Annotated in this window: 50 protein-coding genes, 16 tRNA genes and 2 rRNA genes; 52 read left to right on the top strand and 16 right to left on the bottom strand. The window is 39.9% G+C overall.

Annotation, left to right across the window (positions count from 1 at the left end; genetic code table 11):
- The 19 genes from LCM09_RS18335 to LCM09_RS18245 form a co-directional block, all read left to right on the top strand.
- Positions 1–225, top strand: a 23S ribosomal RNA gene (locus LCM09_RS18335); the annotation flags it as partial.
- A gap of 380 nt (positions 226–605) precedes the next feature.
- Positions 606–722, top strand: a 5S ribosomal RNA gene (rrf, locus tag LCM09_RS18330).
- A 10-nt stretch (positions 723–732) separates the two neighbouring features.
- Positions 733–807 (top strand) — tRNA-Asn (locus LCM09_RS18325).
- Between the two features lies 1 nt (position 808).
- Positions 809–900, top strand: a tRNA-Ser gene (locus LCM09_RS18320).
- A gap of 15 nt (positions 901–915) precedes the next feature.
- A tRNA-Glu gene (locus LCM09_RS18315) sits at positions 916–990 on the top strand.
- Between the two features lie 32 nt (positions 991–1,022).
- Positions 1,023–1,098, top strand: a tRNA-Val gene (locus LCM09_RS18310).
- Between the two features lie 7 nt (positions 1,099–1,105).
- Positions 1,106–1,181 (top strand) — tRNA-Asp (locus tag LCM09_RS18305).
- Positions 1,182–1,367: 186 nt separating this feature from the next.
- Positions 1,368–1,444: transfer RNA gene (locus LCM09_RS18300), tRNA-Met, on the top strand.
- Positions 1,445–1,559: 115 nt separating this feature from the next.
- Positions 1,560–1,635, top strand: a tRNA-Phe gene (locus LCM09_RS18295).
- A gap of 4 nt (positions 1,636–1,639) precedes the next feature.
- Positions 1,640–1,715: transfer RNA gene (locus LCM09_RS18290), tRNA-Thr, on the top strand.
- Positions 1,716–1,785: 70 nt separating this feature from the next.
- Positions 1,786–1,870, top strand: a tRNA-Tyr gene (locus tag LCM09_RS18285).
- Between the two features lie 5 nt (positions 1,871–1,875).
- Positions 1,876–1,949: transfer RNA gene (locus LCM09_RS18280), tRNA-Trp, on the top strand.
- 28 nt (positions 1,950–1,977) lie between these two features.
- Positions 1,978–2,053 (top strand) — tRNA-His (locus tag LCM09_RS18275).
- A gap of 4 nt (positions 2,054–2,057) precedes the next feature.
- A tRNA-Gln gene (locus LCM09_RS18270) sits at positions 2,058–2,132 on the top strand.
- Positions 2,133–2,141: 9 nt separating this feature from the next.
- Positions 2,142–2,216 (top strand) — tRNA-Gly (locus LCM09_RS18265).
- Between the two features lie 9 nt (positions 2,217–2,225).
- A tRNA-Cys gene (locus LCM09_RS18260) sits at positions 2,226–2,300 on the top strand.
- 26 nt (positions 2,301–2,326) lie between these two features.
- A tRNA-Leu gene (locus tag LCM09_RS18255) sits at positions 2,327–2,416 on the top strand.
- A gap of 36 nt (positions 2,417–2,452) precedes the next feature.
- Positions 2,453–2,537, top strand: a tRNA-Leu gene (locus tag LCM09_RS18250).
- A gap of 178 nt (positions 2,538–2,715) precedes the next feature.
- Positions 2,716–3,411 carry a DsbA family oxidoreductase gene (locus tag LCM09_RS18245; protein WP_224884847.1) on the top strand — a complete coding sequence of 232 codons (696 nt, stop codon included), beginning with the start codon at positions 2,716–2,718 and terminating at the stop codon, positions 3,409–3,411.
- Between the two features lie 49 nt (positions 3,412–3,460).
- Here the strand turns inward: LCM09_RS18245 and yvfG are convergent, their stop codons facing one another.
- Together yvfG and LCM09_RS18235 are read right to left on the bottom strand one after the other, a co-directional pair.
- Entirely contained in the window at positions 3,461–3,682 is a 222-nt protein-coding gene (gene yvfG / locus LCM09_RS18240) for a protein YvfG (protein WP_224884846.1), read from the bottom strand.
- A gap of 236 nt (positions 3,683–3,918) precedes the next feature.
- Positions 3,919–4,593: a B3/B4 domain-containing protein gene (locus LCM09_RS18235; RefSeq protein ID WP_224884845.1), complete on the bottom strand. Its 675-nt coding sequence runs from the start codon at positions 4,591–4,593 to the stop codon at positions 3,919–3,921.
- Positions 4,594–4,674: 81 nt separating this feature from the next.
- Between LCM09_RS18235 and LCM09_RS18230 the strand changes: the two genes are divergently transcribed.
- The 14 genes from LCM09_RS18230 (at position 4,675) to LCM09_RS18165 (ending at position 19,935) form a co-directional block, all read left to right on the top strand.
- A complete protein-coding gene (locus LCM09_RS18230) occupies positions 4,675–6,375 on the top strand; it encodes an ABC-ATPase domain-containing protein (protein WP_224884844.1) in 1,701 nt (566 codons plus the stop codon).
- Positions 6,376–6,409: 34 nt separating this feature from the next.
- Positions 6,410–7,549, top strand: a complete 1,140-nt coding sequence (gene queG, locus LCM09_RS18225; protein ID WP_224884843.1) for a tRNA epoxyqueuosine(34) reductase QueG — start codon at positions 6,410–6,412, stop codon at positions 7,547–7,549.
- Between the two features lie 67 nt (positions 7,550–7,616).
- Positions 7,617–8,156 carry a methylated-DNA--[protein]-cysteine S-methyltransferase gene (locus LCM09_RS18220; protein WP_224884842.1) on the top strand — a complete coding sequence of 180 codons (540 nt, stop codon included), beginning with the start codon at positions 7,617–7,619 and terminating at the stop codon, positions 8,154–8,156.
- A gap of 136 nt (positions 8,157–8,292) precedes the next feature.
- Positions 8,293–9,189, top strand: coding sequence for an amidase domain-containing protein (locus LCM09_RS18215; protein WP_224884841.1), 897 nt, complete (start codon positions 8,293–8,295; stop codon positions 9,187–9,189).
- A 65-nt stretch (positions 9,190–9,254) separates the two neighbouring features.
- Entirely contained in the window at positions 9,255–9,728 is a 474-nt protein-coding gene (gene trmL, locus LCM09_RS18210) for a tRNA (uridine(34)/cytosine(34)/5-carboxymethylaminomethyluridine(34)-2'-O)-methyltransferase TrmL (RefSeq protein ID WP_224884840.1), read from the top strand.
- 303 nt (positions 9,729–10,031) lie between these two features.
- A complete protein-coding gene (locus tag LCM09_RS18205; RefSeq protein ID WP_224884839.1) occupies positions 10,032–10,337 on the top strand; it encodes an antibiotic biosynthesis monooxygenase family protein in 306 nt (101 codons plus the stop codon).
- 153 nt (positions 10,338–10,490) lie between these two features.
- Positions 10,491–12,386, top strand: a complete 1,896-nt coding sequence (locus LCM09_RS18200) for a PrkA family serine protein kinase (RefSeq protein ID WP_224884838.1) — start codon at positions 10,491–10,493, stop codon at positions 12,384–12,386.
- Between the two features lie 159 nt (positions 12,387–12,545).
- Entirely contained in the window at positions 12,546–13,103 is a 558-nt protein-coding gene (lepB, locus tag LCM09_RS18195; protein ID WP_224884837.1) for a signal peptidase I, read from the top strand.
- Between the two features lie 59 nt (positions 13,104–13,162).
- On the top strand, positions 13,163–13,327 hold the full coding sequence (locus LCM09_RS18190; RefSeq protein ID WP_224884836.1) for a hypothetical protein: 165 nt from the start codon (positions 13,163–13,165) through the stop codon (positions 13,325–13,327).
- 385 nt (positions 13,328–13,712) lie between these two features.
- Positions 13,713–14,879, top strand: coding sequence for a sporulation protein YhbH (gene yhbH / locus LCM09_RS18185; RefSeq protein ID WP_224884835.1), 1,167 nt, complete (start codon positions 13,713–13,715; stop codon positions 14,877–14,879).
- A 99-nt stretch (positions 14,880–14,978) separates the two neighbouring features.
- Entirely contained in the window at positions 14,979–15,842 is an 864-nt protein-coding gene (locus LCM09_RS18180) for a ComEC/Rec2 family competence protein (protein WP_224884833.1), read from the top strand.
- A gap of 78 nt (positions 15,843–15,920) precedes the next feature.
- Entirely contained in the window at positions 15,921–16,358 is a 438-nt protein-coding gene (locus LCM09_RS18175) for a CBS domain-containing protein (RefSeq protein ID WP_224884831.1), read from the top strand.
- A 118-nt stretch (positions 16,359–16,476) separates the two neighbouring features.
- Positions 16,477–18,012, top strand: a complete 1,536-nt coding sequence (locus LCM09_RS18170; RefSeq protein WP_224884829.1) for a bifunctional GNAT family N-acetyltransferase/carbon-nitrogen hydrolase family protein — start codon at positions 16,477–16,479, stop codon at positions 18,010–18,012.
- Between the two features lie 180 nt (positions 18,013–18,192).
- Positions 18,193–19,935, top strand: coding sequence for a phospho-sugar mutase (locus LCM09_RS18165; RefSeq protein ID WP_224884827.1), 1,743 nt, complete (start codon positions 18,193–18,195; stop codon positions 19,933–19,935).
- 81 nt (positions 19,936–20,016) lie between these two features.
- On the opposite strand, the gene LCM09_RS18160 is transcribed toward LCM09_RS18165, so the two are convergent.
- Positions 20,017–20,205 (bottom strand): hypothetical protein, encoded by a 189-nt coding sequence (locus LCM09_RS18160; protein WP_224884825.1) that lies wholly within the window; start codon positions 20,203–20,205, stop codon positions 20,017–20,019.
- Positions 20,206–20,361: 156 nt separating this feature from the next.
- Here LCM09_RS18160 and LCM09_RS18155 point away from each other — a divergent pair, with 156 nt between their 5' ends.
- From LCM09_RS18155 to LCM09_RS18130, 6 genes are all read left to right on the top strand, one after another.
- The gene (locus LCM09_RS18155) at positions 20,362–20,622 is read left to right on the top strand and encodes a metal-sensitive transcriptional regulator (protein ID WP_224884823.1); all 261 of its coding nucleotides are present in this window, start codon (positions 20,362–20,364) and stop codon (positions 20,620–20,622) included.
- Positions 20,623–20,672: 50 nt separating this feature from the next.
- Positions 20,673–21,299, top strand: coding sequence for a hypothetical protein (locus LCM09_RS18150; protein ID WP_224884821.1), 627 nt, complete (start codon positions 20,673–20,675; stop codon positions 21,297–21,299).
- Positions 21,296–21,853, top strand: a complete 558-nt coding sequence (locus tag LCM09_RS18145) for a redoxin domain-containing protein (RefSeq protein WP_224884819.1) — start codon at positions 21,296–21,298, stop codon at positions 21,851–21,853. Before LCM09_RS18150 ends, LCM09_RS18145 begins: the two co-directional genes overlap by 4 nt.
- A 424-nt stretch (positions 21,854–22,277) precedes the next feature.
- The gene (locus tag LCM09_RS18140) at positions 22,278–23,687 is read left to right on the top strand and encodes a SpoVR family protein (protein ID WP_224884817.1); all 1,410 of its coding nucleotides are present in this window, start codon (positions 22,278–22,280) and stop codon (positions 23,685–23,687) included.
- Entirely contained in the window at positions 23,688–24,284 is a 597-nt protein-coding gene (locus tag LCM09_RS18135) for a DUF4257 domain-containing protein (RefSeq protein ID WP_489753193.1), read from the top strand. It begins immediately after the preceding gene.
- A gap of 205 nt (positions 24,285–24,489) precedes the next feature.
- The gene (locus LCM09_RS18130) at positions 24,490–25,842 is read left to right on the top strand and encodes a TrkH family potassium uptake protein (protein WP_224884813.1); all 1,353 of its coding nucleotides are present in this window, start codon (positions 24,490–24,492) and stop codon (positions 25,840–25,842) included.
- Positions 25,843–26,103: 261 nt separating this feature from the next.
- On the opposite strand, the gene LCM09_RS18125 is transcribed toward LCM09_RS18130, so the two are convergent.
- Positions 26,104–26,244 (bottom strand): hypothetical protein, encoded by a 141-nt coding sequence (locus tag LCM09_RS18125; protein WP_224884811.1) that lies wholly within the window; start codon positions 26,242–26,244, stop codon positions 26,104–26,106.
- 142 nt (positions 26,245–26,386) lie between these two features.
- On the opposite strand from LCM09_RS18125, the gene LCM09_RS18120 reads away from it, so the two are divergent.
- Together LCM09_RS18120 and LCM09_RS18115 are read left to right on the top strand one after the other, a co-directional pair.
- On the top strand, positions 26,387–26,605 hold the full coding sequence (locus tag LCM09_RS18120; RefSeq protein WP_224884809.1) for an alpha/beta-type small acid-soluble spore protein: 219 nt from the start codon (positions 26,387–26,389) through the stop codon (positions 26,603–26,605).
- 83 nt (positions 26,606–26,688) lie between these two features.
- Entirely contained in the window at positions 26,689–26,943 is a 255-nt protein-coding gene (locus LCM09_RS18115; RefSeq protein WP_224884807.1) for a hypothetical protein, read from the top strand.
- Positions 26,944–26,974: 31 nt separating this feature from the next.
- Here LCM09_RS18115 and LCM09_RS18110 read toward each other — a convergent pair whose 3' ends face one another.
- From LCM09_RS18110 to LCM09_RS18065, 10 genes are all read right to left on the bottom strand, one after another.
- On the bottom strand, positions 26,975–27,631 hold the full coding sequence (locus LCM09_RS18110; RefSeq protein WP_224884805.1) for an amino acid ABC transporter permease: 657 nt from the start codon (positions 27,629–27,631) through the stop codon (positions 26,975–26,977).
- Entirely contained in the window at positions 27,624–28,412 is a 789-nt protein-coding gene (locus tag LCM09_RS18105; RefSeq protein WP_224884803.1) for a transporter substrate-binding domain-containing protein, read from the bottom strand. Before LCM09_RS18105 ends, LCM09_RS18110 begins: the two co-directional genes overlap by 8 nt.
- A gap of 644 nt (positions 28,413–29,056) precedes the next feature.
- Positions 29,057–30,154: an ABC transporter ATP-binding protein gene (locus LCM09_RS18100; RefSeq protein ID WP_224884801.1), complete on the bottom strand. Its 1,098-nt coding sequence runs from the start codon at positions 30,152–30,154 to the stop codon at positions 29,057–29,059.
- A 141-nt stretch (positions 30,155–30,295) separates the two neighbouring features.
- Positions 30,296–31,189 carry a PucR family transcriptional regulator gene (locus LCM09_RS18095; RefSeq protein ID WP_224884799.1) on the bottom strand — a complete coding sequence of 298 codons (894 nt, stop codon included), beginning with the start codon at positions 31,187–31,189 and terminating at the stop codon, positions 30,296–30,298.
- Positions 31,190–31,267: 78 nt separating this feature from the next.
- Positions 31,268–31,453: a hypothetical protein gene (locus tag LCM09_RS18090; RefSeq protein WP_224884796.1), complete on the bottom strand. Its 186-nt coding sequence runs from the start codon at positions 31,451–31,453 to the stop codon at positions 31,268–31,270.
- A 50-nt stretch (positions 31,454–31,503) separates the two neighbouring features.
- Positions 31,504–31,728: a DUF5342 family protein gene (locus LCM09_RS18085; protein ID WP_224884794.1), complete on the bottom strand. Its 225-nt coding sequence runs from the start codon at positions 31,726–31,728 to the stop codon at positions 31,504–31,506.
- Between the two features lie 49 nt (positions 31,729–31,777).
- On the bottom strand, positions 31,778–32,944 hold the full coding sequence (locus LCM09_RS18080) for a YheC/YheD family endospore coat-associated protein (protein ID WP_224884792.1): 1,167 nt from the start codon (positions 32,942–32,944) through the stop codon (positions 31,778–31,780).
- A complete protein-coding gene (locus tag LCM09_RS18075) occupies positions 32,941–34,320 on the bottom strand; it encodes a YheC/YheD family endospore coat-associated protein (protein ID WP_224884790.1) in 1,380 nt (459 codons plus the stop codon). Before LCM09_RS18075 ends, LCM09_RS18080 begins: the two co-directional genes overlap by 4 nt.
- Positions 34,317–35,369 carry a YheC/YheD family endospore coat-associated protein gene (locus LCM09_RS18070; protein WP_224884788.1) on the bottom strand — a complete coding sequence of 351 codons (1,053 nt, stop codon included), beginning with the start codon at positions 35,367–35,369 and terminating at the stop codon, positions 34,317–34,319. Before LCM09_RS18070 ends, LCM09_RS18075 begins: the two co-directional genes overlap by 4 nt.
- Positions 35,370–35,381: 12 nt before the next feature.
- Positions 35,382–36,734, bottom strand: a complete 1,353-nt coding sequence (locus tag LCM09_RS18065; RefSeq protein WP_224884786.1) for a YheC/YheD family endospore coat-associated protein — start codon at positions 36,732–36,734, stop codon at positions 35,382–35,384.
- Between the two features lie 128 nt (positions 36,735–36,862).
- Between LCM09_RS18065 and LCM09_RS18060 the strand changes: the two genes are divergently transcribed.
- On the top strand, positions 36,863–38,005 hold the full coding sequence (locus tag LCM09_RS18060; RefSeq protein WP_224884784.1) for a DUF445 domain-containing protein: 1,143 nt from the start codon (positions 36,863–36,865) through the stop codon (positions 38,003–38,005).
- An 81-nt stretch (positions 38,006–38,086) separates the two neighbouring features.
- On the top strand, positions 38,087–38,458 hold the full coding sequence (locus LCM09_RS18055) for a YlbF/YmcA family competence regulator (RefSeq protein WP_224884782.1): 372 nt from the start codon (positions 38,087–38,089) through the stop codon (positions 38,456–38,458).
- Positions 38,459–38,590: 132 nt separating this feature from the next.
- Here LCM09_RS18055 and LCM09_RS18050 read toward each other — a convergent pair whose 3' ends face one another.
- The gene (locus LCM09_RS18050; protein ID WP_224884780.1) at positions 38,591–38,812 is read right to left on the bottom strand and encodes a hypothetical protein; all 222 of its coding nucleotides are present in this window, start codon (positions 38,810–38,812) and stop codon (positions 38,591–38,593) included.
- Positions 38,813–39,012: 200 nt separating this feature from the next.
- Here LCM09_RS18050 and LCM09_RS18045 point away from each other — a divergent pair, with 200 nt between their 5' ends.
- Both LCM09_RS18045 and LCM09_RS18040 read left to right on the top strand, forming a co-directional pair.
- Entirely contained in the window at positions 39,013–39,864 is an 852-nt protein-coding gene (locus LCM09_RS18045) for a Cof-type HAD-IIB family hydrolase (protein WP_224884777.1), read from the top strand.
- 167 nt (positions 39,865–40,031) lie between these two features.
- Positions 40,032–41,513: an aldehyde dehydrogenase family protein gene (locus tag LCM09_RS18040; protein WP_224884775.1), complete on the top strand. Its 1,482-nt coding sequence runs from the start codon at positions 40,032–40,034 to the stop codon at positions 41,511–41,513.
- A 456-nt stretch (positions 41,514–41,969) separates the two neighbouring features.
- Here the strand turns inward: LCM09_RS18040 and LCM09_RS18035 are convergent, their stop codons facing one another.
- Positions 41,970–42,155 (bottom strand): YhzD family protein, encoded by a 186-nt coding sequence (locus tag LCM09_RS18035; RefSeq protein WP_224884773.1) that lies wholly within the window; start codon positions 42,153–42,155, stop codon positions 41,970–41,972.
- A gap of 139 nt (positions 42,156–42,294) precedes the next feature.
- On the opposite strand from LCM09_RS18035, the gene LCM09_RS18030 reads away from it, so the two are divergent.
- The 7 genes from LCM09_RS18030 to yhaM all read left to right on the top strand — a co-directional run bounded on the left by LCM09_RS18030 (position 42,295) and on the right by yhaM (position 51,665).
- Entirely contained in the window at positions 42,295–43,194 is a 900-nt protein-coding gene (locus LCM09_RS18030) for an ABC transporter ATP-binding protein (protein ID WP_224884771.1), read from the top strand.
- Complete coding sequence (locus tag LCM09_RS18025; RefSeq protein WP_224884769.1) at positions 43,187–44,440, top strand: ABC transporter permease; 1,254 nt, start codon at positions 43,187–43,189, stop codon at positions 44,438–44,440. The genes LCM09_RS18030 and LCM09_RS18025 overlap by 8 nt, the downstream gene beginning before the upstream one ends.
- A gap of 119 nt (positions 44,441–44,559) precedes the next feature.
- Positions 44,560–45,801 carry a metallophosphoesterase family protein gene (locus LCM09_RS18020; protein WP_224884768.1) on the top strand — a complete coding sequence of 414 codons (1,242 nt, stop codon included), beginning with the start codon at positions 44,560–44,562 and terminating at the stop codon, positions 45,799–45,801.
- Positions 45,801–48,566, top strand: coding sequence for an ATP-binding protein (locus LCM09_RS18015; protein WP_224884766.1), 2,766 nt, complete (start codon positions 45,801–45,803; stop codon positions 48,564–48,566). Before LCM09_RS18020 ends, LCM09_RS18015 begins: the two co-directional genes overlap by 1 nt.
- A gap of 16 nt (positions 48,567–48,582) precedes the next feature.
- The gene (locus tag LCM09_RS18010; protein WP_224884765.1) at positions 48,583–49,248 is read left to right on the top strand and encodes a response regulator transcription factor; all 666 of its coding nucleotides are present in this window, start codon (positions 48,583–48,585) and stop codon (positions 49,246–49,248) included.
- 44 nt (positions 49,249–49,292) lie between these two features.
- The gene (locus tag LCM09_RS18005) at positions 49,293–50,618 is read left to right on the top strand and encodes a sensor histidine kinase (protein WP_224884763.1); all 1,326 of its coding nucleotides are present in this window, start codon (positions 49,293–49,295) and stop codon (positions 50,616–50,618) included.
- 69 nt (positions 50,619–50,687) lie between these two features.
- On the top strand, positions 50,688–51,665 hold the full coding sequence (yhaM, locus tag LCM09_RS18000) for a 3'-5' exoribonuclease YhaM (RefSeq protein WP_224884761.1): 978 nt from the start codon (positions 50,688–50,690) through the stop codon (positions 51,663–51,665).

Here is a 51,665-nt window from a genome sequence, read left to right as displayed (position 1 = left end):
CACACCGCTGGTGTACCAGTTGTTCCGCCAGGAGCATAGCTGGGTAGCTACGTGTGGAAGGGATAAGTGCTGAAAGCATCTAAGCATGAAGCCCCCCTCGAGATGAGATTTCCCACAGCATTAAGCTGGTAAGATCCCTCAGAGATGATGAGGTTGATAGGTTCGGGGTGGAAGCGTGGCGACACGTGGAGCTGACGAATACTAATCGATCGAGGGCTTAACCTAAAATGAAAGGCGGAATGAACCGTTTAAATCCGACAAGCGTTGGAAGCTTTTGAGTCGGACGCGCTTTATGCGTCAGAGGAAAAAGGTGAAACGATCGAGGATTTGGTTCATGAAGCTAGACAACGAAAAGTAAAGCAGGCTTGGTCATATTGGTAGACCATTGGAGCTCTTGAACGTAAGGCGTTTTCCGCCTGAAGTGAAAGTGTGAAATGGGCAAGAATATAGCCTGCGGCACTAGACATCGCGAAAAATATTATTGGAATACGTTGTTGCGTGCTATCTAGTTTTCAGGGAATAAATTTTCTCTTGAAATATGACGAAATATATTGTAATATATATTTTGTCGCTAGCAATCGCACGAAAGTGCGAGCTGTTAGAAGTCTGGTGATGAAGGCGAAGAGGTCACACCCGTTCCCATGCCGAACACGGAAGTTAAGCTCTTCAGCGCCGATGGTAGTTGGGGGCTCTCCCCCTGCAAGAGTAGGACGTCGCCAGGCTAAACATTATTCCACAGTAGCTCAGTGGTAGAGCTATCGGCTGTTAACCGATCGGTCGTAGGTTCGAATCCTACCTGTGGAGCCATGGAGAGCTGTCCGAGTGGCCGAAGGAGCACGATTGGAAATCGTGTAGACGGTCAACGCCGTCTCGAGGGTTCGAATCCCTCGCTCTCCGCCAGCTACATACTAGATTGGCCCGTTGGTCAAGTGGTTAAGACACCGCCCTTTCACGGCGGTATCACGGGTTCGAATCCCGTACGGGTCACCATTTTTCAATACTTTATAGCATTTTTACTCTGTGGAGGATTAGCTCAGCTGGGAGAGCATCTGCCTTACAAGCAGAGGGTCGGCGGTTCGAGCCCGTCATCCTCCACCATTACTAAGGTCCCGTGGTGTAGCGGTTAACATGCCTGCCTGTCACGCAGGAGATCGCGGGTTCGATTCCCGTCGGGACCGCCATTTCAATCAATACTAATTGGTTAAACATTAATTTCATTTTATCGTCGCGGGGTGGAGCAACGAGCGTTACTCCAATGAATCAACTTCGAGTTGTTTCGACGGATACGCATCGAAGCATAACCTTGTAGAGGAAGAAACAGAACACTGCATATAGAAGCAGGTTCAGCATTACATTTATTATATCGTCGCGGGGTGGAGCAGTTCGGTAGCTCGTCGGGCTCATAACCCGAAGGTCGCAGGTTCAAATCCTGCCCCCGCAACCAAAATAAAATTTTAACTACGTCGATTTATCTTCTAAGCTAAAATTTAATCGGAGTCCCTTTAGGGGCAACCTATTCTCTTTTCTTAGATCGACCGTTGAAATAAATTTAAAAGAATGGCTCTGTAGCTCAGTCGGTAGAGCAGTGGACTGAAAATCCACGTGTCGGCGGTTCGATTCCGTCCGGAGCCACCATGTTGCCGGTCTAGCTCAATTGGTAGAGCAACTGACTTGTAATCAGTAGGTTGGGGGTTCAAGTCCTCTGGCCGGCACCATTTTCCTAAAAAGGTATCAATTCCCATTGTCTTTATATATAATATATATTACAATGATAATTGTCTATTTGGAGGGGTAGCGAAGTGGCTAAACGCGGCGGACTGTAAATCCGCTCCCTCAGGGTTCGGCGGTTCGAATCCGTCCCCCTCCACCATTTATAGGGGTATAGTTTAAAGGTAGAACAGAGGTCTCCAAAACCTCCGGTGTGGGTTCGATTCCTACTACCCCTGCCAATTTAAATCTTGAAAAATTGTCTTTATGGCGGTTGTGGCGAAGTGGTTAACGCACCGGATTGTGATTCCGGCATTCGTGGGTTCAATTCCCATCAGCCGCCCCATTTTTGGGCTATAGCCAAGCGGTAAGGCAACGGATTTTGATTCCGTCATGCGCTGGTTCGAATCCAGCTAGCCCAGCCATTTTTCGTTGCGAAAGTAGTTCAGTGGTAGAACACCACCTTGCCAAGGTGGGGGTCGCGGGTTCGAATCCCGTCTTTCGCTCCATTTTTTTAAGGCGGCATAGCCAAGTGGTAAGGCACGGGTCTGCAAAACCCTTACGCCCCGGTTCAAATCCGGGTGCCGCCTCCAATTTCATATTTTCACTTAAAAGTCCTGCCGGAGTGGCGGAATTGGCAGACGCACAGGACTTAAAATCCTGCGGAGGGTGTACCTCCGTGCCGGTTCGAGCCCGGCCTCCGGCACCATTTACTTTCCGAAATTAAATTAGAAATTGTCTTTATGCCGGTGTGGCGGAATTGGCAGACGCGCACGACTCAAAATCGTGTTCCGAGAGGAGTGTCGGTTCGAACCCGACCACCGGTACCAGTTACATACTTAATACAAGAACGTTCTGGATTTCTACAGTGTAGGAGTCTTTTTTTATTGTCTAATTTTAGATCACCTATAGATAACTCAACTGATTAACAATGAGCTATAGATTACCGTCTCTCGTTAAATGATGGTACACTGAAATTAAATTGTACACTATGAAAGAGTGATATTAATGAGAGTAGAAATATGGTCAGATTTTGTTTGTCCTTTTTGTTATATCGGAAAGCGTCGTTTAGAGAACGCGCTTCAAGCATTTCCACACCGTAATCAAATCACAGTAACTTATAGAAGTTTTGAGCTTGACCCAAATGCTGAGAAGTCGACAGGACAGAGTAAGGCTGAGTTGTTAGCTAGTAAGTATAACGTCAGTCTTGAACAAGCTGAGGGTATGTGTGAGAACATGAGGAAACAGGCAGAAAATGAAAATTTAACATTCGATTTCAAGAATATGAAGCCTACAAATTCATTCGATGCTCATCGGCTCCTCCAATATGCTGCAAAGCAGAATCTTATGGAGAAAATGACAGAAAGACTTTTCTATGCTTATTTTACAGAAACGAAAGATATTTCGGATCATGAGACGCTTTGTGAGCTTGCTGAAGAGGTAGGGCTTAAATCCAGTGAAGTTAGATCTATGCTTCAATCCGATGAGTACGCAAAAGAAGTCCGTTATGATGAGTCACTCGGAAGCCAAATAGGTATTCAAGGTGTTCCATTTTACGTATTTAATGAGAAGTACGCAGTTTCTGGGGCACAGCCTGTTGAGATGTTTCAACAAGCGTTAAATAAAGCTTGGGAAGAGGATAAGGAGCTTGAAGTCATTAGTAGTGATGGTGACTCTTGCGGCCCTGAATCATGTGATGTATAACTAACCCAGATATAAAAAGCTCTCTTACGACTTGTAAGAGAGCTTTTTATTATTCTTCAGTGTTTTCTGCTTTAACCGTCTTATATGCTGTATCAAGGTTTCGAATTCTACGAACGATTTCAGAATTCTTATTAAGATTATCATAGATCATTGAAGAGACAACTGAACGATAGTAGCTGTTCATCGCTTCTAATTTTGTAAATACATCATTGTTTTTCTTTATGTATTGTTTAAAGTTCTCTTCAAAGAATGGTGTTGAGAAGGGTTCCATAAGCTAGCTCCTTTCAAATCTTTATGGTGAATATTATATAATTTATGATTCTATATTAATATATTGTGAAGCTAATCTAAAGAAAATAATAATTTCCTATTGTTTTATTAAACTACTCTGTGTTATTCTAACTACATCAGCGAGGTTTGTAGAAAAACCTCGAATTTTCACCATTTACCCAACGCAGTGTTTCGTTACTATTAACGAAGCGTTGCGTTTTTTTATGTTTCCTTCTACTATTTGGTCGTTGCTAATCCGTAGCTGAAGTTCCCTCCATGAATTTGGTTAAACATTTCACCAGAAGCCTGTAAAAGCTTTTTGGCTTCTTCTGAAGAGAGGGATGGTTGGATATAATATAGCTGAATAGCATTTCTGGTTTTCTCGGTAACTGCAGTACGTTTGGAATCTACTATGGGACTACCAAAGGGACCTTTTTCGTCAGATGAAACAGGCTTGTTATTGAAGTTTACCTCTCTACCATTTAACCCTTGATACGACGCTAGCTCATTTCCAATCTCCACTGTAATAGGTCCTTTTACCAAATCGAGATCATATATCCCGATCGGAATTTTGTATTGTAGTGAAAGTAGATTGTTGATATCGGCAGCAGAGTGAATCGATGGTAGATCTGATCCCTTTTTAAGTCTTCTTAACAACGCTTCTGAAGAAGGGCGGTATCTTGAAGGATCAGTTCCGAGATTTTTGAAGACAGATCTCCACTCTTTAACTTGTGGAAATGACGTCAATTCCGTTTCTTCTAGGTCCATCATCATCGTTTCAAGATAGAATTGATATCGACCGCGCACCATTTGCGGTGAGTTTTCAACCACGATATCATGATAGGTGATCCATCCTACTTTAAAGTCAGGGATTGTTTCGGTAATAGATGTAGAGAGAAAAACGGTATCCATGTTACACCTCTCCTTAATTGTTTATTTCCGTTCATTTTACCACACGCAAGTTTTAGAATCTTAAAAGGAGGCTCACCTCATATGAAGAACCTCATTAAACATTTACAACGGATAGATGGAAAAAGCTATAAAGCCTATAAAGATATAAGAGGGAGCTATGATTTTCAAAGCTATACTCTTTCAATTGATTACGTTCAAGGGGACCCTTTCGCTAGCCCGTCTAGAATAAGAGTCGTTATTCCTCGAAATAAGACAAACGTAACAAACGATTGGTTTGAGGGAAATCAGAGAAGAGTGCGTCTTGAGGATCTAATTGCAAGAAAAGTAGAGAAAGCAATCTCTCGCAATAAAGGTAATGTTAAAGGATCAGGCAAAAGCGGCGCATTTATGATAGATGCCCCTAAACAGAAGGTAATAGAGCGTACGGCTGTGTCAGTTAGTGATAAAACGATCACGATCTGCTTATCGCTTGGGTTACCAGCTCAAGGAAGACGCGTACTTGGTAGACAAGCGGAGCAAATGTTAATCCACTATCTACCTGAGATGCTGAACGGCTCAATTTTCTCTCTAAAAGCGGAAGAAGTTATAGAAGCCATTCATTTAGCTGATCAACAGGAATCCATTAGAACGTATTTGAAAGATGAAGGCTATGTCGCTTTTATTGCAAACGGAGCTATCCTGCCCCGAGAGAGCGGTATAAGCGATCGCCCTTTACAGAATAAAGCTGTCCCGTTCAAATCTCCATCGAGCAAAGAAGTATCGATTTCTATTCCGCATAGAGAAGAACAGATTACAGGAATGGCTATCGAGAAGGGGATTTCTCTTATTGTAGGGGGCGGGTACCATGGCAAAAGTACCCTGTTGCATGCGATGGAGCATGGCGTTTATGATCATATTGCAGGTGATGGTCGGGAATATGTCATCACAGATGATCTGGCAATGAAGATACGTTCTGAAGATGGAAGAAAAGTTACGGGTGTTAATATTTCCCCGTTTATCGAGAACTTACCGTTTGGTAAAGATACTCAATCATTCACAACAGAAAATGCTAGCGGAAGTACCTCTCAAGCAGCTAATATTATAGAGGCAATTGAAGCCCGCTCACGTGCGTTATTGATTGATGAAGACACAAGTGCTACCAATTTCATGATTCGAGATGAACGTATGCAACAACTTGTCTCAAAAGATAAAGAACCGATTACTCCGTTTATTGATCGCGTTCAGCAACTATATAACCAGCATGGTATTTCGACTGTTCTTGTTATGGGAGGATCAGGAGATTATTTTGACGTAGCAGATTCAGTTATACTGATGGAAAACTATTTACCATACGATGTGACAAGTGAAGCTAAAAGAATATCTGAGCAATCGACTTCACCTCGAATTAAAGAAGGTGGAGAACTGTTCGGTGAGGTGGACCGCCGAATACTTCATAAATCGAGCTTAAATAGTCAAAAAGGGAAAAAGTCGAAGGTTTCTGCTAAAGGCCTCCACCATATCTTATATGGCAATACGGATATTTCACTTCTACAAGTTGAGCAGCTCATCGATCCAAGTCAAACGCGTTTGGCAGCAGAAATCCTTTACTTTTTTGAAAGGAAGAACAAACTGGGAGAGGCATCAGTATCTGAGCTATTGGATTCTGTAGAAAAGCAAATGAATGAGGAAGGATTAGGCTCATTCTCTGTGTTTGTTAATCAACATCCTGGTGATTTTGCACGTATTCGAAGAACAGAGTTGGCGGCAGTAATAAATAGACTTAGAACGTTGAAAGTCATTTAATAATAGAATTTTAATGTAGAAGGGAGGGATTACGATGACAAACGCCCAGTTAAAGGAAGAGGTCGTTGCATACAGTAAATCAATTGGAATAGATAAAATTGGTTTTGCTGCAGCTGATCCATTCAAATCGCTCAAGGAGCGTTTAAAGCAACAACAGCAGTTAGGGTATCAATCGGGTTTTGAAGAACCAGATCTTGAGAAACGGACAGAGCCTGAGTTACTGTTAAGTGGTGCGACTACCATTGTTTCAATCGCCATTGCCTATCCTTCAAAGTTGAAGGATAGCCCGAGAAGTAAGCGAGGAGAGCGTAGAGGTCTATTTTGCAGAGCTTCCTGGGGCGTAGACTATCATCATGTCCTACGAGAAAAACTCTCCCTTCTCGAATCATTTATCAAATCGAAAGTTCCAACTGCAGAGACTAGTTCGATGGTCGATACAGGAGAATTATCTGACAGAGCTGTTGCAGAGCGAGCCGGAATTGGCTTTAGTGGTAAGAATACAATGACGATAACGGAGGAGTTCGGTTCATGGGTTTATCTTGGGGAAATGATTACGAATGTGTTTCTAGAACCTGATGAACCGGTTGAGGAAGGATGCGGAGATTGCAATATATGCGTTGACGCTTGTCCTACAGGAGCTTTAGTTGAAGGTGGTCAGCTTAATGCTAGTAAGTGTATTGCTTTCTTAACCCAAACAAAAGGGTTTCTACCTGATCAATATCGAGCGAAACTTGGAAACCGACTGTATGGTTGTGACACATGTCAGCTCGTGTGTCCTAAGAATAAAGGCATTGACTTTCATAACCACCCTGAGCTTGAGCCGGATCCAGAAGTAGTTAAACCAAAGTTGATTCCACTTTTAACGATGAGTAATAGAGATTTTAAAGAAAAGTTTGGAAAAGCGGCTGGATCATGGAGAGGAAAGAAGCCAATTCAACGAAATGCAATCCTTGCCCTTGCTCATTATAAAGACGAAGCAGCTGTGGATACATTGATTGAATTGATGCAAAATGACCCAAGACCAGTGATTAGAGGGACGTCTGCCTGGGCTCTAGGGAAGATTGGGGGAACTAAGGCGTATGAAGCTCTAATTAAAGAGCAAATGAAAGAAAAAGACCAAGAAGCAGCACATGAGATTGAAAAAGGGCTGTCTATGCTCCAAAATAAGTCTTAATGCTGTTGGTCAAATAATATAATGTCTTGTAAGATAATGAAAAATGTTGAATAAAAGAAGGGATAGCATGGATAAACAAGTGATCAGTTATGGGGAGTTTCAATCACCGATTGGAACACTGACATTATTTGCAGGTTCTGAAGGGATCTATAGGCTTGATTTTGGATTTGCTGAAGATGTGCTACCCGCAGCTGAAGCATGGTTCAAGAAAAATCATGTGAAACCAGATTTCGTTATGAACTATGAAATCATTGACCCGATTATTGTTCAATTAGAAGAGTATTTCAATGGAAAGAGAAGGATGTTTGATCTTCAACTTTGTTTGATAGGAACACCTTTTCAGAAGAAAGTATGGAAGAGTCTTAATACTATTCCATACGGAGAAACACGCTCATATAAAGACGTTGCCGTAAATATTTCTGCTCCAAGAGCAGTCCGCGCGATCGGTTCTGCTAATAACCGTAATCCACTACCTATTATCATTCCATGTCATCGCGTCATTGGAAGTAATGGTGCTCTCGTTGGTTATGGTGGGGGCATGGATAAGAAAGAATATCTGTTGTCACTCGAACAGCAGAATGCACTTCACCCGGCAGTCTCCTCATAATCATTTACTAGCTCGGAGTTCATCATGAACTTCCGGGCTTTTTTAATTTTTCTTGAGCGTTCCTCTGTTGCTACAGAGCACAAAGAGGCATGTGTTACCATTCACGAACATAAAGTGCGAAGAGGGGGGAACGCAGATGGGGTGGGAAGAGCAGCTCAAGCCCTTTTGGGAAGAACAGGCTTCATACTTAATGAATGGCTCATCACGATCATTTAGAAGTAGCGGTAAACGTCCGGCTAACGAAGAAGAAGCTGTGACAAGATTTATTAAGAAATGTGATTCGAGAGAAGCAACTGTTGTGAGGGTGCTAAATAAAGGTGTGCTTCTTGGGAAAAAGAAACTTGCCAAAACACGTATATATGATTACTATCTCCATCAGCAATATGTGATCAAACAAGGAAAGAAGCTTTATCAAGAGGAGCGTTTTGAAAAAAGACTCGCTGAGTTAATCGATGGTGAGTTAATTCATGATCGTTCAGTCGAGTATGAAGGTGTACACTGTGATAATGCAACTCGAGCAGGTAGAGGAAGTGAAAGGCTAAAAGGCTCGTACTATGATCGATTATCTGCTGTTAAATATGCTGAGAGCTGGTGGGATGATTATAATCCTACTTATCCTATATTTGAAGGTGATTGTACGAATTATGTGTCACAATGCTTACATGCTGGAAAAGCGCCCATGAGAGGCTATCCTGATCGGACGAGAGGATGGTGGGTGAAGAAGAACAGCTGGAGCTATTCATGGTCTGTTGCTCATGCATTACGCTGGTACTTAAGTGGTTCAAAGAACGGCCTGAAAGCGAGAGAGGTTTATCAACCAGATGATTTAGTTCCAGGTGATGTGATTAGCTATGATTTTACAGGGGACGGAAATTGGCAGCATACAACAATTGTCGTAGATCAAGACGGGAAGGGACAGCCACTTGTGAATGGGCATAATACGAACTGTCGAATGCGCTATTGGGATTATGAAGACTCTACTGCATGGACACCCAATATCCAGTATAAATTTTTTCATATCGAAGATGATTAGCATATTCTTTCTCTACGTGGAAAACATGCTATAATAGATATGTTTTGAAGCGGAGGTGAATCATTATGTCTTTAAATATCGTTCTATTTCAGCCGGAGATTCCTGCAAATACAGGGAACATTGCTCGTACTTGTGCTGCTACGAATACAAGTCTTCATCTTATCCGTCCTTTAGGGTTTTCTACAGATGATAAGATGCTTAAACGTGCAGGTCTAGATTACTGGAAATATGCTGACGTTCATTATTACGATTCTCTAGAAGTATTCTTTAATCAGAATGAAGGTGGAGAATTTTATTATATTACGAAGTATGGTACGAATACTCATACTGACTTCGATTATTCGGATGTTAGTCAAAATACGTTCTTTGTTTTTGGAAGAGAAACAGACGGTTTGCCAGATGAGCTGATTGAGAATAACAAGGAGCGCTGTCTACGTTTGCCTATGACAGACCATGTGCGTGCCCTTAACCTTTCGAATACAGCGGCAATCATGGTGTATGAAGCACTTAGACAACAAGGCTATCCTAATATGAAATAAAAAAGAACGACCGTAGAGGTCGTTCTTTTTTATCGACTACCTTTTTTGGTTTTTTGAGGTCGATCATTGTAACCAGCCGTAAAGATAGCTGCTAGAAATGCAAGCATTACTACTAAGATACCCAGGAAACTCATGGTTTCATCCTCCTCAGGTAAAATTATGTCCAAGTCTATCTCTGATTATAAACGATAGAGAAGTTGTTGTGAATGTTTTGAGGGTAATTCTATAGCGAAGAATGTATGAGTTGGAAAATTTGCCACATTCATATACGATAGAAGGAGATGAAAAAGGAGGCTTTTATTTATGTATGTTGTGATGAACGAATTAAAAGTACCTGATGAACACAAGGATGTAATGAAAGAGCGTTTCGGTAAAAGTGCTGAAAGCATGAAGAAAGTTGAAGGGTGTCTTGAATTTCTATTTCTTGAACAGTCTTCTGAGAATGGAAAGTTGATCGTATTTACAAAATGGGAGAATGAAGAAGCTTACCAAAACTGGATTCATTCTGATTCCTTCAAAAATGCGCATAAGGAAAAGCGTGAATCTAAAGAGAAATCCCCAGCATCAGGGAATGAACTAAGCGAATTTACTGTTGTGTATCATACCTAAAAACCGGCTATGCCGGTTTTTTCGTTTGGAAAAGAAGTAGTGGTAAGGAGAAACAAGTAACCTTTTTTACGTAAGAAAGAAAACAGAATGTTATAGGACATCCCCGCATACCATGTATTAAATCCGATGAATCAAATTTGGAGGGGGCTCGTAATGGATATCTTACGTAAAATCCAGCAGCATCGAGACGAAGAGAGGCGGCTGAAGTGGGAAGGAACCTTTGGCGAGTACTTAGAAATAATCAGAGAGCGACCTGAAGTAGCGCAGTCAGCACATTCACGCGTTTATAATATGATAAAAGATGCAGGTATTAACGAGATTGACGGAAAGAAAAGCTATAATTTCTTCGCTGAAGAACTGTATGGTCTAGAGGAAGCAATCGAAAGATTAGTTGAAGAGTACTTCCATCCTGCTGCGAAACGTTTAGATGTTAGAAAGCGAATCTTGTTGCTAATGGGACCAGTAAGTGGAGGTAAATCGACACTTGTTACTATTCTAAAACGTGGTTTAGAGAAATACTCTCATGAAGATGCTGGAGCGGTATATGCAATCAAGGGTTGCCCAATGCATGAAGATCCGCTTCATCTAATCCCACATCATTTACGAGATGAATTCTATAAAGAGTATGGTGTTCGAATCGAAGGAAGTCTCTCGCCATTAAACCTCATGCGTCTAGAACAAGAATACGGTGGAAGAATTGAAGAAGTCATGATTGAGAGGATTTTCTTTAATGAAGACAAACGAACGGGAATTGGAACATTCAGCCCTTCGGATCCAAAGTCTCAGGATATTGCGGATTTAACAGGTAGCATTGATTTCTCCACAATCGCTGAATTTGGTTCTGAATCTGATCCAAGAGCATATCGATTCGATGGTGAATTGAATAAAGCTAACCGAGGTATGATGGAGTTTCAGGAAATGCTGAAGTGTGATGAGAAATTCTTATGGCATTTGCTTTCGTTAACTCAAGAAGGAAACTTCAAAGCTGGTCGTTTTGCTTTAATCTCAGCAGATGAATTAGTTGTGGCTCATACAAACGAAGCTGAGTATCGATCGTTCATCTCAAATAAGAAGAATGAAGCGCTTCATTCTCGTATTATCGTCATGCCAGTACCATATAACTTAAAGGTTAGTCAGGAAGAACGTATTTACGAGAAAATGATTCGAGAAAGTGATGTTGCTGACGTACACATCGCGCCACATGCCCTTCGAGTAGCAGCTATATTCTCTATCCTCACAAGGTTAAAGGACTCAAAACGTCAGGGAGTTGATCTTGTTAAGAAGATGCGCTTGTATGACGGTGAAATAGTTGAAGGCTTTAACCAGGTTGATGTGGATGAGATGCAGAAAGAACATTCTGATGAAGGCATGAGCGGTATTGATCCACGTTATGTTATTAATAGAATATCTTCTACGATTATCAGGAAAGAAGTACCTTCTATTAATGCACTTGACGTCCTTCGCTCCCTAAAAGACGGGCTGGATCAGCACGCATCCATTTCGAAAGAAGACAAAGAGCGGTATATGAACTTTATCTCAGTTGCCAGAAAAGAATACGATGAGATCGCTAAGAAAGAGGTTCAGAAGGCATTTGTGTATTCGTATGAAGAAAGTGCGAAGACGCTGATGGACAATTATTTAGATAATGTTGAAGCATATTGTAACAAGAATAAGCTTCGTGATCCTCTTACTGGTGAAGAAATGAGTCCAGATGATAAGCTGATGCGCTCTATTGAGGAACAGATTGGTATTTCTGAGAATGCGAAGAAAGCTTTCCGTGAAGAAATATTGATAAGAATCTCTGCTTATGCAAGGAAGGGCAAGAAATTTGATTACAATTCTCATGAGCGCTTAAGAGAAGCGATTCAGAAGAAGTTGTTTGCAGATCTTAAAGATGTTGTGAAGATCACGACGTCCTCTAAAACACCTAATGAAAATCAATTAAAGAAAATCAATGATGTAATTGCTCGCTTAATCGATGAGCATGGGTACAATTCCATCTCTGCAAATGAACTTTTACGCTATGTTGGAAGTTTATTGAATCGTTAATTGATAAAGAAAGCATGCCGCTCTGGTATGCTTTTTTTATTGATAAGAGTCTATTTTATAAAGAGATTGTATATCCTATATTGAAGAAAACCGAGTGCTTGTGCCTTTTTAGTATGAGTGATAGATTATACGTAAAGACGTATTGAAAAGAGGATTAACATGAAAAAGGAACGCAGTCCGCTTTGGGAGTGGCTAAAAGCATTTTCCATAGCCGTTGTCTTAGCGATTGTTATTCGTGAATTTATCATAACGAACTATGTTGTTCACGGAGAATCCATGATGCCTACAATCCAAGATGGGAACAGGCTGATTATTAATAAAATAGGCTATGAGGTTTCAGAACCAGATCGATTTGATCTCGTAGTGTTTCACGCTAACGAGAATGAAGACTATATAAAAAGAGTGATCGGACTTCCAGGTGATACGCTTGAGTATAAGGATGACCAACTTTATATAAATGGGAAGAAGATGAAAGAGCCGTATCTTACACATTTCAAAGGTGAAGTTTTTAACGGTAATTTGACTGAGAACTTCAAACTTGAAGATAAGACTGAAAAAGCTGTTGTTCCAGAAGGGTATTTGTTCTTGATGGGTGATAATAGGCGTCACAGCTACGATAGTAGACATATAGGTCTCGTCCCTATCGATCAAGTAGTGGGTAAAGTGAACCTTCGTTACTGGCCGATTGAACAATTTGATTTCTCTTTTAAGAAATGAATTTTCAGGTTCCAAAAAGTTGAAGCATGGGTATTGTCTTCCTAAGGAGGTAATTCATTGTGTCAGAACGAAAAGAAAAGCCCGAAAACAGTTCAATGGCAATGGATGAAAAAGAAATGAGAGAGCTTGGTAAAGAAATGGAAGAACTTGAAACAAATCAAGAACTAAAAGAAAACGGGCGACGCCCAGATCCTGTACAAAATGAAAAGAATAAGAAAAAGTAGAAAAGCTTCATCAAAGAATTACCAGACTGTCGGGATCATCCCGACAGTCTTATTTATTTACTGCAAGTGACGGATAAGTAGGCAGATAATTTAAATTTATTCGTACCAAGAATTTTTTTTGATTAGGCAAATGATGAAAAAAGAATAATCTGGATGAATTCTATATACAATCTATCAATACTTTTGCAAATAGTCGGTTCCGACCTTGATTTGTCAGAATTAATTGTCAATTATCGCTTGTATTTGCATAGGATAAAGTATACTACCTTTTAGTTTCAGGGAGTCAAAATTAGTACTCTGCTTTTGAACAATCACCATGAGCGATCATCGATCATTGAATAAATATCCGATAGAAATCTTATTTTTTTAAGGAGGGGAATATGGCATGAAAGACAGGAACACCAAAAACTTTGTTGTCTCTCAGGAGAATTGGTCCCTCCACCGAAAAGGCTATCAGGATCAAGTGCGACATTCCGAAAAGGTTCAAGATGCTATCAAAAATAACTTACCAGATCTTATTAGTGAGGAGAACATTATACTATCTAACGGTCGTGATGTAATTAAAATTCCAATTCGCTCTCTTGATGAATATAAAATTCGGTATAACTATGACAAATCAAAGCATGTTGGCCAAGGCGATGGAGATAGTCAGGTTGGGGATGTTGTAGCCCGTGATGGATCAGGTGAGAAAAAACCTGGTGGCGGTGCCGGTGAAGGAGCTGGAGATAAACCTGGTGATGATTATTACGAAGCAGAAGTATCTCTAATGGAGTTGCAAGAAATTCTCTTCAAAGAACTAGAGCTACCGAACCTTCGTGAAAAAGAGACAGCAGAAGTCGTGAAGAAAAAAGTTGAGTTTAATGATATTCGTAAAACAGGCTTGATGGGTAATATCGATAAGAAACGTACCATCTTATCTGCTTACAAACGAAATGCAATCGAAGGAAGACCTGGAATTGCACCGATATACCAAGATGACCTTCGCTTTAAAACGTGGAACGAAGAAGTGAAACGAGAATCAAAAGCTGTTGTACTCGCTATGATGGATACAAGTGGATCGATGGGGAAATGGGAAAAATATATGGCGAGAAGCTTTTTCTTCTGGATGTCACGTTTCTTGCGTTCCAAATACGAAACTGTGGAGATTGAGTTTATTGCTCACCATACCGAAGCGAAAGTCGTCTCTGAGGACGATTTTTTTTCAAAAGGTGAAAGTGGTGGAACCATTTGTTCTTCTGCATATCGTAAAGCTTTAGAACTGATTGAAGAAAAGTATTCACCAGCACGCTATAATATCTATCCATTCCATTTCTCAGACGGAGATAACCTTACATCTGATAACTCTCGCTGTGTGAAACTTGTTAACCAGATTATGAAAGTATCGAATATGTTTGGTTATGGAGAAGTAAATGCCTATAATCGCCACTCAACGTTGATGAGCGCGTATAAAAATATTCATGACCCAATGTTTAGGCACTATATCTTGAAAGAGAAGAAAGATGTGTATCACGCGATGAAAAGCTTCTTTAAGAAAGAAGAAATCCATTCCTAATGGTTCCCCTCTTAGAGGGGGCTATTTTTTTGTTTTGTAAGCATGAAAAGACAATGAAGCTTCATACTAAAATTAACAAATGAAAATGGAGGATTGCTTATGAAGAAAGCTTCCATAGCATTTTTTTCCTTCATCCTTATCCTATTCCAACCTTCAATTGTGGTTCATGCTGAAGTAAAAGGTGCAGAGCTTCATTTTATTGATGTGGGACAAGCTGATAGTATTCTTGTACTTCAAGGGAATAAAGCGATGCTTATTGATGCAGGAGATAATAAGGATGGGGAAAAAGTTTCAAGCTATCTAAAAAGCCTCGGTGTTAAACGGCTAGATTATCTCATTGCGACGCATCCCCATCATGACCATATTGGGGGGATGGATAAAGTCGTAAATGAGTTCGATGTAGGAAAAATCATGATGCCAGATGTTTCCTATCCTACTCGTCATTATCGATCTTTAATAAAAGCTATCAAAAAGAAAGAAATCCCTATAACCATCGCTGAGAGTGGAAAGAAAGCCAGATTTGGAAAAGAAATCACGCTTCGTTTTTTATCACCAATACGACATGCTGAGTACGAGGACTTTAATGATTACAGTGCAGTTGTTCAATTGAAGCATCGAAATAATACGTTTCTACTTATGGGAGATGCTGGGAAGCAGGCTGAACAGGAAATTCTTACAGAGATGAAGAAAGGTTTGTCCTCCGATGTAATAAAAATTGGACACCATGGTGCTGATTCTGCATCAAATAAACTCTTTATTAATGCTGTTGCTCCAAAAGCGGCTGTTATCTCTGTAGGAAAAAATAATCCCTATCAATATCCTGACAAATCAGTATTGAAAACATTAAGCACATTGAAGGTCCCAATATTCAGAACTGATCAGCTTGGCACGATCATCGTAAAGAGCGATGGCGACAAGATCGTTTTTCATACAAATGCAGCAAAGCAAAAAAAGGAAAAATAATTTACTCGAAAAGCGTTCACACTACTCTTTGTAAGACCTTGTTTTTTTTTCAGTCTTCACCATTTCTAATCGGGAGGAATGTTTGTGCATAATAATCTGCAAGGCGTCATGTCCAGAAATGTCGTATCTGTTACACCAGAACAATCCGTTCAGGAAGCAGCCGCATTGATGACTCAGCATAATATCGGTGCCCTTCCAGTAATGAAGAATGGTCAATTGTGTGGGATTATTACTGATAGAGATATCACGACGCGCTCAACTGCTAGCGGAGCTGCTGCTACTTCACAGGTTGGTCAATGTATGTCTAACAATTGTGTGTCGGCAACTCCAAACATGACAGCAGATGAAGCAGCAGCATTAATGGCACAAAATCAAGTCCGTCGACTACCAGTGGTAGAAAACAATCAGGTAGTCGGAATGGTTTCGCTTGGGGATTTCGCTACGAAAACACCAGATCAGCAGGAAGCTGGGCCAGCATTATCCAGCATTTCTCAAAACGGTACAACTCAAGCGTAAAGGCAAAGAGGCTGACACATGTCAGCCTCTTCTTATTCTGAAAAAGATTACCTCTATGATAAAATGATTGTATATTTGGGTACATAGTAAGATAGTCAGTTAAGTGGAGGTAGATAGGATGTCTGAATTAGATGTTTCCAAATTCGAAAAGAAAATGGAACTTAGAGGAATAACAAAACAAGATATCGATGAAATCCTAGCTTTACAGGACGTTTGTTTCAAAGGGATGGACCCATGGAAGAGAGAACACTTAGAAAGCCATCTAGAGATATTTCCTGAAGGTCAATTCTGTGTTGAGTATGAAGGGAAGATCATAGGGACTTGCTCAAGTTTGATGGTGAACTTTGATGAGTATGATGACCAACATACATGGGATGACATTACTGACGAAGGTTATATTACAAACCATAATCCCGATGGTTATAATTTATATGGCATAGAGGTAATGGTTCATCCAGATTATAGACGTATGAAAATCGGTAAGCGTCTTTACGATGCGAGGAAAGATCTAGCTCGAGAATTAAATGTGAAGAGTATTATCATCGGTGGACGCATTCCAAATTACCATAAATACGCTGATAAGATGAAACCAACAGAATATGTTGAAGAAGTTAAATTCCAAAATATTTATGATCCTGTGCTCACATTTCAATTAATGAATGGGTTTAACGTGATGCGTATCAACCCAAATTACTTGCCTGATGATAAAGCTTCTAGAAGGTATGCTACATTGATGGAATGGAATAACGTCGAGTACAAAGCAAAAACGAGAAGACATTTCCGGTCGTCTTTCCCAGTTCGAATTTGTGCGATTCAATACGCCATGAAGAAGATCACGTCATTTGAAGAGTTTGCAAATCAAGTAGAGTACTACGTAGATGTAGCGGCTGATTTTGGATCTGATTTCGCTGTGTTTCCTGAAATCTTCACTACTCAGCTCATGTCATTTATGGATGAAGATATTCCGAGTAAGGCTGTAAGGCGGTTAACGGATTATACTGAACCATACATCGAACTATTTACGGACCTTGCAGTTAAGTATAACGTAAATATAATCGGTGGTTCTCATTTTGTACTAGAAGATGACAAGATTTATAATATCGCATATCTTTTCAGAAGAGATGGGACGATTGAGAAGCAATATAAAATACACGTTACGCCAAACGAGCGACGCTGGTGGGGGATCCATGGTTCTGATGGAATCGAAGTATTCGATACGGATTGTGGGAAGATAGCGATCCAGATATGCTATGACATCGAATTCCCAGAGCTAGGTCGTATTGCGACTGACAAAGGTGCAAATATCATCTTTACACCTTTCTGTACGGACGACCGTCAAGGTTACTTGAGAGTACGCTATTGTGCTCAGGCGAGAGCGGTAGAAAATCAAATCTATACCGTAATTGCTGGAACAATCGGAAACCTCTCACAAGTTGAGAATATGGATGTTCAATATGCACAATCTGGCATCTTTACACCTTCTGATTTTGCATTTTCAAGAGATGGTATCGTTGGAGAATGTCATCCTAACATCGAAACTGTGGTGGTAGGGGATGTTGACCTTGAAATATTAAGAAGGCAACGACAATCAGGAACGGTCCGCCAATTACGAGATAGAAGGAAAGACCTCTATGAAATTCACTATAAGAAGTAAGCCATCGCGGCTTTCTTCTTTTTTTTGAGGACCTTTCATATTTATATTGGAATTCACTGGAATTCGTATTAAGATTAGCACTAAGAGCGTTGAATTCTTCTTAGGGATAGAAGGAATTTAGCTCTAAACATAGAAGACAAATATATGCAAAAGAAGCTAGACACAACACAGGAGGCAGAAATGAACTGGAAAAACGAATACAAACGATGGACAGCAGCAACTGAACTTGATGAGGAATTAAAACGCGACCTTACAATGCTTGAAGGTGATGAGAAATCACTTGAAGATGCATTTTATAAGAACCTAGAGTTCGGTACAGGTGGAATGCGTGGAGAAATCGGTCCCGGTGTTAACAGAATGAATATTTACACTGTAAGGAAAGCTTCAGAAGGTCTCGCACAATACATAATTGCAAACGGCGAGGATGCAAAGAAGCGAGGGGTAGCGATCGCTTACGATTCTCGTCATAAGTCTCCAGAGTTTGCTATGGAATCTGCAAAGGCATTAGCTAGCCATGGTATTCAAACGTATGTGTTCGAAGAGCTAAGGCCTACACCAGAGCTTTCATTCGCTGTAAGGCAATTGAATGCTTACGCAGGAATCGTTATTACAGCAAGTCATAATCCTCCTGAGTATAATGGTTACAAAGTATATGGAGATGACGGTGGCCAATTACCTCCTAAAGTAGCTGAAAAAGTAATCTCTTACGTTAACGGTGTGGAGAACGAGTTAGAAGTTCGTGTCTCTTCTGAAGAAGAGCTGAAAAGCCAGGGGCTTATCAAGATGATTGGTTCTGAAATCGACCATCAATATATCGATAAGTTGAAGACGCTTCGCGTTAATAAACCTCTTCTAGAACAGATGGGAGATCAATTAAAGATTGTATTTACACCGCTTCACGGAACGGCTAACCACCCTGTTCGAGAGGGACTAAAAGCTTATGGATTTAAGCAGGTGACAGTTGTAGAAGAGCAAGAACTTCCTGACCCAAACTTCTCTACAGTTTCATCACCAAATCCTGAAGAGCATGCTGCATTTGAGCTTGCCATAAAATACGGCGAGAAAGAAGATGCTGATGTTTTACTTGCTACGGACCCAGATGCAGACCGAGTTGGGGTGGCAGTTAAAAATAAAGAAGGTCACTATGTTGTTCTTACAGGAAATCAAACTGGTGCACTCCTATTAGATTACATTATCACTCAGATGAAGGAAAAAGGTGAACTTCCTGAGAATGGTGCAGTACTTAAAACAATCGTAACTTCTGAAATTGGTCGCAGAATTGCAGAAGATAATGGCCTAACATCCTACGACACTCTTACTGGCTTTAAATTTATTGGTGAGAGAATTAAAGAATTCGAAACAACTGGACAGCACACATTCTTGTTTGGATATGAAGAAAGCTACGGCTATTTGATCGGAGATTTCGTTCGTGATAAAGATGCTGTACAAGCATGTCTAGTTGCTGCTGAAGTAGCAGCATATTACAAATCAAAGGGTATGACGTTATACGAAGGATTATTAGAAGTCTTTGAACAGTACGGTTACTATCAAGAAGGACTTGAATCGCTAACGTTGAAAGGTAAGGAAGGCGCGGAGAAAATTGAATCACTCCTTTCACAATTCCGCGAAGAACCACCTATAGAAGCAGCAGAATTAAGAGTTTCGATCGTAGAAGATTATCAAACGAGTACTCGAACATACATGAAAGATAACCAAACCGAAACAATTGAATTACCGAAGTCAAACGTGTTGAAATATAAGCTTGAAGACGGGTCATGGTTCTGTTTACGCCCATCAGGAACTGAACCAAAAGTTAAGTTTTATTTTGGGGTTAATAGTACAAGCCTTGAAGATAGTGAGAAGAAGCTTGCGAGTCTAAGGGCTTCTGTTATGTCCAAAGTGAACGAACGCTTAGAAGTATAAAAAAACCAGGACTAGATTAGTCCTGGTTTTCCATTTCATCTGAATAGCAAAAGAAAACCGGCTTTAATAGCCGGTTTTCTATTATTGATGAAGGTGTTGTTTGTTTAGTTGTGCTTCGTATTCAGCTTTGTTCATTCGAATGAGCTTGAATACTTTATCTTTCGTGTCATTATCCAATTTCTCCAGAATCTTACCTGCTTTGTACTCATTTGAAGTAACGATCTTTCTGTAAATTTTAGATAATCGTTTATCATCTTCGGATAACTCCAAAAGGTCCTGCCTCCTTTTAATTAAATAACCCTTTTTCCTATCCTTAAATTAAGATTTATTTTACAATATATGAAGAGAAGGCGCAAGTGTTTAATCTTTTATTAAAAAGTATAAGCTTTAATAATATATTATTAGAAATCGAAAGGGGTTCCGAGTATGGAATATACAAACGAGATGAAAAATCGTCTTAAGCGTGTTGAAGGCCAGATTCGCGGAGTATTACGCATGTTGGAGGAAGAACAAGATTGTAAAGATGTTATCACTCAACTATCTGCTAGCAGAACTGCAATCGATCGTACGATTGGTCTTATTGTAGGTTCAAACCTCGAGGAGTGTATTAGAATGCAACTCGATAAAGGTGAGTCTACTGAAGAAGTCGTGAAAGAAGCTGTGAATCTTCTTGTGAAAAGCCGTTAATCTTATAGATCTTATTACAATTTTCAGTACGCTAAGGAGCTAGATTCTCAGTGCAAATAGGAAAAGTTACTATTTCGGAACAACTCGTTTTGACGGGAATAAGCATTGCGATTGCACTACTTATTATTTATCTGGTTGGTAAGTTTTTGAGGTTATCAACCAATGCCGCTGATTTAGCTTTTGAAGCAGTCGTTGCATTTATTCTTTTTTGGAAAGTTAGTCTCCTCATATTGAGTCCGCTGCTAGTTTTCAACTCTCCGCTATCACTGTTGTATTTCACAGGTGGTCATAATGGCTTTATTATCGCTCTTCTTTTTACTATGATCTATATCCATTGGAAGCTTACCAACTACCAAAATCACAAGAGTCACATCTTTCTACTTAGTGTTGGACTAGTAATGGGAACGATTTGTTATGAGGTATTTCAGTTAGCTGATGGAGGATCATGGGCGTCCGTGTTTTTGTTACTAGCGATGCTTCTTTTATTGATATATTGGAAATCATATGATTGGCGGTTCCTCGATATTCTGTTGTGGGGCAGTATCTTGTCGTTCATTATCGGTATGATGGAGCAAGAATATATACTGGAAACGTCAAAACTACAATGGCTGTATCTATTTGTAGCGATCTACACTGTATGGATTCAATATGGTGTCTATAGGAGGAGAAGTAGATGAAGCGTTTGATTCCAGGAATAGTCGTTGTATCCTGCTTAGCTATTTACGCGGTGCTATCGATCTTCACAAACGGTCCAGTTGCGAAACCCCAAAATGAAGCTAGCCAAGAGGTGTCTGGTCAAGTTGAGGAAGGCATTCAAAATGGAAACCTCGCACCGGATTTTTCGTTAGAAACTCTCTCAGGTGAAAAAGTGAACCTTTCGGATTATAGAGGTAAAGTTGTATTTTTAAACTTCTGGGCTACATGGTGCCCTCCTTGTAAGGCTGAAATGCCTCATATGCAAAGTTTCTATGACGAACATTCTGATCAAGCAGAGATTTTAGCAGTCAATATTACTTCGGATGATTCAGTTGGAGCTGTTGAAGATTTCAGAAAGCAATATAATATCACCTTTCCTATCCTTTTAGATGTTGAGGGAGAACAATCAGAAAAATTTGCAACAATTACCATTCCAACCACCTATGTCATTGATGAAAATGGTATAATTAAACAAAGATTGGTTGGACCGATGAGTGAAGACGGAATGAAAGAGCTGGTATCCTCAGTAAAATAGGTACCAGCTTATTCATAACTTTATCGTTCGTTGAATCGTTCGTTTTATGGAATGGTATTTACATGCTTTGAAAAAAGGGAGGGGATCGGGTGACAAGTTTACTTTATGGAATTATGTTTTTTATTATGCTGGGGTTTGTGCAGTACAGTTGGTTCTATGAACCCACGCATGGACCATTTATAGAATTTAGCTCAACAAGGTCCTATGTCGTTACATCGGTTGTTTTAGGTTTACTTGTTGGCTATCTTGTAACATCTGGTCTCACCTAAGCGACAGTTGAATATAACAAAAAGCGAAAAGCTGCTGGATAGCCAGCTGCTTTTTTGTGTTTTCCTTTTCTTAGTCTATCATTTCCTCGCCTCTACTCATGAACTTGTTTGTCCTAACATACATATTAATAAGCAATATTTTAGGAGGGAAGGAAATGAGCGCAGAGAAAGAGATTTTTAATGCTATCGAAGAAATTACTGAAATAGCCAAGGGGTTCGGTCTTGATTTCTATCCAATGCGTTATGAAATCTGCCCTGCAGATATTATTTATACGTTCGGGGCATATGGTATGCCGACAAGGTTTTCACACTGGAGTTTTGGGAAACAATTTCACAAAATGAAGCTGCAGTATGATTTAGGATTAAGCAAAATTTATGAGTTAGTTATTAACTCAGATCCTTGTTATGCTTTTTTGTTAGATACAAACACCCTTATTCAAAATAAGTTGATTATTGCTCACGTTCTTGCTCACTGTGACTTCTTTAAAAACAACATTAGATTCTCTAATACTCGACGCGATATGGTTGAAAGCATGACTGCCACTGCAGAGCGAATCGCTAATTATGAACATCAGTATGGAAAAGAGGAAGTGGAGAATTTCCTTGATGCAGTGCTTTCTATCCAAGAGCACATCGATCCTTCGATTATGCGTCCGAAATTATCATATAATCTTAATGATGAAGAGGAAGATGTACACGTTGCAAGAGATGATTCGCCATATAACGATCTCTGGTCATTAGATGACAACGAAACAAAGGACGAGCCGCGTCCAAAACAAAGAAAAAAGTTTCCTCCTCACCCCGAAAAGGATTTACTATTATTCATTCAAGAGTACAGTAATGAGCTCGAGGATTGGCAACGAGACATTATGACGATGATGAGAGAAGAAATGCTGTATTTCTGGCCACAGCTTGAAACGAAAATCATGAATGAAGGTTGGGCGAGTTATTGGCATCAGCGCATTTTGCGTGAAATGGATTTAACTACAGAAGAATCCATTGAATTTGCTTCTTTAAATGCGAATGTTGTTCAGCCTTCTAGAACACGAATCAATCCATATTATTTAGGGTTGAAAATTTTTGAAAATATTGAAGAAGTGCATGATAATCCGACTGAAGAGATGATTCGAAGAGGCGTAAATCCTGGAAGTGGAAGAGAGAAGATGTTTGAAGTTCGAGAAGTAGAGGCAGACATTTCGTTTATCAGGAATTACTTGACCAAAGATTTGGTCCATAGAGAAGACTTATACTTGTTCCAGAAGAAGGGCCGAGATTATAAAATTGTTGATAAGGAATGGGAAATGATCCGTGATCAGCTTGTGACGATGAGGGTTAACGGTGGATTTCCATACTTAACAGTTGTCGATGGTGATTATATGAGAGCTGGAGAAATGTATGTGAAGCATTCCTTTGAAGATACTGAACTTGATCTTCAATATTTGGAACGCGTTCTTCCGTATATTCATCAAGTATGGGGACGTCCAGTTCACATGGAAACTATGGTAGAAGAAAAAGAAGTTGTATTCTCATATGACGGAAAGAAGATGCACCGCAGGTATTTATAGATGGCAGGTGATATTTCCTTAGGAACACATTTTCCAGACTTTTGGACTTATGTCTTGTTCGTGGTGTCTGCGGGTGTGTTAGGAGGAATAGGAAATATACTGCTGTCCGGTGAATTCAGGTTGTGGCGTAAGGTGAAAAGCGAAGATCATAAGGGCGTTTACTATAGTATCGGTTCCTTAAAAGAGCCATTGATAGGGGGGATCGGTGCTCTATTGGTTACCCTTATGTTCTTTGAAACGTATAAGAATGTAGAAAATGTCTTATACATTTCGATTCTTACTGGGTTTGGAAGTAGTGCTTTTCTAAAACGGTACATCGATAGTAAGATCGATTTAATTCAGCAACAAAGTACAGCCCTTCTACAAATGGAAAACTTACAGTACTTTAATGAAGAGAGCGAGAGTACAGAAGAAACAGCGGTTAAAGGAGTGATGACTACGAATGGACCGCTGCCGGTTTACTTAACAAAAGATGAAATGCAGCGGTTGTTAGCGCTCCAGTCGAGGCTGGGTGACGCAATCAGCCATAAAGAAGCAAAGGTCTATCAATTTGAAATGAAAGCATTAATAAATAGAGGAAAACAGCGTGCATTTTAGAATAAAGGGGATAGGGCCGTATCGTTACGGTCCTTTTTATGTTGTTTTGAACACATCCCTATGGATATGCTTGAAGAGCAAAAAGGGTATAAGGAATAGAACGAGTAAAGAATCTCAATAATGAGGATAGATGTGTAAGACGTTGACAGATAATTCATTTGGTTTATGATAGGGAATGTAATTATATGAAAAGGCTGTGGGTGCTTTGTTAAGATCTCGATTTAGACGCATTCGATTAACATCAGTACAATTAATCGTATTGTTTTATTTACTAGCAGTGACTATATCCACGATATTGATAAGTTTGCCCGTCGCTCATCAGCCAGGGAAAGAACTTTCTTTTATTGATGCGCTATTTACAGCTGTAAGTGCTGTTAGCGTAACCGGTCTTACGGTTGTCACTACAGCCGATACGTTTAGTGTTCCTGGCATCATCATCATTGCATTTGTTCTACAAATCGGTGGAATAGGTATTATGACTCTTGGGACATTCGTATGGCTTGTAATGGGTAAGAAGATTGGTTTAAAAGAGAGGCAGCTTATTATGACCGATCAAAACCAATCGACGTTATCGGGGCTAGTACAGTTGATGAAGCAAATATTAGCATTGATTTTTATTATTGAATTAGTTGGAGCTGTAGTGCTAGGGACGTATTATCTCCGTTTCTTTGAAACATGGCAAGAGGCGTATTTGCAAGGGTTCTTTGCCTCAGTTAGTGCAACGACTAACGGCGGATTCGATATTACTGGTAAATCTCTACAACCCTTTGCAAAGGATTATTTTGTTCAATTTATTCATATTCTCTTAATCGTTACAGGGGCGATTGGATTTCCTGTCTTAATCGAGGTTAAGAATTTCTTGTTTTCTAGGCAAAATACTTATCGTTATAAATTCTCATTGTTCACAAAGCTAACAACTATGACGTTTTTCGTACTCGTAGTTGTAGGGGCAATTATGATCTGGGCTTTTGAGGCTACTACATTCTTTGCTGACAAGTCGTGGCATGAATCATTCTTCTATGCGATGTTTCAATCTGTAACGACTCGAAGTGGTGGATTATCTACGATGGATGTGAACGAGTTTCAAGAACCAACTCAATTATTAATGTCAGCCCTCATGTTTATCGGAGCCTCACCAAGTAGTGTGGGTGGTGGTGTGCGTACCACAACATTTGCAATTGTTCTTATCGCTATTTTCTTCTTTGCAAAAGGTGGAAGTTCAATTAAAGTATTTGGGCGCGAGCTGCACCCAGAGGATGTCCATAAAGCATTTGTCGTATTTGCAGTTGCTGTTATGGTTTGGAGCACTGGAATCGTTATGCTTTCGTTCTCAGAACCTTATCCGCTTGTGGCTATCATATTTGAGGTTTCATCTGCCTTCGGGACTACCGGTCTATCGATGGGGATAACGCCTGGGTTAAGTACGTTCGGTAAAATAGTTACGATATGCTTAATGTTTATTGGGCGTATTGGAATATTATCATTTCTATTTCTACTCAGGGGTACGGTATTGAGAGAACGATATCACTATCCAACAGAAAGAGTTATTATTGGTTAAAAAGTGCGAGGGATTTCTCTCGTGCTTTTTTTAGTCTTTAAAAAGAACGTGTTCATGAGAAAGCGCTCCAGCGCTTGTTGGGTCTAAACGGTCACTTCGCTTTTCTATGTCTAGCTGCGTGGGCCAAATCCTCCGGCTGTTTCACCCTTTCGGATGAGACAAAAAGCGTCTCACCCTCAAGGGTTCCAACATCCTACGGATTTAAACGGGCCCACTCCGCTTTTCATATGTCCAGCTGCGACTCGCAGAAACTGCGATATTTCACTCTTTCAACAGAACACAAAAAGCGTGTTCTATTTCAAGAGTTCCAATATCTCCGTTTCTAAACGCTCGTCTCCGCTTTTCATGGTGTCCAGCTGCAGTGACCAGGTCCTCGATCGCTTCACCCTTCACTCTGAACACAAAAAGCGTGTTCAAAGTGAAGGGTTCCAGCGCTTTTCGGACCTAAACGGTCACTTCCGCTTTTCATGAAACATTTACCAAAAAAATATGGTATATAAAAAATCAGATTTCACAAACTAGTTGTACAAAGGAGGTGATTGACATGGCTCAACAACAACAAGCAAGACAAGGAAGCTCAAACAACCTTGTAGTACCTGGTGTAGCTCAAGCTATCGACCAGATGAAGTATGAAATCGCTTCTGAATTTGGAGTGCAACTTGGTCCAGATTCTACTTCTCGCGCTAACGGTTCAGTTGGTGGAGAAATCACTAAGCGTCTAGTTCAGATGGCTGAACAACAACTTGGTGGATACCAAAAATAATTGTATACCATGGCTGTGAAGGGGTGGACGAGTCCATCCCTTCTTTTGATTACTACATATGAAACCTTAAGAGGAGTGATCAAATGGCTTTCGAGTGTCCTCTTTGTAATAGTTATACCGCCATTCAACTGGCTTGTTCAACATGTGGTACAAACCTGTTAGATCAGGGAAGAGAAGCGGATTATTATGACGATTATAGTCCGTATGAATCGATTGAGTCTGTGAGGATGGCAGATGGCTATTCTGTTGATGCCAAAGAGCATGAATGTCCTCATGTTTTAGCATGTCCATCTTGTATGAAGTCTGATGTGTACTTAATAGAGGAATGGATGATATAAGAAAAGGAGCTGTCGTTGATGACAGCTCCTTTTAAGATGGGATCGATAGACGCTTTTCAAGAAAGCCTTGTATGATATTGAGTACAGTTGTAAAGAGCCAATAAATACATGCAGCTGTTAGCATGATTGGTAACACTTCATAACTTGATGCTGCTATCTGATCAGAGTTATACGTAAGTTCTGATATTGTGATAACAGAGGCAAGGGAAGACGCCTTTACAATGTCGATCAATGAGTTCCAGACAGGAGGTATGGCTCTTCTCCAAGCCTGTGGAATAATGATTTCTTTGTAGATTAATGATTTGTTCATTCCAAGTGACATTGCTGCTTCCCATTGTCCTTTAGATAGCGATAGTATAGCCGCACGCAATGATTCAGAGATATAAGCACCAAAGTGTAAGATAAGTCCAGTATAAGCTGCCTGCCAGGCTGTGAGCTGAATATCGACAGACACTAGCCCGAAATATAAAATAAATAATTGGATAAGTAGGGGCGTGCCTCTAAAGAATGATACATATAGTTTTGCAAAACCGATTGCGATTTTTATTTTTGAAATTCGAAGTAGTGCGATGATGAGCCCTACGATTAGTGCACCAAAGATGGAAAAGAAGCTTAAAAGCAGGGTGTTCTTTGCCCCTTCTAAAAGAAAGGGCAAAGCATCCCACAATACCTTACCTATTTCACTCACTTACGTTCTCTCCGTCAAAATATTTTGCTGATAAATCTTCAAGTGTTCCATCTTCTTTCATTTCGTTCAGAGCGTCATTAATTTTGTTAACTAAGTCTTCTTTTCCTTGTGGTAATGCAAAGGCCATTTCAGTTTTATTAAATGGTTCGCCTACACCTTTCACATTGAAATCGGTCTTTGGAAGTTCTGTGAGGATAAATAGACGATCATTCATCGCTGCATCGATTCCGCGTTGATTGCTTAAGTCAGTCAATGCTTGATTGGCACCTTTGTAGATCTTCGTTTCTGCTCCAGCATCTTTGGCAGCTTGTTCATAGTTACTCCCTTGCGTTGTAGCAACCGTTTTGCCTTCTAGGTCATCGATACTCTTGATATCATCGTTATCTTCATGAACGATTACCTGACCACCTGAGATTGTATATGGGTTAGTAAAGGCAAATTTCTCTTTACGATCGTCAGTAATCGTTACCTGGTTCGCGACCATATCGATACGTTCTGTTTCAAGAGAAGAAAGGAGACCTTTCCATTCGATCGCTTTGAATTCTGCTTCCATGCCGATGCGTTTCGCAACCTCACGTGCCACTTCTACATCGTATCCAGTGATTTCATTGTCATCATTACGGTAGCTGAAGGGTGGGTAAGTAGCTTCTGTACCGATTAACAGCGTTTCTTTTGAATCCCCATCTTCGGACGTTTCTGTATTCTCGTTATTTGCACCGCATGCAGCGAGTACACCTAGAGTTAAAATAAAAACAATACCTAATATCCTATTCTTCTTCAAACTAATTCCTCCTTAATCCCAACAAAGTTGATATGAATTACAGGTTTAATTTTAGTGAGCATTTGCTCTAAAGTCAATCATGAACCATTATTGACTTTCCACGATGAGTTCATGCAGGTTATGGAAAACAAAAAAAACACCCTAAAAAGGGTGTCAGTTTGTAGAGAAACTTGATTAATGTGTTCCCTATGCCGTAGGAGTTTGAATACCACTTGCTTTCCTGTGGACGAACGCCTGAGCCTCCTCGCGGACAAAAAGCCGTCCACTCCGAGTCTCAAACGCCCGTTTTCCACGGGAGTCAAGTGGTATTCACTCCTACTAGGTAGCAATCAATCAAAGCAAACTTTCCGACTGATTATGATTAAGTAGTCCTCTGTTTTATATCCCTAAAAGTAATTTAATGGCTTTTCTTATTTTCGAAACCACATATCAATGTTGATTGGAGCGGAAGGATGCTCGACTCCTGCGGGACGTGCGGACAGGTGAGACCCCACAGGAGCGTTTTGAAAGCGACGAGGAGACTCACCGCCCGCCCCGCGGAAAGCGAGCATCCTGAAGCGGAAATCGCCTCACTATCCGTGCAGATGGTCTTTAAGACTTTCTCAACAATCTGACACCCTAAAAAGGGGTTCAGCTTTTGTAAATTAATAAATACGCTGTTCTGTATCTGTATCGAAGAAGTGACATTTATTCATATTCAATGCAAGCTCGATATTTTGGCCACTATGAACGTCAGAGCGGGAATCGACACGAGCGATGAAGTCTTGATCAGCTACTTTTGAGTAGAGGTACGTTTCAGCACCCATTAATTCTGCTACATCGATTGTTGCTTCAATCTTTGTATCCTGAGAAGATTCGATGAAAACTGGCTCGTCATGAATATCTTCTGGGCGGATACCAAGAAGAATCTCTTTATTCGTGTAGCCATTGTCACGTAGTGTTTTCATTTTTCCTTCAGGAACTTTGACTTTGAGATCGTTCATCTTGAAGTAACCATCTTCTAGTTGTCCACGAAGGAAGTTCATTGCAGGAGATCCGATAAATCCACCAACAAATACGTTATCAGGAGCATCATATACTTCTTTAGGTGAACCAACTTGTTGAATGACACCGTCTTTCATTATTACGATACGCGTTGCCATCGTCATCGCTTCTGTTTGGTCATGTGTTACGTAAATGGTTGTCGTTTGAAGACGCTGATGAAGTTTAGAGATTTCAGCACGCATCTGCACTCGTAGCTTTGCATCAAGGTTAGATAGAGGCTCATCCATCAAGAATACTTGAGGGTCACGTACGATAGCTCGTCCTAATGCAACACGCTGACGCTGACCACCAGAAAGGGCTTTAGGCTTACGATCAAGCAAATTTTCAAGACCAAGGATACGAGCAGCATCCATTACGCGTCGCTCGATTTCTTTTTTATCAAACTTACGAAGCTTTAAACCAAACGCCATATTGTCATAGACGTTCATATGTGGATAAAGAGCATAGTTCTGGAAAACCATTGCGATATCGCGGTCTTTCGGAGCTACGTCGTTTACTCGTTTTTCACCGATTACGAGGTCTCCATCAGAGATATCCTCAAGTCCAGCAATCATACGCAAAGTTGTTGACTTACCGCAACCTGATGGTCCAACAAATACGATGAATTCTTTATCTTTTATATCGAGGTTAAAATCTTTAACAGCCTCGAATTTATTATCATATCTTTTATAAATGTGATTTAATTTAATTTCAGCCATTGTTATGCCTCCTAATAAGTAACTGTCTTTAACTAGTTCTAAGTTTACGTTATGAAAACGCTGTCGTAAATTGGAGGCGTGCACAAAATTTAAGAGTTATTTTGTGCATAATGAACGAATGACATAAAGAAGCTGCGTTGATCAACGCAGCTCGAGAGTATAGAGAGCCAGGTATACCATGACGGCTCCTTTAAATGATTTCACATCGATTCCTGTTCGTTCGATGAATTTATCTACACGGTATTGTAAGCTGTTTCTATGTACATATAACTGTTTAGAAGCTAGCGTGATATTCAAGTTTGATTCCAAATAAGCTCGTATGCTTTTCAATAACTCAGCATCGTCACTTACTGGCTCGATCAGCGTCTGCAAATAGTGAATCGTTTCCTGACTTGCTTCACTAAATAAGATTGCCGGTACAATTGCCGTTTGGGTGAAAACCAATTGTGAAGGCATCAAGTTTATTCCGGATGCAAACCATTTCACCTCAGTTTGATAGGTGCTAAGTAAATTCGATGGATCAGTGTTATGAATGACCTGTCCTACGAAGAGAGACATCTCGAGAAAAAAATCAGCCGTTAATGCTGCTGCCATTTGTTCTAGCTCTTCAATAAGGTGTTCGTCTTCAATACTTTCTTGAATCATAACACCTTCTTTTTCATTCTTAAAAAGGAATACCACGTCTGTTGAGAACAATCCGATCATTGCTTCTTGGAATTCACTAAAGTCTGATGGCGCCTCTTTCAGATGAAAATGTATGTATCTTAATTTTTTTTCCTTCAATGGTGGAAGCTCCATGTTTTCATTAAAAAGTAACGATGCCCACTTTTGTTGAAGTGTATCGTCGATGTTTTCTTTTATACCTTTTGAAGGAAAGAGGGCATCGAGTAGCACTTGTTCATCATGTGACAAGCGGGATTTCCGAATACCGAACCGATCACCATCTGCGGTTTCATACCAATAGAATTGTTCAGGCTGTTCAGATGCTACTGTATAATCTTCGCCATATAGTTCGGATAAATTGTTGTTCATCATTCCTGAACCTCCTTTTTGCTTCAATAAGAAAGAACCTCTGTCTATGGCAGAGGTTCTCATTATTATACCATCCTAATGTTACCCGTCACATTTATGAGGTGGTTCTTGTTCCATAACTGGAATCGCTTCTTCGATTTGAGCTTGTCTATAGCTTTGATGAACTGCTCCGCCAGCCATGCCTTCATTCACCATACGGTCGATATCCATGTCAAACTTGTCTCGTCCTTCGTATTGAGACCCGTCTACCTTCTTCTTTGGCATCATTCTTCAACTCCCTATAGTATTCTATAGGGTTAGTATGTGAAGGTAGTGGTTTAATTATTAGCTGGATTCTCATAAACATGAAAGAGCATCAGTTCATGAATTTGGGATTGTAGCTTTGATTTGTCTTCTTCTTTAGGCGAAGGTTCGAACCAGTCGAATTCTCCGTTATGAAGGTAGAGCGATCGATAATATGCGCCTTGATAGAAAAAGGATACCTCCCATTTCGGCTTTCGTACTTTAGGTCCTATTTGTTTATATTGAAAATGCGATAACATCTATATTCCCCCTGGCTGAAAACGCTTTTTTATATCATAACACATCAGGTTAATACGCTGAAAATGTTCGAAAAGCAGATATAAGGGAAGAGATGGATGCCTGATGAATCGATGGCTCATCAAATCGCATAGGTTTGGCGTTCACTTCGAAAATCCACAAGTCGTCATTACTATCTTTTCCAATATCCATTGAGAGTTCTGCAAATAAACCTTCATGATCAATAAGAGAGGCAGTTGTAAGGGCTAATTTCTTAATCTTGATTTCATCACTATGGTCAGCAATCTTATCGAACGAAAAGATACGACCACCTCGTGGGACATGAGTGGTTAAATGTTCTTTTTCATTTGCTCGTATTCCGATACCAGTCACTTGCCAGAAGTTATAAGGTTTTTGGAGCAAAACTCTGAAATCGTATCGATAGTTCCCATGAGTACTAAGTGATACCGCTTTTTGAATAAGGTAAACTTCTTTCAGTTTTGGTTGAAGATAAGAAGAAAGGTCATTAATCGTATCGAAACAAATCGAGTTATCATGATCACTATATTTGTACCCGTTTGCGGTAGCTTCAAGTTTGAAAATACCATGTCCTTTGCTCCCTGTAGACGGTTTGCAGTATGCTGTAGGGTTTTGTAATAGAAAGGGTTCAAGATTATCTGGAGTTAGAAGTTCAGTATTAGGTAAGTAAGGTTTTACCTCATCATGACAATTAAGCAGACGATAAAGGTCGGCTTTATTAAGAAAGCGTTTATTGAAGTAGGGAAGCTCTTTTTTATCTAAGTAATTCAATATGTTCCTTACTCCTCTAGAACTTTCTTCTTTCCGAGTGGGGATTCTGTTATAAACGATGTTTGGATATGGAAATCGATAACCTGTCCATTTCTTTGTTGTTTCATCAAAGATATAGCCTGTAATATAGGTTTTTCTAATACTTGATGGAGTGAATACAAATGATAACCCACCATGTTTTGTGATTTCATTTTGAATGGATGTGAAGATTGCGGTGTTACCACTGAAATGGTAATTCGAATTGTCACCTGCAAGAATACCAACTAAAGGACGGATGCCGTTCTTATTCGAGTTGACTTTAATAATTGGTCTGACTGATTTAGTTGAAGGGGGGGAGAGCGAAAGTTGCTCTTTCCCCCAATATAATATTTGATAAGTACTTCTTTGTGACCATTTATTGCTCTCATTATCATAGAAAAGTTGGATCATCGTTGGTTGACCAGTGCTTTTTCGATAGCAGATTTCGCAAGGTGAATTGCATATTCCATTGGCAGTACGCGCGTCTTAAGTTCTTCTGCCTTAAGACGTTTATGGTCAAAAATACTCCTGCCAGGCTTGGAATTTGCTTCAAATACGTAGATTTCTTCATTTTTAGTGATTCCTAAATCAAATCCAAACTCACCGATGAAACCAGGTATCTTATCATCGAGTGAATGACTAAGCTTAAGAGCAGCCTCACTCAATAAATTCTCGTAATCCTTGCTGAATCCATAATCGGTAACGAGTTCATTTAATGTTTTTACTGTACCTTCAGAAGAAGTGTGGGTGGTTAAACTTCCTTCACCTGCAATTTTTGCAGCGATTGCGCTAACTTCCCACTTCCCTACTTTGTTTTTGTTTGTGTGAACGCGGTAATCCATAGGTCGTTGATTAATTCGGTGGAGATCAATTCCCTGTTGAACAATAAAGCCATCTAATTTACCAGAAGGGTACTGTTGTTTGATCAATCTAGACAAAGAGCTATAGCTCCTAAGTCTATTCTCTTTACCAGTGCGAAAACGACAATAATAATATTTTTCATTAGCAGGTTTAAGAATCTGCTGAATTCCTAAACCAAGACTGCCATTAGCAGGTTTGATGTAGATTTGCTCATATTCTTCTAACATTTTCGCAAGGGTTTCTTGTTTTGGATTTAGAATTGTTCCTGGTAAGTAGTGACGAACAGCATCATCATCTTGTAGTTTCTCAAAAACCTTCCATTTATCAAAGAAGCTTGGGTTGAACCATGGTATGAGGTGCTGAGACTGAAGAAGGCGTTTCGTTTTAGCTACTTGTTCCAACGATTCAGAGCTTCTATTTGGAAGACGATCATACACGACGTCGGGAAGAGGAATTTTAATCTGTCTCCATCCCTTTTTGTTATACGTGAGTCCTTTAATGGTCTGCTCTTTAAAATCCACTTGATGTGCACCAAATACAAATGCAAACGCGCCGCATTTTCTAGCGGCAGTTAATAATTTCGCAAAATACATGCTGCGTTCTCCAATAGGTCGCATACTATCTTTTGTGAATCCAGCAGTGAATACGCCAATTAGTGGACCGATATGAAGAGAGTCTCCATGTTCAAAAAGATGAACAGATGTTTTTTTAGGAATACCTAGTATCTTCCACAAGTCCTCTGACATCATGTATTCCTCTTTGTTATCAGGGTGTGGAGAAACAGAACAGAACGATGTTCTAGATCCAAAACAAAGCTTGTTTGGAAAGGATACCCTGTCAACGTAGGATTTAAATGTTGAAGGCGGGACATAAAGGCAACCAGAGGAAGTCGTGTCTTTCTTCAATAAACATGGGTCTATCATCATTTGTTAACCCCTTTCTTTTGAGACTGAAGGTATCGACAGTATTGAAAAGGAAGGAAATGAAGCTCGTGTTTATCCTGGATAATTGTGTGACCTGGTTTTGAATTTGCTTCTAATAGCCAAACATGTCCTGTTTGATCAATACCAAAGTCGAGCCCAAGCTCAAATTTAGGTGGAAAATGTAGCTCTAATAATTTCGCTGTTCTTAATGAAAGCTGAGAAATTTGCTCTTCTGATCTAACTAACACGTCTTTCGATAGATCAAGATCATCACTAAATTTAATCACACCGCCACTATGAAGGTTGGAAACAAACGAATGGGGCATACCTACACGGGTGGCACGACCAAGTTCCTTCCATGAGTCACCTTGTTTTTTCATCACCACTCTTCGGTCAAATGGATTGTTGTGATTATCGCGGAGGTTAAGCATTTCCTGAGCGATATAGTCTTTTTGTGAGATTAAATTCTCAATAAAGTTATGAAAAGATCTAGTTGTATCATAATTATGATGGAGAATGTCTCCTTTATGATTGATTTGCGAATGAAAGCCATGATCGTGCATCGTAATATAGACAAGGCCATTGCCTTGAGATCCGTTGAGAGGTTTTAATAGTACTTCTGATTTTTCTTCTAGTATGTTGTGAATAACCCTTATTCCGGTATGTGTGCTGAGCTGAAACGTTGCCGGAAGGTGTAGCGCTAAAATAGTATCGGTTTTTAATTTGTTGTAAACGGCCCATTTTCCCGGTAACCCATAGCCAAGAAATGTGGTATTTGATTGTTTTTTGAGTTCTTTAATAAACGTAAGTGTTTGTTTAGAAGGAGCGTTATGAAAACAGCGGTCATAGATTAAAGCCGGAATCGGAAATGTCGTTCTTCTCCAACGGTCACGGGAGCTGTCATATTTAAGACCTAGAATGGTCGATCGTAAATGTCCGTGAGGTTGGAAGCGTACTACAGTAAAGCCAGAGGCTGTACCAGCTCGTGCTAGTTCACGTACATATTTCTTCTCATGTCGAAAAGAGGTTTGCATGATTCCGAAAGTATCCATTCTTCACCTCTCTTAGTTAGAAGTGAACCAATAAACGAACTGAATCAATGCTTTGACTGACGGACGGCAATGATTATTTGAAGGATTGTCAGGGGTTTTAGAAGGTTTTGTATTCACTTCAATGATCCACGGGTGACCTTCTTTGTCTATGGTTAAATCAATCCCTAGCTCTCCATACATTCCTTCTGTTTCACGATCGATGATTCGTGATATTTCTAGCGCCAACTCTGGAAGGATTCGTTTAGTTTGTTTTCTAGAATCTTTATCAAATTGTGTTAGAACTTCATCGACTGACTTTAATAACCCCCCACGAGCAATGTTTGATACGAATTGATCTCTCGATTGAGATACGCGCGCTACAGATGAAACAACCCTCCATTTATCTCCAGGACCCTTCAAACAAAGAATCCGAAAATCCACGGGACAATCCTCCACTTCAAAGAGGGGAATCCCTTGTTGGACTAGGTATGGTACGCGTTTACTTCTTGCCCGGATAGCGGGGTATAGACCTGATATGGTATGAGATGTTAACGTTTTGTTTCCACTAAAGCTCGAGTAGCCAAGTAAATAACAATCGTCACTTTTGCTAATACGATAAATATGTCTTCCTTGACTTCCGTTAATTGGTTTAAGGTATACGGTATCGTACAGGTTCATCATCTGATTCAAACTATCCATGGAGTCGAGCATAACTGCTTCAGGGAGGTAAGGTGCTATTTCCTCGTATAGTAGGAGCATTTGATGAACATCCCATTTATCTATGAATGCTTCATTAAAATAAGGTATGTTATGCTTTCTCCAAAATTCCTTTAAGCTATTAATTTGGCTAGAGTTCTCCAATCGTCTTGAATGAATGCGATTATAGATGATGGAAGGTAAGGGGAGCGTGTATTCGATCCATTGATCAGTTTGCCATCTCTTACCGATCACTGAGTTTTCATCCCAGTTTTTTAAGGTATTTACATAGAAAAAGATGTGGTGTTCTTCGCAGAATTTTGCGATCTCTACGCAAAAATCAGTGTATGCTGAAAACGGAAGTTCTTCATTTCCGCTGGCATTTGTAGCTAAGCAGAATATAGGTCCTATCTTAATCGCGTTTGTTTCTTTACAGTAGGTTAAGAGAACACGCACGCCATCAGAAGGAAGGTAGAGGCTCGATAGAATATCCGGTGAGCAATAAACCGCTTGATCAGTGTCTGTTTCGTAGCTCTCAAGGTGAACAGGGTATTGTAGAGATCCGCAGTTAAATAACACGTTCGTATTCTTAATGCGCCACTTCGATGCAAGGAATTCTGGAATAATAAGTTGGTTTTGTCCCGTTTCCTCGAGTAAAGGGTGTAAGATAACTTTATGTGACTGTTTCATTGAAAACCCTCGTTCAATATTTTTTCGGTCCATTGCCTTCCTTAAACTGGATAGGCAATTGCGGATAACGTATACTATGAAGATGGAGTTTTCTTTGTGAAAGCGTGAGATAGAAAGGTTGAATGTTTATGTCGTCCATTATTATTACGATTCTGTTTATGGTCGTTATCGGAGCGATCATAGGTGGATTTACGAATTCATTAGCTATCAAAATGTTATTCCGGCCATATAAAGCTCTGTATATTGGAAAATGGAAGTTGCCATTTACACCAGGGCTCATCCCAAAACGCCGTGATGAGTTAGCTGTTCAGCTCGGTAAGATGGTAGTTGACCATTTATTAACTCCTGAAGGCATTCAGAAAAAAATGCACGATCCTGTTTTTAAACTAACCATGGTTGAATATGCCCAAAAAGAAGTTATGAAGTATCTTGAGAAGGAAGATACAATCGAAGATCTCATCAAAAATGGTCTTCACATGGAGTCTCCATCTAACGAGACTAAAGAGAAAGCAAAATTTTATATTAGTAAAAAGCTTGAAGCAAAGATTGATGAATTGAAGAGCAAGGATGTTGGCGAGGTACTACCCGAGAGGCTGGTATTAAAAGTAGAGAATGGAATCGAACCATTTTCTGACCTAATCTTGAGTAAAGTAAGTGATTATATTGCTTCACCGGAAGGAAAGGAAAAGCTATCCGTTATGATTGACCTTTACCTTGCAGAACGAGGGACATTGGGTAGCATGATCAATATGTTCTTCACGAACACAAGGATTGTTGATAAAGTTCAGCCAGAACTCCTAAGGCTATTGAAGCAAAAAGACATTCAAGGTGTCATCACAACGATGCTTGAAAAAGAATGGCATACGATTAAAGAAAGTAAATTGCATACGTTTGAGGACAAAGTAGATGTTGACGTAATCGTAAATGACCTTTCTGAAGCAATTGTAAATGAACTACCTATCGATCACATCATGGGACTTCCTCTGACGAAAGCAATCGAACCATTCAAGGATCGAATCGTTGAAGATTTCGTTCCTAGAATCGTTGATGCGGCTGGTAATTATTTGAGTAACCAACTACAGCCATTGATGAAGCAGCTACAGCTGGCTGAAATCGTAAAAAGTCAGGTCGAAGGCTTCTCAGTGGGACGTATAGAAGATATGGTTCTCTCCATATCAAGAAGAGAGTTCAAAATGATCACATATCTTGGAGCAGTTCTTGGAGGATTAATCGGGGTTGTTCAAGGAATCATTATCACGATTATTGGATGATTTGTTCTGTCTTTGTTATAGTGGGTAGGTACGGGGTTATGAGAGCGAAAATAATCCTTTTAAACTAAGGAGGTATATATCATGGCTGAAAAAAATCTTTACGATGTAGCTTATGAGCTAGAAGGTGCTATGCGCGAGCATGAGGACTACACAAAGCTTAAGGAACTTTACGATCAGGTAAACCAAGATGAAGTTGCGAAGAAGTTGTTCGATAACTTCCGTAACATGCAGATGGAGCTTCAACAGAAGCAAATGACTGGTCAGCAAATTACTGAAGAGGAAGCGCAAACTGCTCAGCAACAAGTAGAACTTGTTCAGCAGCACGAAGTAATTTCTCAACTCATGCAACAAGAACAGCGCATGAGCCAAGTAATTCAAGACATCAACAAAATCGTTACAAAGCCGCTTGAAGATCTTTACGGTAAAGCTGACGAAGAAAACGTTGAACAATAAATAAAAAAAGAACTCTCGCAATTACTTGCGAGAGTTCTTTTTTTATGCTCCATAATAGCTTGCTTATTTGAGTGAATATCTTTTGTATATGTCACTCTAAATGAAATGAGCAAACTATCATGATAAGACGGTCTATGAAGCTACGTTTTCTATTACACCTACAACCTCAAATTGTGTTGGTTGAGTGATGATTTGTTCTTCTAGTTCACACTCTGGGCATTGAAGCTCGTGTTTACTTTTCTCAATTTGAATTTTCCCTCTAAATTCATGATCACACGTCGTACATTTGTATATGTGTGGCTGAGTTATCGTCCCTACGCAATCAAATCTAATTCTCTCTTTACCTTCTGTCATGGTTATTACCCCTTTCAAATTTATGTTGTAATATTTTTGTAATATAAGTGGATTTATAATAGAAGTTCCCACCCTTATATAAACTTAAACGCTTTTTTCACATAAGTTTTACCAATAGAAAATTAAGTGATAGGACAAAGTCCATCTCTCATAAAAATAGATGATAGAGGGACGACTTTCAGGAGATAAGGGGGGACGACATGGTATATAAACTTTTAGCTTTAGATATTGATGGTACGTTGTTACGGTCTAACCATAAAATCGATAAAGAGACGAAGGAAGCCATCGAGTATGTGAAAGAAAAAGGTGTGTATGTCACATTAATTACTAGTCGAAATTTCGCTTCTGCGAAGAAAATCGCAAAGTCAGTTAAGTTAGATGATTCTATTCTCGTTACACATAGCGGGTCATTTATTGCTCAGAACGTACAAGAGCCCATCTATCAACAAAGAATTAGTAAAGATGATGTACGCGACATTATCCATATACTCGAGAAGTTTGATTGCCATATTCGCATTATCCATGAAAGGCTTGCTGTTGGAAATCGAGTGAACCAGAATCATTATCTGTCAGCGAAAATGACCCTTGGCATCGGAGATCCGCTTTTCTATCCTGTGAATTTCGTTGAAACGTTGAGTGAGTATTTAGAGAAGAAAGAGTTATCACCACCCAAGATCGATGCTCATTTCTTTAATGATGAAGAACGTGAAGAAGCAAGGAGAATTCTTGAAGACCTCATCCCTAATATAACGATCGTTCGTTCAACAAAATGTAATTTTGGTATCATTCCTAAATCTGTGTCCAAAGCAAAGAGCCTAAAGATTCTTGGTGATCATCTCGGTATTTCTGTTGATAGTATGGTAGTCATAGGTGATGCACATTGCGATGGGGAGATGATCTATCAGGCTGGACTCGGTGTTGCGATGGGAAATGCCCCAAATGAAATAAGAAGACTAGCTGATTGGGTGACACGATCAAATGATCAGCAAGGTGTGTCGTATATGGTAAAAGAAGTGTTTAGAAAACAAATGCGCCTTCAGCTAAAAAGGTAGCTTCTTCAACACCTACTGTCAAAAACTAGCGCTATCTCCTTATATTCGAGGAGATAAGCGCTTTTTTTATGAGACTTTTGACACATTTTCTAGAAATGAAAAGGCTTTCAGAGGAAAATATCTAATTAGTATATGTTTGATAATTTTGAAATTATGGAGGGTTATTAATGGAAAAAATTCTCGACATGAATCCTAAGGTAGCTGAATTCTTGAAAGGTAAGAAACAACTTTATATCAATGGTCAGTTTAAGGATTCTCTATCTGGAAGAACTTTTGACACGCTCAATCCCTCAACAGGTGAAGTACTAGCAACAGTAAGTGAAGGAGTAAAAGAAGATATCGATGAAGCGGTTATGGCGGCTAGAAAAGCATTTGATAGCGGACCATGGTCTAAGATGTCGGCTTCAAAGAGAAGTAGAATCATTTACAAGCTTGCTGATTTAATGGAAGAAAACAAAGAAGAATTAGCGATGATCGATACGCTTGATAATGGTAAACCAATCCGCGAAACGAAAAACGCCGATGTTCCACTTGCAATCGAGCATTTCCGTTACTACGCTGGCTGGGCTACTAAAATTATGGGTCAAACGATTCCAGTAAACGGTCCTTTCTTTAACTATACGCGTCATGAGGCGCTTGGAGTTGTAGGGCAGATTATCCCTTGGAACTTCCCGCTACTAATGGCTGCTTGGAAGCTTGGTGCTGCTCTAGCGACAGGCTGTACAGTAGTTCTTAAGCCTGCAGAACAAACGCCACTTTCTGTTCTTTATTTAGCAGAATTGATGGAAGAAGCAGGGTTCCCAGAAGGTGTTGTCAATATCGTTCCTGGTTATGGTGAAACAGCAGGGGACGCTCTTGTAAAACACCCTGAAGTTGATAAGATTGCATTTACTGGTTCAACTGAAGTAGGTAAGTACATTATGAATCAGGCTTCTAACGATCTTAAGAGAGTTACGCTTGAGCTCGGTGGTAAGTCTCCAAATATCATCCTTCCAGACGCAGACATGACAAAAGCGATTCCTGGTGCTCTAAGTGGGATTATGTTCAACCAAGGTCAGGTTTGCTGTGCAGGTTCCAGACTCTATATTCAGAAGAAAGCTTATGATAATGTGATGGCTGACCTCGTGAGTCACAGTCAAAAGATTAAGCAAGGTTCAGGTCTTGATCCGTCTACAGAGATGGGACCACTTGTTTCAGATGAACAGCATAAAAAAGTTCTTGAGTACATTTCAAAAGGACAAGATGAAGGAGCAGAGCTTCTTACTGGTGGACAAGTTCCTTATGAGAACGGATATTATGTTCAGCCAACGATCTTCTCAGATGTTGATGATAAAATGACGATCGCGAAAGAAGAAATCTTTGGACCAGTAGTAGCAGCGATGCCATTTGAGGACCTAGATGAAGTTGTTGATCGTGCTAACGACTCTAACTACGGCCTTGCAGCTGGACTATGGACTGAGAACTTGAAGTCCGCTCACTATGTAGCAAATCGCCTTAAAGCTGGAACAGTTTGGGTTAACTGCTACAATGCGTTCGATGCTGCTTCTCCTTTCGGAGGATACAAGCAATCTGGTATAGGTAGAGAAATGGGATCCTATGCATTGAATAACTATACTGAAGTTAAGAGTGTTTGGATTAACCTTAAATAAGTGTAGGTATGAAAAAAACCGCCAGTCCCGTTAAGGGAATGGCGGTTTTGTTTGTGTTTAGACGATGGAGCGCCGGTTCTAGGCCTCGCCTTCACTTTTCATTGTCCAGTTACAGCTCGCAGAAACGGAGATATTTCACTCTTTCAACAGAACACAAAGAACGTGTTCTATTTCAAGAGCTCCAATATCTCCGTTTCTAAACGCTCGCCTTCACTTTTCATTGTCCAGCTGCAGTAGCCAGGTCCTCGATCGCTTCACCTCTACGATTGAACACAAAGAGCGTGTTCATTCGAAGAGGTTCCAGCGCTTGTCGGACCTAAACGGCTACTTCCGCTTTTCGTTGTCCAGTTGTGGCTCGCAGAAACTACGATATTTCACTCTTTCAACAGAACACAAAAAACGTGTTCTATTTCAAGAGCTCCAATATCTCCGTTTCTAAACGCTCGCCTTCACTTTTCATCTTTGCAATACAATCAATTTACCTGTAGATGAAACCACTCTTGCTGGTTTGGATTGGAAGCCTTTTTCGTTTAGCATTTCTTGGCCAATTTTTTTTGCGTCTTTGTCGTTTTGGGCTTCGAAGCTGTCGTCTAGGATGGTTGTTCCGTCTTTTTCGAATGCTGTGATAATGTATTTTTCCATGGTTTGTCCCTCCTACTAGTTATTATTCTACCTATTCAATTGTTTGTTGTCACTTTTTTCAGAAAAAACGAATCTTTTAATGGGTCAAAACGTTATAGTAATAGGAGTGAGTTAATAGATTGAGAGATAAAGGGGGAGAATGATGCTTCGATTAGATAATGTGACGAAAAGGTTTGGGGCGTTTACGGCTGTGGATCATTTGAATTTGTCGATTCCAGAAAACGAAGTGTTCGGTTTGCTTGGTGGAAACGGTGCTGGTAAAACAACAACGTTTCGTATGCTGCTTCGTTTGATCGATCAGACTGATGGGACGATCACTTGGAAGGGCAATGATATCTCTTATAATAAAAGTCATCTGATCGGTTATTTACCAGAGGAGAGAGGGCTTTATCCTAAGATGAAGGTTAAAGAGCAGTTAATCTACCTTGGTAAGCTAAGAGGAATGAAGAAAGAAGTGATCGAGGTCGAGACTAGGAAGTGGCTTGAACGCTTTGGAGTTCCGGAGAATGCTGACAAAAAAGTAGAAGACCTATCAAAAGGTAATCAGCAAAAGATCCAGTTTATTGCTGCGGTTATCCATAAGCCAGAGCTGCTTATTTTGGATGAACCCTTTAGTGGTCTAGATCCAGTAAATGTAGAGCTTCTGAAAGACGCGGTTCTGGATCTGAAGGAGAAAGGGACAACAATTCTGTTTTCAAGTCATAGAATGGAGCATGTTGAAGAGCTTTGTGAGCATTTGTGTATTTTACATAGGGGTAAGCCGGTTGTTAATGGGAACTTAAAAGAAATCAAGCAGTCGTATGGGAAGAAGAACCTTATTGTGAATGTTGATTTTGATCTTGGCTTTGTTAAAAATATACCGGGGGTAGTTAGGATAAAGAGCGGCGTAAATCATTCGATCATACAGATTGAAAATGAAGCAGTTTCACAAGAGGTATTGAGTGAACTGTTAAACAAAGGATTTGTTAGACATTTTGCATTGGAAGAGCCATCTCTTAATGACATATTTATTGAGAAGGTAGGTGCTTCTTATGAATAAGCTGTTTATTGTCCTTTTTCAAACTTATTTCAATAGACTGAAGTCCAAGCCATTTCTCATCACAACGCTGATTACTATACTATTTATTTTCTTAATTACAAATCTCCCAAGTATCATTGACTCGTTTGATAATGATGAAGTTGATCGTGTAGGAGTTATTGGGTCAGATTCTTATTATTCTCTACTTGAACAACAGCTCGATCTGATGGAGTCAGATATCGAGATCACGCCTTACGAGGGAAGTGAGGAAGAAGCTCAAAAAGATATAGACGAAGGAGAAATCGATAGTTATCTTATTTTAGAGAGTACACCTGAAAAAGAGCCTCAAGGGATATTTAAAGCTGAAACCGTTGCTGAACAAAAGACACCTCAAGTGCTACAATCAGCACTTCAGCAAATAAAAAGCTCGATAGCAGCTGAAGAAGCAGGGGTCACGCAAGAACAACTTCTTAAGATTGATCAACCTGTTAAATTTGAAAAGGTCGCCCTTGAAAAAGGAGCGAAAACGGAAGATGAGCTTGATCAGGCACGGGTATTTGTTTATGTTCTGTTGTTCGTCATCTATTTCTCAGTTATCTTTTATGGAAACATGGTTGCAGTCGAAGTGGCAGCCGAGAAATCCTCTCGAGTAATGGAAATTCTAATCTCGAGTGTTTCACCTGTTAAACAAATGTTTGGAAAAATATTAGGGGTAGCCTTGTTGGGACTAACACAGTATGCCGTTATTTTCTTGTGTGGGTATGTATTTCTTCAGTTTAAGGATGATGATTCAGCGGCAAGTGGATTTCTGTCATTCCTAGACTTTAGTAACTTGTCACCGTCCCTTATTATTTACGCAGTAATGTTTTTCGTATTAGGATATCTCCTCTATGCAACGATTCTTGCTATGGTTGGTTCTCTAGTGAGTAGGGCGGAAGAAGTTCAACAAGTCATTCTACCTGTACAGTTCTTGATTATCATTGCGTTTTTCATTGCGATGTTTGGACTATCTACGCCATCTGCAACGATCATAACCGTTACATCTTACGTGCCATTCTTTACGCCAGTTGTCATGTTCCTACGAATCGGCATGCTTTCTGTCCCGTTTTGGGAGATTGCTCTAAGTCTTGTTCTGTTAATTGGAACAACTGTATTCTTTGCTGTCCTAGGTGCAAAAGTTTATCGAGGCGGGGTACTGATGTACGGGAAATCTTCTTCTATAAAAGATATTGGAAAAGCGCTTAAACTTTCTAGTAAAGATAAATAAGCTTACCCCGTTCAAGTGGTCTTGAACGGGTTTTTTATGTTGAAAATAATAATGCGAACGTGCGCTCTATCCGTTGTGGTAAAATTAATGGTAGATAGCAAAAGAAGGAGTGTTGAAAGATGAAAAAATTATCCTTCCTGCACTGTGCGGATCTTCACTTAGATCGACCTTTTTCAGGGGCTCAAAGCTTGCCTCCGGATATACATAACTTTGTTAAAGACAGTGCATACCGTTCGTTTCGAAGAATAATCGATTTAGCTATCGAAGAAAGCGTTGACTTTGTATTGTTTGCAGGAGATTTATTTGATAGCAGTTACCGAAGTTTACAATCGCAAATGGTTTTATATCGAGAATTACAGCGACTTGATAAAGCAGGGATACGTAGCTTTCTTTCGCATGGCAACCACGATGCACTCGATGGAGATTGGATCTCGATCGATTGGCCAGAGAGTAGCTACTTTTTCGGTCAGGAAGTAGAGTCTGTTCCATTTTATCGTGACCAACAAAAACTTGCTGATATCCATGGCTTTAGCTATCCTGAGCGGCATGTTATCGAGAATATGTCTATCTATTATGAACGGACTGACGATGAGAGTTTCCAAATTGGGATGCTTCATGGAAATGTAGAAGGAAATACAGATCATGCATCATATGCACCTTTTACTATCAGTGATTTAGTTAATAAGAACTTTGATTATTGGGCGCTTGGCCATATCCACATTCGAAAACGATTAGCAGAAGACCCTCCAATCGTATATCCCGGAAACATACAAGGTGCTCATAGAAAAGAAACAGGGGAAAAAGGATGTTATCTCGTATTGATGAATGAAGCAGAAGTAATGACATCTTTCCATTCGACGGCTGATGTTATCTGGCAGAAAGAATCAATTGATATTTCGAAGGTCGAGACGATTCAAGATCTTCTCAGAACTTGTGAAGACATCCTTAACCATGAGAAGTATAGTTCTGGTGGACACTTAGTGGAATTTGAATTCAAAGGGATTAGTTCGCTTCATATTCACTTACTTCAAGATGATGTTCTAGATGACTTATTACAAGCGCTTCAAATTGGAAAAGAAGATGAACTAAGTGGGTTTGTTTGGCCATATAAGCTCTCATTACAATCGAGACCATCCTGGAATAGAGAAGAACTTAAAGCACAGGATGGATTTTTGCAAGATTTACTTTCCATTTCAGATGCTTATAAGGTGGAGGATGTAGAGAGTGAGGTAGCTCCACTCTATGAGCATCGACGTGCGAAGAAGGCTCTTGCTTCTCTTGAGGAACCAAGTACCGTCATCAAAGAAGCTGAAGAATTGCTGCTCTCTTATCTTGTTGATGATAAAGGAGGAAAGTCCTAATGAAGCTACTTGGATGGCATATCTATCGATTCGGGAAATTTGAGGACTATAAAGTAACCTCACTTTCAGATCAGCTTCAGACAATATACGGAGAAAACGAAGCGGGTAAATCGACTATAATCGCTTTTATTGAAAGTATTTTGTTTGGGTTTACTATGAAGAAAGAAGAAAGTTATGTTCTGAAGAAGCATTCTCGTACTGGAGGCAGTTTGTTATTTGATGTGGATGGTAATTCAGTGACTATTGAACGTACGAGAGGGAAAGCTTCCGGGGATGTAGTGGTGCATTATCATGACGGCTCAACGGGAGATGAAGATGATCTAACTCGGATGTTGAAGGGAATGGACAGGAAAACGTTTCGCCAACTGTTCTTTTGCAATTTGAACACATTGTATGATTATACCGATCACACTGAAGATAGTTGGAACAGCATCCTTTACGAAGCTGGAATGACAGGTGGCGCTTCACTTCTAACAATCGAAAAAGAATTGGAAAAGCGACAAAGCGAGTTGTTTAAGCCCGGTGGAAGAAAGCCAATTATTAATGCAAAGCTCGAGGAATGGGAGAGCACGAAGAAAAGCGTTCGAGAACTCGAGAAAGTAAATAGCACGTATAACGATACTGTCGAAAAAGTGGAAGCACTTAAGAAAGTCATCGAAGACAATAAGGTGGAGCTTACTAGCTTACAACATAAGCGTCGTGAACTAGACTATGAAAAAACAATCTTTCCTCTCATAAAAGAAAGAACAAAATTAGAGAGACAACTGGAATCTCTTCCTGCCTATAACCCTTTTCCAGAGGATGGATTATCTCAGCTAGATAAGTGGAAAGAGCGTGTAGTCATTTCCACAGGAGAAATTAATCATTCTCAAATTGAACAAGATGATATAAAAAAAGAAATAAATCAACAGGAGATTCATGATCATCGCAATGTCATTCAGAAGGTGAATTACTGGAATGAACAAGTAATCGTCTACCGAACAAAACGCGAAGAAAAAAAGCGGTTAGAAAGAGAGAAGCAGGAACTTTTCAACAATCTACAGGTACGGTTAAAAGAAGTAGACCTCTCTGATCATCAATTAGAGAAGATGGTGACTTCTTTTAATGCAAAGAAAGAACTTAAAGATCTTGTTGAAAGTTACCAAAGGTCAAACCAGCAGTATGACTACTTAAATGAATCTCTACTAGCAGCACGTGAAGAACTAGAAAGAGAGGAAGATGAATACAATCGATTACAGGAACGGAGACGCTCTCAAGCATCGGATGGTGGTACGGCTAGAAAACCGAAACTTCAATCGTCTGTTATTATGTTCTGTATTTCTATCGTGCTACTTTTTGGAATCGGAATACTTGAAGACTGGTTTCTAGCACTAGGTGTAGCAGGTATAGTCGTGATAGGTGCATTAGTAATGAGGATGACTAATGAGAAATACACGAGTACTGCAGAGCGGCTATCTGCAGAAAAGTATGAATTGAATAGACAAGCACAGAATATGCAAGAACAGATTGATCGGTTAAACAGGACTTACACCAAAGCTGCCGAAAAAGTAGACCAATGGGAACTAGAGAGATTCAAATTGGAAGAGTCGCTTGAGAAGTGGAAGATTTCGTACTCCTTTAAGACTGATGTTTCACCTGAACGGATGCTCGAATTATTTGATCGAGTCGTAGTGATAAAGCAGTTGGAACAGGATTATAAGGGTATTGAGAGACAACTTGTTGAACTTGACTATGAAATGCGGGTAGTTGAAGATGGAATTAAGAAATTATGTGAAGAAGTGGATGTTTCATATTACGATGTTGAAACTGCTTTGCAACAACTAATCTTACTAGCAGATGAACAAAAAGAACTCATGCAACATATTGAGAGAATGAAAGATAGACTAACGACGATTGAACGTAAGGAGAAAGATGAACAAGCGAAACTTCGTTCATTCGAGAATCAAATCGATCAGTTACTTCTAGATGCAGAAGTACAAACAGAAGAGGAATTTCGAATTAAAGGAAACGCACAAAGTGAAGCAAAGGAACTTTTAAGACAAAAAGTTATCGTTGATTCACAACTCGAGGGCACAGGAGAGGTCACCATCAACCATGCCTCTCTAAAGGAGATCGAGGAGGAGAAAGCTAGAGTTGAGAATGAAGAAGGAAGCTTGATGAAAGAGCAGCAAAAGCTATACAGAGAGATCGCTAACCATCAGGAACAACTCCGAGCACTCACTGAAGATGGTACGTTAGAAGACCTTCTCTTGCAAAGTCAGCAGAAGGAAGATGAATTACATTCTTTTGGGAGAAAGTGGGCGGTACTGAAGGTTGCTTCAGACCTCTTACTCAAAGCGAAAGCAAAGTATCAAGATGAGCGTCTCCCAGCTGTGCTGCAAAGTGCTGAACGTTACTTTTCTACCATCACAGAAGGAAGATATACTGCCATTTATGCTCCTAAAGAGAAAAGTAGTTTTCAAATTCATCATCAAGATGGCAGCGTCTACCTTCCTTCTCAATTAAGTAGAGGCACAGTTGAACAGCTCTACCTTTGCATTCGTCTCGCCCTCGTCTCAGTTACATCGATAAAACTACCCGTAATTTTAGATGATATATTCGTGAACTTCGATGAAAAGCGCACTGAAGTCGCGAAGGGTTTTATTAAAGATTACTCAAAAGAACATCAGGTCTTGCTGCTAACTTGTCACCAAAGCGCACTACCATGTGTCGATGAGAATATCATTAAGCTTGAACGTACACCCCTTTCTGGTAAGGTAAACTAAAATGAGGTGATTCGACTTGGAAGAAACGTATAAAATTAATCTCGTAGAAGATGAAGAAAGCCTTGTTCAAATTTTGAGAACGTATATGGAAAAAGAAGGATTTGAAGTGAAGACGTTTCTGAGTGGTGAAGAGGCGTTGGATAATATCCATGATTCATGTCATTTGTGGATTCTTGACATCATGCTTCCTGGGATAGATGGGTATGAATTGCTTAAGAAAATAAAGGCAGAGAAGGATGTACCGGTCATCTTCATTTCTGCTAGGGACGAGGATCTTGATCGCATTGTTGGATTAGAGCTCGGAAGTGATGACTACATCGCGAAGCCATTCATGCCAAGAGAATTAATCATTAGAGCGAAAAAGCTATTGAATAGAGTATATAGACAAACATCACAGAAAAAGTTTGAAGTATCAGAGTATCAGGTAGATCCAATCGCTCGTAAAGTTACCGATCGAGGTGAACAGATCGAATTGACGACAAAGGAAATGGATTTGATCCTATACTTAGTGGAGCACGTAAATCAAACGTTATCTAGAGAACAAATTCTCTCACACGTTTGGGGAGATGATTATTTCGGTTCAGATCGAGCGGTGGATGATGTCATTAGACGTGTTCGCAAAAAAATGCCTCGTATGAACCTAGAAACTTCTTATGGGCTAGGTTATCGGTTGATCACATGAATTTCATCCGGTTGAATTTAACTAAGCGCATATGGCTTTCATTTATGATCCTAGTCTTACTCGTAGGTGTTGTCATAGCGGTTATCTATCCTTTGTCGATCAAAGGTACACTAACGGAAGAAACATATCAGATTATTGAAACTGAACAGCAACGGTATACCTTTCCTGATCGAGACGCTCCACTTCCTCCTGAAACAGATCAAGATTTCATTGAACGAAGGGACGCTTCTCGTTCTGTAGGACATACCTTAATTACGAGGCTATATCGAGGACCACTTCAAGGGGATCCGATTCCTAATGAGGTAATCGTCGAAATGCGTAAGAATGCTCTTAACCAAGAAGCAGCTAAAGCGAGATATGAACTGACTTACAACAATCAAGCGTCGCTATTTTATGTGATTTCTAAAGTTCAAGTGAATAGTCAGGAAGCGTACTTTATCTCATATATGTGGGATACATATCGCAATCAGATGATCGAACGATTATGGTGGAGACTCATCATTATCCTAGTGTTTGCTATGATTCTCAGTTTGTTACCAGCGATTTGGATTGCTAGATACTTAAGAAGACCTCTTACTGTTCTAGGAGAACGATTTGATCAAATCGCAAATCGAAATTGGAAAGAACCCTTCGTCTGGGAGGGTGATGAAGAATTTCAAAAGCTATCGAATCAATTCGAATCGATGAGACAAAATTTAATGCGGTATGACAAAACTCAAAAGACTTTCATCCAACATGCTTCTCATGAATTGAAAACTCCGATTATGATCATCAAAAGCTACGCACAGTCCATAAAGGACGGCGTAATGCCTGATTCGATGGAGAATACGATGGACGTCATATTGAACGAGTCAGATCGAATGGATCAAAGAGTGAAATCAATGCTAACCTATATCAAATTGGATTCGATCGATGAACCAGAAGGTAGCTATGAAAAATTCCGTTTTGGTGGATTAGCTGAAGAAATAAGAGATCGATTCATGTATCAACGTGACGATGTTACGATCTCGATTTCTGGTGAGAACATCACGTTATCAGCTGTTCAAGAGCAAATGCTCACGGCATTAGATAACCTCGTTCAGAATGCACTTCGGTACGCTAAAAGCGAGATTAAGATAGAAGCAAAAGAAGATGAAGAGGCGATTCACATCAGCGTTAGTAATGACGGTGAACCGATCTCATTCAAAACGGGTGAGAAGGAGAGACTGTTTGAACCATTCCAAAAAGGGGACAAAGGTCAATTTGGAATTGGACTAGCTATCGTTAAAAAGGTAGCAGAACGTCATAATGGGTATGCGAAAGTTGAGAATAAAGAAAATGGTGTAACCTTCTCTATCGTTATCCCAAAAAAACCCAATCGGAATTCATAACAAAATGAATCGGATCGATAGGCTCCTATGCTATACTAGGAAAATAGATTTTGACTCGGAGGTGGAAAGATGAAGGAAGCAAAGGGAATCGGTCACTGTAAAGTAGGTGAACCTGTTGATCAATACTTGCTGATTAAATCATCTGTAAAAGGAGTAGCGAGTAACGGCAAGCCATTTCTAACGCTTATCCTACAGGATAAAACGGGTGATATTGAAGCAAAGTTATGGGATGCTTCTCCAGAAGATGAAGAGAGCTTTGATGCTCAACAAATTATTAAAGTCACTGGTGACGTGAATAGTTATAGAGGTAGAAATCAACTTAGAATCAAAACGATTCGTCTAGCAACTGAAATGGATCAAGTAAAAGTGGGGGATTTTGTTGAATCTGCTCCACTTGAAGTGGATGACATTATGGAAAAGATTACACAATATGTTTTTGAAATGCGTAATCCTCGCATACAGCGAATCACACGTCATCTAATAAAGAAACATCAGAACGACTTTCTTACTTTTCCTGCGGCGACGAAAAATCATCATGAGTTCGTATCGGGATTATCCTATCATGTTGTATCCATGTTAGATCTTGCTAAGTCTCTTGCTACGTTATATCCATCGCTTGATACGGATTTATTGTACGGAGGTATCATCTTACATGATCTTGGGAAAGTTGTTGAGCTTTCTGGTTCTGTAGCAGCTAGCTATACGAAAGAAGGAAAATTACTCGGACACATTTCGATCATGGTGAATGAAATCGGACAAGCGGCAAAAGACTTAGAAATTGACGGAGAAGAAGTGACACTCCTTCAACACATGATTCTTAGCCACCATGGTAAGGCTGAATGGGGGAGCCCAAAACCTCCTATGATTCGAGAAGCAGAAATGCTCCATATGATCGATAACATCGATGCGAAAATGAATATGCTAGATCGTGCACTAGATAAGGTAGAGCCTGGTGAGTTCACAGATCGCGTATTCGCCCTTGATAATCGCTCATTTTATAAACCTAATACTCCAGCAACTGTTCAAAAAGAACCTGCAAATCCATAA

The organism is Guptibacillus algicola (assembly GCF_020171805.1).
Taxonomy (GTDB): Bacteria; Bacillota; Bacilli; order Bacillales; family Guptibacillaceae; genus Guptibacillus; species Guptibacillus algicola.
The sequence above is the reverse complement of the archived record's forward strand: the minus strand, read 5'-3'. Positions and strand labels throughout refer to the sequence as shown.

Excerpts from the sequence above, each read along its gene's own strand:
- LCM09_RS18245 (WP_224884847.1), top strand. The coding sequence starts at position 2,716 with ATGAGAGTAGAAATATGGTCAGATTTTGTTTGTCCTTTTTGTTATATC.
- yvfG (WP_224884846.1), bottom strand. The coding sequence starts at position 3,682 with ATGGAACCCTTCTCAACACCATTCTTTGAAGAGAACTTTAAACAATAC.
- LCM09_RS18235 (WP_224884845.1), bottom strand. The coding sequence starts at position 4,593 with ATGGATACCGTTTTTCTCTCTACATCTATTACCGAAACAATCCCTGAC.
- LCM09_RS18230 (WP_224884844.1), top strand. The coding sequence starts at position 4,675 with ATGAAGAACCTCATTAAACATTTACAACGGATAGATGGAAAAAGCTAT.
- queG (WP_224884843.1), top strand. The coding sequence starts at position 6,410 with ATGACAAACGCCCAGTTAAAGGAAGAGGTCGTTGCATACAGTAAATCA.
- LCM09_RS18220 (WP_224884842.1), top strand. The coding sequence starts at position 7,617 with ATGGATAAACAAGTGATCAGTTATGGGGAGTTTCAATCACCGATTGGA.
- LCM09_RS18215 (WP_224884841.1), top strand. The coding sequence starts at position 8,293 with ATGGGGTGGGAAGAGCAGCTCAAGCCCTTTTGGGAAGAACAGGCTTCA.
- trmL (WP_224884840.1), top strand. The coding sequence starts at position 9,255 with ATGTCTTTAAATATCGTTCTATTTCAGCCGGAGATTCCTGCAAATACA.
- LCM09_RS18205 (WP_224884839.1), top strand. The coding sequence starts at position 10,032 with ATGTATGTTGTGATGAACGAATTAAAAGTACCTGATGAACACAAGGAT.
- LCM09_RS18200 (WP_224884838.1), top strand. The coding sequence starts at position 10,491 with ATGGATATCTTACGTAAAATCCAGCAGCATCGAGACGAAGAGAGGCGG.
- lepB (WP_224884837.1), top strand. The coding sequence starts at position 12,546 with ATGAAAAAGGAACGCAGTCCGCTTTGGGAGTGGCTAAAAGCATTTTCC.
- yhbH (WP_224884835.1), top strand. The coding sequence starts at position 13,713 with ATGAAAGACAGGAACACCAAAAACTTTGTTGTCTCTCAGGAGAATTGG.
- LCM09_RS18180 (WP_224884833.1), top strand. The coding sequence starts at position 14,979 with ATGAAGAAAGCTTCCATAGCATTTTTTTCCTTCATCCTTATCCTATTC.
- LCM09_RS18175 (WP_224884831.1), top strand. The coding sequence starts at position 15,921 with ATGTTTGTGCATAATAATCTGCAAGGCGTCATGTCCAGAAATGTCGTA.
- LCM09_RS18170 (WP_224884829.1), top strand. The coding sequence starts at position 16,477 with ATGTCTGAATTAGATGTTTCCAAATTCGAAAAGAAAATGGAACTTAGA.
- LCM09_RS18165 (WP_224884827.1), top strand. The coding sequence starts at position 18,193 with ATGAACTGGAAAAACGAATACAAACGATGGACAGCAGCAACTGAACTT.
- LCM09_RS18155 (WP_224884823.1), top strand. The coding sequence starts at position 20,362 with ATGGAATATACAAACGAGATGAAAAATCGTCTTAAGCGTGTTGAAGGC.
- LCM09_RS18145 (WP_224884819.1), top strand. The coding sequence starts at position 21,296 with ATGAAGCGTTTGATTCCAGGAATAGTCGTTGTATCCTGCTTAGCTATT.
- LCM09_RS18140 (WP_224884817.1), top strand. The coding sequence starts at position 22,278 with ATGAGCGCAGAGAAAGAGATTTTTAATGCTATCGAAGAAATTACTGAA.
- LCM09_RS18135 (WP_489753193.1), top strand. The coding sequence starts at position 23,688 with ATGGCAGGTGATATTTCCTTAGGAACACATTTTCCAGACTTTTGGACT.
- LCM09_RS18120 (WP_224884809.1), top strand. The coding sequence starts at position 26,387 with ATGGCTCAACAACAACAAGCAAGACAAGGAAGCTCAAACAACCTTGTA.
- LCM09_RS18115 (WP_224884807.1), top strand. The coding sequence starts at position 26,689 with ATGGCTTTCGAGTGTCCTCTTTGTAATAGTTATACCGCCATTCAACTG.
- LCM09_RS18100 (WP_224884801.1), bottom strand. The coding sequence starts at position 30,154 with ATGGCTGAAATTAAATTAAATCACATTTATAAAAGATATGATAATAAA.
- LCM09_RS18095 (WP_224884799.1), bottom strand. The coding sequence starts at position 31,189 with ATGATGAACAACAATTTATCCGAACTATATGGCGAAGATTATACAGTA.
- LCM09_RS18090 (WP_224884796.1), bottom strand. The coding sequence starts at position 31,453 with ATGATGCCAAAGAAGAAGGTAGACGGGTCTCAATACGAAGGACGAGAC.
- LCM09_RS18085 (WP_224884794.1), bottom strand. The coding sequence starts at position 31,728 with ATGTTATCGCATTTTCAATATAAACAAATAGGACCTAAAGTACGAAAG.
- LCM09_RS18080 (WP_224884792.1), bottom strand. The coding sequence starts at position 32,944 with ATGATCCAACTTTTCTATGATAATGAGAGCAATAAATGGTCACAAAGA.
- LCM09_RS18075 (WP_224884790.1), bottom strand. The coding sequence starts at position 34,320 with ATGATGATAGACCCATGTTTATTGAAGAAAGACACGACTTCCTCTGGT.
- LCM09_RS18070 (WP_224884788.1), bottom strand. The coding sequence starts at position 35,369 with ATGGATACTTTCGGAATCATGCAAACCTCTTTTCGACATGAGAAGAAA.
- LCM09_RS18065 (WP_224884786.1), bottom strand. The coding sequence starts at position 36,734 with ATGAAACAGTCACATAAAGTTATCTTACACCCTTTACTCGAGGAAACG.
- LCM09_RS18060 (WP_224884784.1), top strand. The coding sequence starts at position 36,863 with ATGTCGTCCATTATTATTACGATTCTGTTTATGGTCGTTATCGGAGCG.
- LCM09_RS18055 (WP_224884782.1), top strand. The coding sequence starts at position 38,087 with ATGGCTGAAAAAAATCTTTACGATGTAGCTTATGAGCTAGAAGGTGCT.
- LCM09_RS18050 (WP_224884780.1), bottom strand. The coding sequence starts at position 38,812 with ATGACAGAAGGTAAAGAGAGAATTAGATTTGATTGCGTAGGGACGATA.
- LCM09_RS18045 (WP_224884777.1), top strand. The coding sequence starts at position 39,013 with ATGGTATATAAACTTTTAGCTTTAGATATTGATGGTACGTTGTTACGG.
- LCM09_RS18040 (WP_224884775.1), top strand. The coding sequence starts at position 40,032 with ATGGAAAAAATTCTCGACATGAATCCTAAGGTAGCTGAATTCTTGAAA.
- LCM09_RS18035 (WP_224884773.1), bottom strand. The coding sequence starts at position 42,155 with ATGGAAAAATACATTATCACAGCATTCGAAAAAGACGGAACAACCATC.
- LCM09_RS18030 (WP_224884771.1), top strand. The coding sequence starts at position 42,295 with ATGATGCTTCGATTAGATAATGTGACGAAAAGGTTTGGGGCGTTTACG.
- LCM09_RS18025 (WP_224884769.1), top strand. The coding sequence starts at position 43,187 with ATGAATAAGCTGTTTATTGTCCTTTTTCAAACTTATTTCAATAGACTG.
- LCM09_RS18020 (WP_224884768.1), top strand. The coding sequence starts at position 44,560 with ATGAAAAAATTATCCTTCCTGCACTGTGCGGATCTTCACTTAGATCGA.
- LCM09_RS18015 (WP_224884766.1), top strand. The coding sequence starts at position 45,801 with ATGAAGCTACTTGGATGGCATATCTATCGATTCGGGAAATTTGAGGAC.
- LCM09_RS18005 (WP_224884763.1), top strand. The coding sequence starts at position 49,293 with ATGATCCTAGTCTTACTCGTAGGTGTTGTCATAGCGGTTATCTATCCT.
- yhaM (WP_224884761.1), top strand. The coding sequence starts at position 50,688 with ATGAAGGAAGCAAAGGGAATCGGTCACTGTAAAGTAGGTGAACCTGTT.